55 protein-coding genes (1 of these 55 only partly in view) are annotated in these 52,073 nt (G+C 72.2%); 27 read left to right on the top strand and 28 right to left on the bottom strand.

Translation table 11 applies throughout. The features are described 5' to 3' along the window. Positions 1 to 355, top strand: a 355-nt coding sequence (locus F0L46_RS08020; protein ID WP_276315524.1) for a DNA translocase FtsK, incomplete at its 5' end; no start/stop codon positions are given. Between the two features lie 102 nt (positions 356 to 457). Further along, positions 458 to 1,456, top strand: coding sequence for a LolA family protein (locus F0L46_RS08015; protein ID WP_149816539.1), 999 nt, complete (start codon positions 458 to 460; stop codon positions 1,454 to 1,456). Between the two features lie 15 nt (positions 1,457 to 1,471). Here the strand turns inward: F0L46_RS08015 and F0L46_RS08010 are convergent, their stop codons facing one another. The 4 genes from F0L46_RS08010 to acs all read right to left on the bottom strand — a co-directional run bounded on the left by F0L46_RS08010 (position 1,472) and on the right by acs (position 5,288). Then, entirely contained in the window at positions 1,472 to 2,158 is a 687-nt protein-coding gene (locus tag F0L46_RS08010) for a gamma-glutamyl-gamma-aminobutyrate hydrolase family protein (RefSeq protein ID WP_149816538.1), read from the bottom strand. A gap of 64 nt (positions 2,159 to 2,222) precedes the next feature. Beyond that, positions 2,223 to 2,729 (bottom strand): L,D-transpeptidase, encoded by a 507-nt coding sequence (locus F0L46_RS08005; protein ID WP_149816537.1) that lies wholly within the window; start codon positions 2,727 to 2,729, stop codon positions 2,223 to 2,225. A 98-nt stretch (positions 2,730 to 2,827) separates the two neighbouring features. Further along, positions 2,828 to 3,133: a DUF6356 family protein gene (locus tag F0L46_RS08000; protein WP_149816536.1), complete on the bottom strand. Its 306-nt coding sequence runs from the start codon at positions 3,131 to 3,133 to the stop codon at positions 2,828 to 2,830. Positions 3,134 to 3,335: 202 nt separating this feature from the next. After that, positions 3,336 to 5,288, bottom strand: a complete 1,953-nt coding sequence (gene acs / locus F0L46_RS07995; RefSeq protein WP_149816535.1) for an acetate--CoA ligase — start codon at positions 5,286 to 5,288, stop codon at positions 3,336 to 3,338. 199 nt (positions 5,289 to 5,487) lie between these two features. Between acs and F0L46_RS07990 the strand changes: the two genes are divergently transcribed. Together F0L46_RS07990 and F0L46_RS07985 are read left to right on the top strand one after the other, a co-directional pair. Further along, positions 5,488 to 6,702 carry a Zn-dependent hydrolase gene (locus tag F0L46_RS07990; RefSeq protein ID WP_149816534.1) on the top strand — a complete coding sequence of 405 codons (1,215 nt, stop codon included), beginning with the start codon at positions 5,488 to 5,490 and terminating at the stop codon, positions 6,700 to 6,702. Between the two features lie 30 nt (positions 6,703 to 6,732). Then, positions 6,733 to 7,308 carry a Uma2 family endonuclease gene (locus tag F0L46_RS07985; RefSeq protein WP_149816533.1) on the top strand — a complete coding sequence of 192 codons (576 nt, stop codon included), beginning with the start codon at positions 6,733 to 6,735 and terminating at the stop codon, positions 7,306 to 7,308. Here F0L46_RS07985 and F0L46_RS07980 read toward each other — a convergent pair. From F0L46_RS07980 to tsaD, 5 genes are all read right to left on the bottom strand, one after another. Beyond that, positions 7,305 to 7,727 carry an EVE domain-containing protein gene (locus tag F0L46_RS07980; RefSeq protein ID WP_149816547.1) on the bottom strand — a complete coding sequence of 141 codons (423 nt, stop codon included), beginning with the start codon at positions 7,725 to 7,727 and terminating at the stop codon, positions 7,305 to 7,307. The two genes, F0L46_RS07985 and F0L46_RS07980, sit on opposite strands and share 4 nt — an antisense overlap. Positions 7,728 to 7,735: 8 nt before the next feature. Beyond that, entirely contained in the window at positions 7,736 to 8,056 is a 321-nt protein-coding gene (locus tag F0L46_RS07975) for a hypothetical protein (RefSeq protein WP_149816532.1), read from the bottom strand. A gap of 4 nt (positions 8,057 to 8,060) precedes the next feature. Next, a complete protein-coding gene (locus tag F0L46_RS07970; RefSeq protein WP_149816531.1) occupies positions 8,061 to 8,309 on the bottom strand; it encodes a hypothetical protein in 249 nt (82 codons plus the stop codon). Positions 8,310 to 8,371: 62 nt separating this feature from the next. Beyond that, positions 8,372 to 9,358, bottom strand: a complete 987-nt coding sequence (locus F0L46_RS07965) for an NAD(P)H-dependent glycerol-3-phosphate dehydrogenase (RefSeq protein ID WP_149816530.1) — start codon at positions 9,356 to 9,358, stop codon at positions 8,372 to 8,374. Positions 9,359 to 9,368: 10 nt separating this feature from the next. Next, on the bottom strand, positions 9,369 to 10,412 hold the full coding sequence (gene tsaD / locus F0L46_RS07960) for a tRNA (adenosine(37)-N6)-threonylcarbamoyltransferase complex transferase subunit TsaD (RefSeq protein ID WP_149816529.1): 1,044 nt from the start codon (positions 10,410 to 10,412) through the stop codon (positions 9,369 to 9,371). A gap of 108 nt (positions 10,413 to 10,520) precedes the next feature. Between tsaD and hemC the strand changes: the two genes are divergently transcribed. Beyond that, positions 10,521 to 11,447, top strand: a complete 927-nt coding sequence (gene hemC / locus F0L46_RS07955; RefSeq protein WP_149816528.1) for a hydroxymethylbilane synthase — start codon at positions 10,521 to 10,523, stop codon at positions 11,445 to 11,447. Next, positions 11,444 to 12,139: a uroporphyrinogen-III synthase gene (locus tag F0L46_RS07950; RefSeq protein WP_149816527.1), complete on the top strand. Its 696-nt coding sequence runs from the start codon at positions 11,444 to 11,446 to the stop codon at positions 12,137 to 12,139. Before hemC ends, F0L46_RS07950 begins: the two co-directional genes overlap by 4 nt. A 131-nt stretch (positions 12,140 to 12,270) precedes the next feature. Here F0L46_RS07950 and F0L46_RS07945 read toward each other — a convergent pair whose 3' ends face one another. After that, positions 12,271 to 12,876 (bottom strand): hypothetical protein, encoded by a 606-nt coding sequence (locus F0L46_RS07945; RefSeq protein WP_149816526.1) that lies wholly within the window; start codon positions 12,874 to 12,876, stop codon positions 12,271 to 12,273. Between F0L46_RS07945 and F0L46_RS07940 the strand changes: the two genes are divergently transcribed. Together F0L46_RS07940 and F0L46_RS07935 are read left to right on the top strand one after the other, a co-directional pair. Continuing rightward, positions 12,860 to 14,029, top strand: coding sequence for a COG4223 family protein (locus F0L46_RS07940; protein ID WP_149816525.1), 1,170 nt, complete (start codon positions 12,860 to 12,862; stop codon positions 14,027 to 14,029). The genes F0L46_RS07945 and F0L46_RS07940 overlap by 17 nt on opposite strands. 16 nt (positions 14,030 to 14,045) lie before the next feature. Then, the gene (locus tag F0L46_RS07935; protein WP_210247622.1) at positions 14,046 to 15,932 is read left to right on the top strand and encodes a heme biosynthesis protein HemY; all 1,887 of its coding nucleotides are present in this window, start codon (positions 14,046 to 14,048) and stop codon (positions 15,930 to 15,932) included. Between the two features lie 58 nt (positions 15,933 to 15,990). On the opposite strand, the gene F0L46_RS07930 is transcribed toward F0L46_RS07935, so the two are convergent. Next, positions 15,991 to 16,794 (bottom strand): LytTR family DNA-binding domain-containing protein, encoded by an 804-nt coding sequence (locus F0L46_RS07930; protein ID WP_188311892.1) that lies wholly within the window; start codon positions 16,792 to 16,794, stop codon positions 15,991 to 15,993. A gap of 81 nt (positions 16,795 to 16,875) precedes the next feature. On the opposite strand from F0L46_RS07930, the gene F0L46_RS07925 reads away from it, so the two are divergent. Further along, on the top strand, positions 16,876 to 17,427 hold the full coding sequence (locus F0L46_RS07925) for a DUF2306 domain-containing protein (protein WP_149816523.1): 552 nt from the start codon (positions 16,876 to 16,878) through the stop codon (positions 17,425 to 17,427). A gap of 322 nt (positions 17,428 to 17,749) precedes the next feature. Then, entirely contained in the window at positions 17,750 to 19,459 is a 1,710-nt protein-coding gene (gene rpsA, locus F0L46_RS07920) for a 30S ribosomal protein S1 (protein ID WP_149816522.1), read from the top strand. 82 nt (positions 19,460 to 19,541) lie between these two features. On the opposite strand, the gene F0L46_RS07915 is transcribed toward rpsA, so the two are convergent. Beyond that, positions 19,542 to 20,159 (bottom strand): TetR/AcrR family transcriptional regulator, encoded by a 618-nt coding sequence (locus F0L46_RS07915; RefSeq protein WP_149816521.1) that lies wholly within the window; start codon positions 20,157 to 20,159, stop codon positions 19,542 to 19,544. A gap of 92 nt (positions 20,160 to 20,251) precedes the next feature. On the opposite strand from F0L46_RS07915, the gene F0L46_RS07910 reads away from it, so the two are divergent. The 10 genes from F0L46_RS07910 to trpB all read left to right on the top strand — a co-directional run bounded on the left by F0L46_RS07910 (position 20,252) and on the right by trpB (position 26,882). Then, positions 20,252 to 20,695 (top strand): ABA4-like family protein, encoded by a 444-nt coding sequence (locus F0L46_RS07910; RefSeq protein ID WP_149816520.1) that lies wholly within the window; start codon positions 20,252 to 20,254, stop codon positions 20,693 to 20,695. After that, positions 20,692 to 21,531, top strand: a complete 840-nt coding sequence (locus tag F0L46_RS07905; RefSeq protein ID WP_149816519.1) for a hypothetical protein — start codon at positions 20,692 to 20,694, stop codon at positions 21,529 to 21,531. Before F0L46_RS07910 ends, F0L46_RS07905 begins: the two co-directional genes overlap by 4 nt. A 141-nt stretch (positions 21,532 to 21,672) precedes the next feature. Beyond that, a complete protein-coding gene (gene sppA / locus F0L46_RS07900) occupies positions 21,673 to 22,647 on the top strand; it encodes a signal peptide peptidase SppA (protein ID WP_149816518.1) in 975 nt (324 codons plus the stop codon). A 25-nt stretch (positions 22,648 to 22,672) separates the two neighbouring features. Then, a complete protein-coding gene (locus F0L46_RS07895) occupies positions 22,673 to 22,987 on the top strand; it encodes an integration host factor subunit beta (protein WP_149816517.1) in 315 nt (104 codons plus the stop codon). A 15-nt stretch (positions 22,988 to 23,002) separates the two neighbouring features. Then, on the top strand, positions 23,003 to 23,338 hold the full coding sequence (locus F0L46_RS07890) for a lipopolysaccharide assembly protein LapA domain-containing protein (RefSeq protein WP_149816516.1): 336 nt from the start codon (positions 23,003 to 23,005) through the stop codon (positions 23,336 to 23,338). A gap of 8 nt (positions 23,339 to 23,346) precedes the next feature. After that, positions 23,347 to 24,285: a bifunctional Delta(1)-pyrroline-2-carboxylate/Delta(1)-piperideine-2-carboxylate reductase gene (gene lhpI, locus F0L46_RS07885; RefSeq protein WP_149816515.1), complete on the top strand. Its 939-nt coding sequence runs from the start codon at positions 23,347 to 23,349 to the stop codon at positions 24,283 to 24,285. Positions 24,286 to 24,316: 31 nt separating this feature from the next. After that, positions 24,317 to 24,610 carry a hypothetical protein gene (locus F0L46_RS07880; protein WP_149816514.1) on the top strand — a complete coding sequence of 98 codons (294 nt, stop codon included), beginning with the start codon at positions 24,317 to 24,319 and terminating at the stop codon, positions 24,608 to 24,610. Next, positions 24,610 to 24,960: a HepT-like ribonuclease domain-containing protein gene (locus F0L46_RS07875; protein ID WP_149816513.1), complete on the top strand. Its 351-nt coding sequence runs from the start codon at positions 24,610 to 24,612 to the stop codon at positions 24,958 to 24,960. The genes F0L46_RS07880 and F0L46_RS07875 overlap by 1 nt, the downstream gene beginning before the upstream one ends. After that, positions 24,957 to 25,601, top strand: coding sequence for a phosphoribosylanthranilate isomerase (locus tag F0L46_RS07870; protein ID WP_149816512.1), 645 nt, complete (start codon positions 24,957 to 24,959; stop codon positions 25,599 to 25,601). Before F0L46_RS07875 ends, F0L46_RS07870 begins: the two co-directional genes overlap by 4 nt. A gap of 33 nt (positions 25,602 to 25,634) precedes the next feature. Continuing rightward, the gene (gene trpB / locus F0L46_RS07865; protein WP_240539911.1) at positions 25,635 to 26,882 is read left to right on the top strand and encodes a tryptophan synthase subunit beta; all 1,248 of its coding nucleotides are present in this window, start codon (positions 25,635 to 25,637) and stop codon (positions 26,880 to 26,882) included. On the opposite strand, the gene F0L46_RS07860 is transcribed toward trpB, so the two are convergent. Genes F0L46_RS07860 through F0L46_RS07850 form a run of 3 tightly spaced genes read right to left on the bottom strand, consistent with a single transcriptional unit; the run spans position 26,877 to position 27,579 of the window. Then, positions 26,877 to 27,113 carry a PIN domain-containing protein gene (locus F0L46_RS07860; RefSeq protein ID WP_149816510.1) on the bottom strand — a complete coding sequence of 79 codons (237 nt, stop codon included), beginning with the start codon at positions 27,111 to 27,113 and terminating at the stop codon, positions 26,877 to 26,879. The genes trpB and F0L46_RS07860 overlap by 6 nt on opposite strands. 15 nt (positions 27,114 to 27,128) lie before the next feature. After that, a complete protein-coding gene (locus F0L46_RS07855; protein ID WP_149816509.1) occupies positions 27,129 to 27,347 on the bottom strand; it encodes a PIN domain-containing protein in 219 nt (72 codons plus the stop codon). Continuing rightward, positions 27,340 to 27,579 carry a type II toxin-antitoxin system Phd/YefM family antitoxin gene (locus F0L46_RS07850; protein WP_149816508.1) on the bottom strand — a complete coding sequence of 80 codons (240 nt, stop codon included), beginning with the start codon at positions 27,577 to 27,579 and terminating at the stop codon, positions 27,340 to 27,342. The genes F0L46_RS07855 and F0L46_RS07850 overlap by 8 nt, the downstream gene beginning before the upstream one ends. A 212-nt stretch (positions 27,580 to 27,791) precedes the next feature. Between F0L46_RS07850 and trpA the strand changes: the two genes are divergently transcribed. From trpA to F0L46_RS07830, 3 genes are read left to right on the top strand one after another with little or no spacing between them, the layout of a single operon-like run. Continuing rightward, the gene (gene trpA / locus F0L46_RS07840) at positions 27,792 to 28,631 is read left to right on the top strand and encodes a tryptophan synthase subunit alpha (RefSeq protein ID WP_149816506.1); all 840 of its coding nucleotides are present in this window, start codon (positions 27,792 to 27,794) and stop codon (positions 28,629 to 28,631) included. A gap of 45 nt (positions 28,632 to 28,676) precedes the next feature. Continuing rightward, positions 28,677 to 29,585, top strand: coding sequence for an acetyl-CoA carboxylase, carboxyltransferase subunit beta (gene accD / locus F0L46_RS07835; RefSeq protein ID WP_149816505.1), 909 nt, complete (start codon positions 28,677 to 28,679; stop codon positions 29,583 to 29,585). A 13-nt stretch (positions 29,586 to 29,598) separates the two neighbouring features. Next, complete coding sequence (locus F0L46_RS07830; protein ID WP_149816504.1) at positions 29,599 to 30,924, top strand: bifunctional folylpolyglutamate synthase/dihydrofolate synthase; 1,326 nt, start codon at positions 29,599 to 29,601, stop codon at positions 30,922 to 30,924. 171 nt (positions 30,925 to 31,095) lie between these two features. On the opposite strand, the gene trxA is transcribed toward F0L46_RS07830, so the two are convergent. From trxA to ahcY, 7 genes are all read right to left on the bottom strand, one after another. Then, positions 31,096 to 31,419: a thioredoxin gene (gene trxA, locus F0L46_RS07825; protein WP_149816503.1), complete on the bottom strand. Its 324-nt coding sequence runs from the start codon at positions 31,417 to 31,419 to the stop codon at positions 31,096 to 31,098. Between the two features lie 110 nt (positions 31,420 to 31,529). Then, positions 31,530 to 34,985 (bottom strand): double-strand break repair helicase AddA, encoded by a 3,456-nt coding sequence (gene addA / locus F0L46_RS07820; protein ID WP_149816502.1) that lies wholly within the window; start codon positions 34,983 to 34,985, stop codon positions 31,530 to 31,532. Then, positions 34,982 to 38,116: a double-strand break repair protein AddB gene (addB, locus tag F0L46_RS07815; RefSeq protein ID WP_149816501.1), complete on the bottom strand. Its 3,135-nt coding sequence runs from the start codon at positions 38,114 to 38,116 to the stop codon at positions 34,982 to 34,984. Before addB ends, addA begins: the two co-directional genes overlap by 4 nt. Positions 38,117 to 38,124: 8 nt before the next feature. Next, entirely contained in the window at positions 38,125 to 38,862 is a 738-nt protein-coding gene (locus F0L46_RS07810; protein ID WP_149816500.1) for a nucleotidyltransferase family protein, read from the bottom strand. Positions 38,863 to 38,901: 39 nt separating this feature from the next. Further along, positions 38,902 to 40,470, bottom strand: a complete 1,569-nt coding sequence (gene tsaE / locus F0L46_RS07805) for a tRNA (adenosine(37)-N6)-threonylcarbamoyltransferase complex ATPase subunit type 1 TsaE (protein WP_188311891.1) — start codon at positions 40,468 to 40,470, stop codon at positions 38,902 to 38,904. 8 nt (positions 40,471 to 40,478) lie between these two features. Next, positions 40,479 to 42,998: a PAS-domain containing protein gene (locus F0L46_RS07800; protein WP_149816499.1), complete on the bottom strand. Its 2,520-nt coding sequence runs from the start codon at positions 42,996 to 42,998 to the stop codon at positions 40,479 to 40,481. 429 nt (positions 42,999 to 43,427) lie between these two features. Next, positions 43,428 to 44,837 (bottom strand): adenosylhomocysteinase, encoded by a 1,410-nt coding sequence (ahcY, locus tag F0L46_RS07795; RefSeq protein ID WP_149816498.1) that lies wholly within the window; start codon positions 44,835 to 44,837, stop codon positions 43,428 to 43,430. A 164-nt stretch (positions 44,838 to 45,001) separates the two neighbouring features. On the opposite strand from ahcY, the gene F0L46_RS07790 reads away from it, so the two are divergent. Beyond that, the gene (locus F0L46_RS07790) at positions 45,002 to 45,247 is read left to right on the top strand and encodes a type II toxin-antitoxin system VapB family antitoxin (RefSeq protein WP_149816497.1); all 246 of its coding nucleotides are present in this window, start codon (positions 45,002 to 45,004) and stop codon (positions 45,245 to 45,247) included. Continuing rightward, a complete protein-coding gene (locus tag F0L46_RS07785; RefSeq protein ID WP_149816496.1) occupies positions 45,244 to 45,648 on the top strand; it encodes a type II toxin-antitoxin system VapC family toxin in 405 nt (134 codons plus the stop codon). The genes F0L46_RS07790 and F0L46_RS07785 overlap by 4 nt, the downstream gene beginning before the upstream one ends. Positions 45,649 to 45,651: 3 nt before the next feature. Here F0L46_RS07785 and F0L46_RS07780 read toward each other — a convergent pair whose 3' ends face one another. The 6 genes from F0L46_RS07780 to F0L46_RS07755 form a co-directional block, all read right to left on the bottom strand. Next, complete coding sequence (locus F0L46_RS07780; RefSeq protein ID WP_149816495.1) at positions 45,652 to 46,077, bottom strand: DUF4864 domain-containing protein; 426 nt, start codon at positions 46,075 to 46,077, stop codon at positions 45,652 to 45,654. Between the two features lie 106 nt (positions 46,078 to 46,183). Next, positions 46,184 to 46,465: an HPr family phosphocarrier protein gene (locus F0L46_RS07775; RefSeq protein WP_149816494.1), complete on the bottom strand. Its 282-nt coding sequence runs from the start codon at positions 46,463 to 46,465 to the stop codon at positions 46,184 to 46,186. Position 46,466: 1 nt separating this feature from the next. After that, positions 46,467 to 46,868 (bottom strand): PTS sugar transporter subunit IIA, encoded by a 402-nt coding sequence (locus F0L46_RS07770; RefSeq protein WP_149816493.1) that lies wholly within the window; start codon positions 46,866 to 46,868, stop codon positions 46,467 to 46,469. A 90-nt stretch (positions 46,869 to 46,958) separates the two neighbouring features. Then, the gene (locus F0L46_RS07765) at positions 46,959 to 47,414 is read right to left on the bottom strand and encodes an HPr kinase/phosphorylase (RefSeq protein ID WP_149816492.1); all 456 of its coding nucleotides are present in this window, start codon (positions 47,412 to 47,414) and stop codon (positions 46,959 to 46,961) included. After that, the gene (locus tag F0L46_RS07760) at positions 47,411 to 49,150 is read right to left on the bottom strand and encodes a sensor histidine kinase (protein WP_149816545.1); all 1,740 of its coding nucleotides are present in this window, start codon (positions 49,148 to 49,150) and stop codon (positions 47,411 to 47,413) included. The genes F0L46_RS07765 and F0L46_RS07760 overlap by 4 nt, the downstream gene beginning before the upstream one ends. A gap of 39 nt (positions 49,151 to 49,189) precedes the next feature. Continuing rightward, entirely contained in the window at positions 49,190 to 49,888 is a 699-nt protein-coding gene (locus F0L46_RS07755) for a response regulator transcription factor (RefSeq protein ID WP_149816491.1), read from the bottom strand. 195 nt (positions 49,889 to 50,083) lie between these two features. Here F0L46_RS07755 and F0L46_RS07750 point away from each other — a divergent pair, with 195 nt between their 5' ends. Both F0L46_RS07750 and F0L46_RS07745 read left to right on the top strand, forming a co-directional pair. Further along, positions 50,084 to 50,830, top strand: a complete 747-nt coding sequence (locus tag F0L46_RS07750; protein ID WP_149816544.1) for a HugZ family pyridoxamine 5'-phosphate oxidase — start codon at positions 50,084 to 50,086, stop codon at positions 50,828 to 50,830. Between the two features lie 200 nt (positions 50,831 to 51,030). Beyond that, positions 51,031 to 52,073: the 5' portion of a phosphoenolpyruvate carboxykinase gene (locus F0L46_RS07745; protein ID WP_149816490.1), read on the top strand. The gene runs 568 nt beyond the window's last position; only the first 1,043 of its 1,611 coding nucleotides appear in the window; the start codon lies at positions 51,031 to 51,033; the stop codon falls past the right edge of the window.

Below are 52,073 nucleotides of genomic sequence, written 5' to 3'. Positions count from 1 at the left end.
GGCCCACCTCAAGCAGCAGGGCCGTCCGGCTTATCTCGACGCCGTCACCTCCGACGAGGAGGGCGGGGGCGACGCGGCAGGCGGCGGCGTGGACGCGGCCGTGTTCGACGCGGGCTCCTTCGGCGAGGCCGGCGGCGACCTCTATGATCAGGCCGTCCAGACGGTGCTGCGCGACAAGAAGGCCTCGACCTCCTACATCCAGCGTCGCCTCCAGATCGGCTACAACCGCGCCGCCTCGCTCATGGAGCGCATGGAGCGCGAGGGGATCGTCGGACCCGCGAACCACGCGGGCAAGCGCGAGATCCTTCTGGAGGGCGGCGGGCATGGCGGCGGGGGCGACCACGACGACGATTGAGGCGCGCCTTCCCCTCGGGAACCCGAGCGTCGCGCGGGCGTCGTCAATTCGCCACATCGCGGGGGTTCTTGGACGCCCGGCTTTCTCTGGAGACCTCTGCCGATGACCCTTCGCCGTCCTGCCGCCGGCCTCATCGTGGGGCTCGCCGTGTCGGCCGCCGCGTCCGGACCGGCGAGCGCCCAGAACTTCCTCGAGCGGATGTTCGGTCTCGGCGGGTCCGCGCCCGCAGCGCAGGCCCCCGCGCCCGTGCCGCCCGCCCCCGTTCCGTTGGCCGAGCCCGCCCCCGAGCGGATCGCCCCCGAGCCGCGGACCCGTGCCCGCGCCGAGCCCGCGGCGCCGGCCGCCGACGGCACCACGCGGACCGCGTGGCCCCTGCCCCCGCGCCGGCCCGCCGCGCTGGAGGCCCTCGCCGCGAAGGCGGACCCTGCCGCCGCTCCGGCCGCCGCCGCGCCCGCCCCCGAGGCCCGCCCGCTCCCCACCCAGACCGCCTCCGCCGAGCCCCTCCAGCTCGCCGCCGTGCGCAATCCTCCCGCCGCGTCCGAGGGGCCGCTCAACGACCGGCAGGTGCTGGAGCGCGCCAACGCCTATTTCAACGGCCTCGGCTCCCTCACCGGCGATTTCGTGCAGATCGGCGGCGACGGGCGGCGCATGTCGGGCCGGCTCTATATCCAGCGCCCCGGCAAGCTGCGCTTCGAGTACCGCTCCCCGGCCACCCTGGAGGTGATCGCGGACGGGTCGTCGGTCGCGGTGCGCGATCGCAAGCTCGCCACCCAGGACCTCTACCCCCTGTCGCAGACGCCCCTGAAGTTCCTCACCCGCGAGCGCGTCGATCTCGGCCGCGATGTCAAGGTCACCTCCGTCGACCGCACCGAGACGGAGGCCCGCGTGGCGCTGGAGGACCGCTCGACCCTCGGCGGCACCTCGAAGATCGTGCTTCATTTCGACGGGGCGGTGCAGAACCTCACCAAGTGGCAGATCACGGATCCGCAGGGCTTCCAGACCACGGTCGTGCTCTCCAACGTCGACCGCGGCGCGCGGGTGGACCCGAGCCAGTTCGTGATCAACTACGAGCGCATGCTCGACGCCGGCAACAGCCGCTAAGGCGCGTCCCCGCGTTCAGGCCGCCTCCACGAAGGCCCGGAACAGCGCGTTGCCGGGATGATCGGTGCCGGCCATGAGTTCCTGGTGCCATTGGATGCCGATGGCGAATCGCGCCGCCGGGATCTCGATCGCCTCGACGATGCCGTCGTCCGTGCGGGCGCTCGCCACCACCTGGGGCGAGAGCCGCGCGACGGCCTCCCGATGAAAGCTGTTCACCTCCATCCGGGGCCGCCCGATCACGGCCCTCAGGCGCGATCCCTCGGCGAGCGTGATCGGGTGGAGATGGTCCCGCCTGTCGTGCTCCAGGGCGTGGGGGACCAGCGCCCGCAGGTCGGGCGCGAGACGGCAGCCATGCAGGCAGGCGAGCATCTGCATGCCGGCGCAGATCCCCAGCACGGGCTTGTCCCAGGCGAGGAAGCCCTCGACGAGGGCGCGCTCGATGGGCAGCCGCTCGGACGGCGGGGACGGGGACACCTCGCCGGGCAGGTACCATTCGTCCGGATAGGCGAAGCGGCCGCCCACCGCGACGAGGCCGTCATAGTCCCGCACGACGAGGTCGACGATCTCCGGCAGGTAGGGGATGCCGAACGGCAGCCCGCCCGCGTCGGCGACGCTCCTGAAATAGCCCTTCGCCGCCTCGTATTTCGTGCCGCCGCCGCTGGTGTTCTCGTCCAGCAGGACGGCGATGCGCGGTCGTGTCATCCGAATCGGCTCCCCTCGGCGCACCACGGCGCCGGGGAACGCTAGCCGATCGGCGTCGCGCGCCCTAGCGGATCACCACCACGGGCGTGCCGACCCCCACCCGCTCGAAGAGGTCCACGATGTCCTCGTTGAACATGCGGATGCAGCCATAGGACGCGAAGCGGCCGATGGATTTGGGGTTGTTGGTGCCGTGGATGGCGTATTCGCCGCCGGTCAGCGTCAGGGCCCGCACGCCCATGGGGTTGCGGGGCGAGCCGCCGGGGATGAGGTCGGGCAGGCGGGGATTGTCGCGCTTCACGACGTCGGGGGGCGACCAGGCGGGGTTGACGTACTTGCCGTCCACGGCCGACCAGCCGAACCATTGCTTGTCGGGCTGGCCCACGGCCACGGGGTAGCGCAGCGCCCGGCCGTCGCCGAGCACGAGATAGAGCCGCCGCTCCCCCGTCTTCACCACGATGGTGCCCGGCTGCACGCCAGCCCCGAAGGGAACCATCTCCCGCGCCTGAGCCGGCTTCCCGGCACAGGCCATCATCGCCGCCCAGAGAGCGGCCGCTACGATCCGTTTGCGCATCCCGGAGGTCCTTGTTGACGACCTTTGCCGTGACGCTAACGCTCAAGCCTTGCCGTTCGGTTCGAAGACGCGGTTGAGAAACGCTGACCTTTTTGCCGTCAAATGCCGGGATCGAAGGCGGCGATGCGATCGGGGATCGCGATCCGGGGGCCGGTGGCGAAGAGCTCGGGCCGGTGGACGGGGCCCTTCGGGCAGGTGGCGCAGCGCCGGGTCATGCGGGCATGCAGGCCCTTCACAGTGTCGCTCGCCGTCGTGGTGCACAGGAACGGGAACACGGCGTGGACGAAGGCGCCCAGCGCCGCCTTCGTGAGCGGCAGGGCGAAGCTGAGCGCCACGCCCATGTGCTGGGCGTAGGTCTCGCCGACGGAGGCGGGATGCTCGGTGAAGAGACGCTTGAGACTCATCAGAGGCTCCTCTCGGTCGTTAGGTGCCTGAGGATAACCGATGATCGGCGCCTCGCGAAGTGGCGTACCGCACACACCCTCGCCCTTGCGGGAAGGGGTGGGGGGCGCGCGGTCTCGTGCGGCCCTCTTCTGGACCGGCCGCGGGTGGCGTCCCGACCCCCACCCCTGTCCCCTCCCCGCAAGGGGGAGGGGGATTGCTGCGTCACGCCGCCGAGGCGCGCTTGTTCTGGCGGTTGGTGATCAGGTCGTCGACGACGGCGGGGTCGGCCAGCGTCGAGGTGTCGCCGAGCGCGCCGAACTCGTCCTCGGCGATCTTGCGCAGGATGCGGCGCATGATCTTGCCCGAGCGGGTCTTGGGCAGGCCCGGGGCGAACTGGATCAGGTCGGGGGAGGCGATGGGGCCGATCTCCCGGCGCACCCAGGCCACGAGCTCCTTGCGCAGGTCGTCGGAGGGGGTCTCGCCCGCCATGAGCGTCACGTAGGCGTAGATGCCCTGGCCCTTGATGTCGTGGGGATAGCCCACGACCGCCGCCTCCGAGACCTTCGGATGCGCGACGAGCGCGCTCTCAACCTCGGCGGTGCCCATGCGGTGGCCCGAGACGTTGATGACGTCGTCGACCCGGCCCGTGATCCAGTAATAGCCGTCCGCGTCGCGCCTGCAGCCGTCGCCGGTGAAATACTTGCCCGGATAGGTCGAGAAGTAGGTCTGCACGAAGCGCTCGTGGTCGCCGTAGACGGTGCGCATCTGGCCCGGCCACGAATCGGCGATGCAGAGGTTGCCCTCCGCCGCGCCCGTGAGCTCCTTGCCCTCGGCGTCGACGATCATGGGCTTCACGCCCGGCAGCGGCAGGGTGGCCGAGCCCGGCTTCAGCTTCGTCGCGCCCGGCAGGGGCGAGATGAGGATGCCGCCGGTCTCGGTCTGCCACCAGGTGTCGACGATGGGGCAGCGCCCCTCGCCCACCACGCGGTGGTACCATTCCCAGGCCTCGGGGTTGATGGGCTCGCCCACCGAGCCGAGCAGGCGCAGGCTCTTGCGCGAGGTCCTCTTCACCGGGTCCTCGCCCGCCCCCATGAGGGAGCGGATGGCGGTGGGGGCGGTGTAGAAGATGTTGACGCCGTGCTTGTCGACCACGTCCCAGAAGCGGGAGATCGAGGGATAGGTGGGGATGCCCTCGAACATCAGCGTCGTGGCGCCGTTCGCGAGCGGCCCGTAGACGATATAGGAGTGGCCCGTCACCCAGCCGACATCCGCCGTGCACCAGTAGATGTCGCCCTCGTGATAATCGAACACGTATTGGTGCGTGAAGGACGCCCAGACGAGATAGCCGGCGGTGGTGTGGAGCACGCCCTTCGGCTTGCCGGTCGAGCCAGAGGTGTAGAGGATGAAGAGCGGGTCCTCCGCGTTCATCTCCACCGCCGGGCACTCGTCCGTCACCATGGCGGCGGCCTCGTCGTAATAGACGTCGCGGCCCGGGGTCATGGCGACGGCACCGCCCGTGCGGCGCACCACCACCACGTGGTCGACGCCGCCGACCCGCTCGATCGCCGCGTCCACGTTCGCCTTGAGGGGCACCTTGCGGCCGCCGCGCAGGCCCTCGTCCGCCGTGATCACCATCTTCGAGGCGCAGTCCTCGATGCGGCCGGCGAGCGAATCCGGCGAGAAGCCGCCGAACACGATGGAATGGACGGCGCCGAGCCGGGCGCAAGCCAGCATCGCGTAAGCCGCTTCCGGGATCATGGGCAGGTAGAGCGTGACCCGGTCACCCCGCTCCACGCCGCGGTTGCGCAGCACGTTGGCCCAGCGGCAGACCTCGGAATGGAGCTCGCGATAGGTGATCTTCTTCGACTCGGAGGGGTCGTCGCCCTCCCAGATGATGGCGACCTGATCGCCGCGGGTCTCGAGGTGGCGGTCGACGCAATTGTGCGAGACGTTGGTGGTGCCGTCCTCGAACCAGCGGATCGACACGTCGCCGGGGCCGAAATGGGTGTTCTTGACCCGCGTATAGGGCTTCATCCAGTCGATGCGCCGGCCGTGCTCGGCCCAGAACGCCTCCGGATCGCGCATGGAGGCCTCGTACATGGCCCCGTACTTGGCGGCGTCGATATGGGCGCGTCCGGCCCAATCGGCGGACACGTCGTAGACCTTCTCGGACATGGTGACCTCCCGGTGGTCAAGAATCCTCCGCCCGGATCGGTCCCGGCGGGGTTGTTGCCTCAAGGTTTACTTGACGAGACGGAAGGCCTGCAAGCGCGGCAGGGATCGCACTTTGGTCGCCCCACCAAGGGCGGAGGGCGGCCTTGCGCGGCCCTCGGGCTCCTGGCAAAGCCGATGCCCCACGTTCCGGAGCCCCGCCATGCCCCGCACCGACCCCGCCCGCATCCTCGCCGACCTCCAAGCCATGCGCGATTTCGGGCGCTTCAAGACGGGGGTCCACCGCCCCTCCCTGTCGGAGCCGGATGTCGCGGCGCGGCGCTGGTTCGCCGAGCGCCTGGAGGCGGCGGGGCTGGAGGCGCGCATCGACGGGATCGGCAGCGTGTTCGGCTTCTCCCGCGCGAGCGGCCCCAAGCTGCTGACGGGCTCGCACGTGGAGAGCCAGAACAAGGCGGGCTGGCTCGACGGGCCGCTCGGCCTGATCTACGGCCTCGAGGCCGCGCGCGCCTTCGCGCAAGACCCGGAAACGCGAGATCTCGGCATCGACGTCGCGGCCTGGTTCGACGAGGAGGGCCATTTCGGCTCGTTCCTCGGCAGCCGCTCCTATGTGGGGCTCCTCGACGAGGACGAGATCGACGGGGCGCGCAACCGCTACGACGGTACGCCCCTGCGCGACGCGCTGGAGCGGGCGGGCTATGGGGGCCGCGAGCGCGTGACGCACGAGCCCGGGCGGCATGTCGGCTACCTGGAGGCCCATATCGAGCAGGGCGACACCCTTGAGTCCACGGGGCTCAAGATCGGCGTCGTCACGGCGATCGTCGCCATCTGGCAGTACCGGATCACGGCGGAGGGGGCGCAGAACCACGCCGGCACCACGAGCATGGCGCGCCGGCGCGACGCGGGCCTCGCCCTGGTACGGCTCCTTGGCGCCATCGACCGGCGCTTTCCCGAGATCGCGGGCGAGCGCACCGTGTGGACCTGCGGGCGCATCACCCTGGAGCCCGGCGCGCCGAGCATCATCCCGGGCCGCGCCGAGGCCCTGTTCCAGTTCCGCGACGCCGATCCCGCGACCCTGACCCGCCTCGACGCGGCCTTGCGCGAGCTCATCGCCGAGGCGAACCGGACGGGGCCCTGCCCGCTCACGCTGGAGGTCATGGGCCAGTCGACCCCCGCCCTCATGGACGGGCGCCTCCAGGACTGCATCGAGGGGGCGGCGGGCGGCCGCTCCATGCGCCTGCCGAGCGGGGCGGGGCACGACGCGCAATATCTCGCCCGGGTCATGCCCGCCGCCATGCTCTTCGTCCCCTCCATCGGCGGCATCAGCCACCATTGGACGGAGGACACCGCGGAGGAGGACATCGTGCTCGGCGCGCAGGTGTTCGCGGACGCGGCGGAGCGGATGCTGCGGGGGGCGTGAGGATGCGCTAGGATGCGGGCGGAGGTCGCGATGGCCGAGCCGCAATGCAAGCTCATGAGCGCGGAAGAGTTCCTCGCCTGGCAGCTCGACCAGGAGGAGCGCTACGAGCTCGTCGACGGCTTCCCCGTCCCGCTCCGCGGGATGACGGGGGCCAGCAACGTTCACGACGTGCTCGTGGTCAACATGATCGCGAGCCTCGCCGTCCAGCTGCGGGGCGGTCCCTGCCGCGTCGCCACGGCCGACACGGCCATTCGGACCTCGATCCGCAACATCCGCCGCCCTGACGTGAGCGTGGACTGCGCGCCTCCGGACCGGCGCTCGCAGGAGGCACAGGCGCCGACGCTCGTGGTCGAGGTGCTCTCGCCGTCGAACCGTCCGGCCGACCGCCTTCGCAAGATCGAGGAGTACAAGCGCCTCCCGACGCTCCTCTACATCCTCTTCGTCGAGCCGGACGCGATGCGGGCGGTGCTCCTGGAGCGGACGGACGAGGGGTGGCGCGACGAGGCCTTCGAGGGATCCGACGCGGCGATCGCCCTGCCACGCATCGGTGCGACGCTCACGCTACGCGATGTCTATGAGGGCGCGCCGCCGGACGGCTCGGTCTAGCCCCCCAGACCGCCCATCCGGCACACGATCCCCCACTCCGCCTCCGTCACCGGCTGCACGGACAGGCGCGAATATTTCAAGAGCGCCATCTCGGCGAGGCGCGGCTCGGCCTTGACGTCGGCGAGCGTCACGGGGCGGGGCAGGGCTTCCCCGGCGCGGACGTCGACCACGACCCAGGGCTCGCCGGGTTCGGCGGAGGGGTCGGGATAGGCCTCGCGGATCACCTCCACGATGCCCACCACCGCCTTGCCCTCGTTGGAATGGTAGAAGAAGCCCCGGTCGCCCACGCGCATGGCGAGCAGGTTCAGCTTGGCCGAATGGTTGCGCACCCCGTCCCAGAACGTTCCTTGAGCGCCTGCCGCGACCTGCTGGTCCCAGGACCACTTGAACGGTTCGGACTTGTAGAGCCAATAGGCCATCGTCGTGCTCACTCCTGCCCCTGGGGGCGAGATAGGGCGGGCCCCGCGCCCGTCACGGGGGCGGTCGCGTCGCGCAGGCGCTGAAGCGAGTCGAGCCAGGCGTCGAATTCAAGAGAGGTCATGCGCACCGGAAACAGCCCGCCCGGCCCCTCGATGGCGAGCTCGAAGAACAGCCCCTCCTCGCCGCGCTTGCGCCGGAAACCGACGACGGGCAGCCTCCGGCCCTCGCCGTCGAAGACGTGGTCGCTTGTCGCGACCACCTCGGAGCCCACCACCTGCGTCGCGGCCTGGACGCCGCGCACGATGCGCTTGAGGAAGTCGTCGGCCATCGCGTCACTCCGCTTTCAGATACCGGCCCCGTCGCCTCCGGATCCAGCGTTCCCTGATCCCCGCACGCCGGTCGGCACGCGCCCGCCCGGCCCTCCAGAGAAGCACGACGCTCGCCGCCAGTAACGTCAAGCCGACCGTCGCGAGGGCGCCGCGCAGGGGCATATCCTTCCGGAGGACGAGCGCGAAGAGGTGCAGCGCCATCCCGGATAGCAAGGTCACGTAGAACGCGCGTGGCAACCGGCGCCGGGTCATGAAGCCTCCCCCATCTCGCCGGGATCTTCGCGGCACACCCTTAAGGACGCGTAAGGACGCACCTACTCGGCCCTGAGCGGCCGGTTCATGAGGCGCCCCGTCGCCCCTTCCAGATCGATCTCGCCCGAGAGCACCGCCTGCACGGCCTCAGCCACGGGCATGTCGAGGCCGGCGCGGCGTGCAAGTCCCACCAGGGCGCCCGCCGTCGCGGCGCCCTCCACGAGCTTGCCGCCGGACGCCGCCGCGACGGATGCGCCGGCGCCCAAGCGCTCGCCGAAAGCGAAGTTGCGCGATTGCGCCGAGCCGCAGGTGAGCACCACGTCGCCGAGGCCCGACAGGCCCATGATGGTCTCGGGCCGCGCGCCGTGGGCGGCGGCGAAGCGCAAGAGCTCGGCGAAGCCCCGTGCCATGAGGGCCGCCTTGGCGCTCTCGCCCAGGCCCCGCCCGATCACCGCCCCGCAGGCGATGGCGAGCACGTTCTTCGCCGCGCCCCCGATCTCGACCCCGCGCGGATCCGTGCCGTGATAGACCCGCAGCGCCGGGCCCGACAGGGCGGCCGCGAGATCCCGGGCGAGCCCTCCGTCGGCGGCGGCCAGCGTCACGGCGGTGGGCAGGCCGCGGGCGACGTCGTGGGCGAAGCTCGGGCCCGAGAGGATCGCGACCGGCGCCCCCGGGCGCGCCTCGGCGACGGCGTCCGACAGGAAGGCGCCCGTCTCCCGCTCGACGCCCTTGGCGCAGATCACGAGGGGGGTGACGGGGGAGACGGGCGCGAGCGCCGCCGCCATGGCGCGGGTGGTCTGGGCCGGCGTCACGAGGAGGAGCGCGTCGGCGGCGGCGAGATCGCCCAAGGTGGCGGTGGGCGAGACGCGGGGGTGGAGCGGCACGCCAGGCAGATAGGCGGCGTTCTCGCGGGTCGCCGCCATGCGGGCGGCGGCTTCCGTGTCGCGCAACCAGAGGATCACGTCGCGCCCGGCGAGCGCCGCCGCGTTGGCGAGCGCCGTGCCCCAGGCGCCGCCCCCCACCACCCCGATGCGGGCCGGCGCGCTCATGGCCCCTCCCTCATGGGCGCGGGCCGGTCTCTTCCAGGGGCCAGCGGGCGCGGGCCGGGGCCGAGAGGTCGTCGACGAGGCCGAGCCGCAGGCGCTCGATGCCGGCCCAGGCGATCATGGCGCCGTTGTCGCCGCACAGCCGCAAGGGCGGCGCCACGAGGCGCAGGCCCGATTCCCGGGCAAGCCGCTCCAGGGCGCGCCGCAGGGTCTGGTTCGCCGCGACGCCGCCTGCCGCCACGAGCGCCGTCGGGTGCCCGGCCGTCTCGCGAAAGGCCCGCAGCGCCACGCGGGTGCGGTCCACCACCGTGTCGACCACGGCGGCCTGGAAGCCCGCGCACAGGTCCGACACGTCCCGCTCGCTCAGCGGCGCGATGCGCTCGGCCTCGATGCGCAGCGCCGTCTTGAGGCCGGACAGGGAGAAGTCGGGGGCGGGGCGCCCGAGCAGCGGCCTGGGCAGGGCGAAGCGCTCGGGGTCGCCTTTCAGCGCCTCGCGCTCGACCTCGGGGCCGCCCGGATAGGGGAGCCCGAGGAGCTTCGCCACCTTGTCGAAGGCCTCGCCGATGGCGTCGTCGATCGTGGCGCCGAGCCGCACGTAGTCGCCCACGCCGCGCACGGCCACGAGCTGGGTATGGCCGCCGGACGCCAGCAGGAGGAGATAGGGGAAGGCGATGCCGTCGGTGAGCCGCGCCGTGAGGGCATGCGCCTCCAGGTGGTTGACCGCGATGAGCGGCTTGCCCGTCACGAGGGCGAGCGCCTTCGCCGTGGTGAGGCCGACGATGACGCCGCCGATGAGGCCGGGCCCGGCGGCCGCCGCGATGCCGTCGAGCTCGCTCAAGGCCAAGCCCGCATTGTCCATGGCGCGCTCGACCAGGCGGTCGATCACCTCCACATGGGCGCGGGCCGCGATCTCGGGCACCACGCCGCCATAGGCCGCGTGCTCGGCGATCTGGCTCAGGATCTCGTCGGAGCGGATATGGCCCCGGCCGTCGTCGGACAGCGACACCACCGCGGCGGCGGTCTCGTCGCAGGTGGTCTCCAGGCCGAGAACGCGCATGCTAAGGGATCCGATCGGGTAGGCTTCACGGGGGGCGTCCGCTCACCCTATAGTCCGGGCTCGACGGAACGCAACGCCGCGCGGCGGCGAGGACAAGGCCTTCAACCCATGACGGATCGCTCGACCCTCGTGATCGGCACGCGCGGGAGCCCCCTGGCGCTGGCCCAGGCCCACGAGACGCAACGCCGCCTGATGCAGGCGCTCGGGGTCGAGGCGGACGCCCTGCCGATCCGGATCATCAAGGTGATGGGGGATGCGATCCAGGACCGGCCGCTCTCGGAGGCGGGCGGCAAGGGGCTGTTCACGAAGGAGATCGACGTCGCGCAGCTGGAGGGCGCGGTGGACATCGCGGTCCACTCGGCGAAGGACCTGCCCAACGACCTGCCGGACGGCCTGTGCATCGCGGGCTATCTCCCCCGCGAGGACGTGCGCGACGCCTTCATCAGCCCGCTCTGCGGGCGCATCCAGGACCTGCCGCACGGCGCCCGGGTCGGATCCGCGTCGCTCCGGCGCCAGGCGATGATCCGGCGGCTGCGCCCGGACCTCGACGTGGCGCTCATGCGGGGCAACGTGAACACGCGGCTGGCCAAGATCGAGCGCGGGGAATACGGCGCCACGCTGCTCGCGCTCGCGGGGCTCAAGCGGCTCGGCTTCGAGCACCACGTCACGGCGATCCTCGATACGGAGGAGTTCCTGCCCGCCGTGGGCCAGGGCGCCATCGCGGTGACCGCCCGCACGGGCGACGAGCGCGCCCGTGCGGCGGTGGCGCGCATCGCGGACGAAGCGACGGGGGTCGCGCTCGCGGCCGAGCGCGCCTTCCTGCGCGTCCTCGACGGGTCCTGCCGCACCCCCATCGCGGGACATGCCCGGCTGTCGGGCAGCGAGGTGGCGTTTCGGGGCATGGTGCTGCGCCCCGACGGCTCGCAGAGCGTCGAGACGACGGCGACGGGGGGCGCGGCGGAGGCAGGCCGGCTCGGCACGGAGGCCGGCCACGAGGTTCGCGGGCGCATTCCGCCGGGCTTCTTCCTCGCATGAGAGTTCTCGTCACGCGGCCGATGCCGGGGGCCGGGCGCACCGCGCGCCACCTCGCGGCGCTCGGCCACGAGGCGATCCTCGCGCCCCTCCTGATCGTGCGCGCCACGGGGGAGCCCCTGCCGGATACGCCTGCGGACGCGCTGCTCGTCACGAGCGCCCAGGCGGTGCCGTTCATGGCGGGGCTGCCCCTCGATCTTCCCGTCTATGCGGTGGGCGAGCGAACGGGAGCCGATCTGCGCGAGGCGGGCTTTTCCGACGTGCGGGTGGGCGGCGGCGATGCCGCGGCCCTGGCGCGCCTCGTCGTGGGGGCGTCGCCGCCCGGGGGCACGCTCCTCCATGTCGCGGGGCGCGAGCGGAAGGCCGAGCCCGGCGCCTCTCTCGCTGGGGCCGGGTTTCGCGTGCTCGCCTGGGCGGCTTACGAGGCCGCAACCGTACCGAACTTGCCGGAAACGGCACGGCAGGCCCTCGTCGGCCACAAGCTCGACATTATTCTGCACTTCTCCAGGCGCACCGCCGCCACGCTCCTCTGCCTCGCCGGGGCCGAGGGCTTGCTGGCGGGGCTCAGGCGCGTCCGGCATCTGTGCCTGTCCGACGACATCGCGGCGGAGCTGGCGCAAGCCGGCCTCGTCCCCCAGGCGGCGGCCCGTCCGGACGAGGAATCGCTCCTCGCCCTCCTCGACGGATTGACGTAAGGGAGCCCGTTCTCGCCTGATGCGTTGTCGCCATGCTAGAGGTGACTCGAAGCGTGGCCGCCACGAGGCTGCCTGCCTGGGAAGGATCACGTGAGCAAGAAGCCGCCAAACCGCTCCGACCAGCGCCGCGATCAAGGCCGCGGGGCGAGCATCGTCGACGGCAAGCCCGTCGAGGCCACCTCCGCCGCGCCGGGGGCCGGGACGCCCGCGCCCGCTGCCTCCCCCGCGACGACGCCCAACGCCACGCCGTCGGCCCCGGGCGGATCGCCCGCGCCTGCGCCGAAGGCCGCAACCCCGGCGATCGAGGCGCTGAAGGCGGCCGGGTCCGACAAGCCCGCGCCGGGCCCGTCCACGCCTGCGGGCGGCACGCCGGCTCCGACGCCCGCGCCAGCATCGCCTCTCTCGTCCGACGCCGGGGCAAAGGCCCCCACGCCGGCCGCCGGCGCCGAGGCGTCGAAACCCGCCGGAGCGCCCCCGTCGGAGCCCGCGAAGAGCGTCGCTCCCTCGGCCGCCGTGAGCCCAAAATCCGCCGCCGCCTCCCCGTCCGTGACGGGAGGCGACAAGACGGAGGCGTCCAAGAGCGAGCCGGCGAAGACCGAGACTGCGAAGACCCCCGCAAGCCCGATCGTGCCCGCGCCGAAGCCGGGCGAGGCCTCCGCGACCACGGCCAAGATCTCCGACACCGGCAAGCCCGGCATGCCCGCGCCGTCGAGCGGGCCGATGCCGGACAATGCCAAGCACGAAGGCGCCAAGCCGGGCGGCCCCGCGACCGCGCCAAAGATCACCCCGTCCGCCGTGCCGTCGAGCGTGTCACGGGCGCCGGAGGCCTCGGGTGGGCCGCGCGCGACCCCGGCCGATCCCGGCTCCTCGCAGGGCGCCGGAGCCCGGGGCGGCGCCGGTTTCGGCTCGCTCCTGGCGGCTTCCGTGCTGGGCGGCCTCATCGGGGCAGGGCTGATGGTGGCCTACGACGCCTATCGCGGCGGCGAGGAGGATCTTACCCCGCGCCTCGCGCAGCTGGAGCAGCGCGTCGCGCAGCGCCCGCCCCTCGAGCCGCTGGAGCAGCGCCTCGCGCAGGTGGAGGGCGCGCAGAAATCGGCCCAGGGCGGGATCGACGCCGCCCGGGCGCTCGCCCAGCAGGCCATCGACCGCCCGGCCCCCGCCTCGACGCCGGCGAGCGAAGCCAACGCGAAGGCGATTCAGGAGCTCGGGACCCGCGTCACGGGGCTCGAGGGCGGGGTTCAGTCCGCCAACGAGGCCGCCAAGGCCCTCGAAGGCCGGCTCGCCGAGGGGCAGCGCACGCTCGGCGCCTCCGTCCAGCAGGCCACGGAGCGGGCCACCCGCGCCGCCCAGGCGATGCAGCGCGTCGCCGCGGCCGAGCGGGTCGCCGACGCCATCCGGACCGGCGCCCCCTACCCGCAGGCCCTCGACATCCTGCGCCGCTCCGGCGCCGATGCCCAGCGGGTGGACGCGGTCGCCCCTTTCGCGGGCTCCGGCGCGCCCACCGCGGCGGCGCTGGCCGCCGACTTCAAGCCCGTGGCCGAGCGCGTCGCGATCGCCTCGCGCACGCCGCCGGCCGCCCGAGATGCGGGCGGCGGCGGCGGGAACGACTGGACGAGCGGCGTCCTGCGCCTGGCCGACCGTCTAGTGACCGTGCGCCCGACGGGCGAGGCGGCGCCCGACGAGGTCAAGGCGGCCCTCGACCGGGTCGAGGCCGCCCTGCGCGGCGGCGACCTGCGCGGAGCGCTCAAGGCCTACGATGCCCTGCCGGAGGCCGCCAAGAAGGCCTCGCAGGACTTCGGCCAACGTCTCAGAACCCGCGTCGCGGCCGAGGAGGCTGCCCGTACTATGGCCGGCGACGCCCTCGCCGGTCTCGACGCCCCCGCGCGCTAGAGGAGCTCACCGACACATGTGGCGCGTTCTCGTCTTTCTCGTCCTCCTCCTCGCGGCGGCCTTCGGCGCCACCTGGATCGCCGAGCGGCCCGGTACGGTCGCGGTCAGCTGGGGCGGCTACCAGGCCCAGACCACCGCCGCCATCGCGGCGGTGCTCGTGGTGGGCCTGGCGCTGGCGCTCATCCTGCTCTGGGCGCTCGCCCGGTTCGTGATGGCGCTGCCGACCCGGCTCTCGCGGGCGTCGGCCCATCGGCGCCACAGCCGGGGCCTCGGCGCGCTCTCGCGCGGCATGATCGCGGTGGGGGCGGGCGACGCCACGGCCGCGCGCCGCCATGCCGCCGAGGCGAGCCGCCTTCTGGGCCGCGAGCCCCTGGCCCTGCTCCTCAAGGCGCAGGCCGCGCAGATCGCGGGCGACCGCCCGGCCGCGGAGGACGCCTTCCGCACCATGCTGGAGACGGACGACACCCGCGTGCTCGGCCTGCGGGGCCTCTATGTGGAGGCCCGGCGCCTGGGCAACCGCGAGGCGGCCCGGACCTATGCCACGGAGGCCGCGCGCCTCGCCCCCGCCGTCGGCTGGGCGAACGACGCGGTGCTCGAGGGCCAGTGCGCCGAGGGCGACTGGAAGGGCGCGCTGGACACCGTGGAGCGGCGCGCGTCGCTCGGCCTCGTCGATTCGGCCACCTCGAAGCGCCAGCGCGCGGTGCTCCTCACGGCGGACGCCCTCGCCCGGGGCGAGCGCGACACCACGGGGGCGCTCGCGAGCGCCCAGGACGCGGCGCGCCTCGCGCCCGACCTCGTCCCCGCCGCCGTCATCGCCGGCCGGCTCCTCGCCGACAAGGGCGACCTGCGCAAGGCATCGCGGATCGTCGAGGCGGCGTGGAAGGCCTGCCCCCATCCCGACCTCGCCCATGTCTACCTGCACCTGCGCCCCGGCGACGCGGCGCTGGACCGGCTCAAGCGCGCCCAGAACCTGGCGCGCCTGTCGAGCTGGCACCCGGAGGCGCGCCTCGCGGTGGCCCGCGCCGCCATGGAGGCCCGGGATTTCGGGCTCGCCCGCCAAACCATCGAGCCCAACCTCGAGAGCCGCCCCGACGTGCGCACCTGCCTGCTCATGGCGGAGCTGGAGCGCGCCGAGCACGGAACGAGCGCGCGCGCCCGCGAATGGCTCGCCCGCGCGGCCCATGCGCCGCGGGGTCCGGCCTGGATCGCCGACGGCCTCGTCTCGGACCGCTGGAGCCCGATCTCGCCCGTGAGCGGGCGCCTCGACGCCTTCACCTGGGGGACGCCGCCGGACCTCATCTCCGGCGCCGGCACCACGGCGATCGACAACACGCTCCTCGACATCGACGACCGGGCCGACGATCCCGTCGCCCTCGCTCCGCCCTCGCATGCCCGCATCGTCGAGGCGCCGCGGGCCGCGCAGGAGCTGGCGCCCGTGCGCGAGACCGCCACCGTGGTCGAGACGCGGACCGTCGAGACCCGGGTGGTGGAGCCCCGGCCGGCGCCCGTCGCCGAGACGGCGCGGGTCGGGACGAAGCCTGCCGAGACCCCCGCGCCGCAGCCCCGGCCCGCGGAGGCCAAGGTGGCCGAGATCAGGCCCGTCGAGGCGAAACCCGCCGCCCCGAAGGCGCCCGAGCCCGATCTCTCGCCCCCGGCCGAGAGCCCGCCCATCCCGGTGACCTCGCCCCCGGACCTCAAGGTGGAGCCCATTCCCACCGAGACCCCGGCCGAGCCCGCGCCGGCCCGCGAGGCGTCGGTGACCCCGCTGCCCGTGAAGGGCGCGCAGAAGCGCGGCAACGGCCACGACCGCGCGGCCGACCCCGCCGCCTTCACCCACCCACCCGACGATCCGGGGCCGAAGCCCGGCGCGCAGAAGCCCTCGCGGTTCAAGCTGTTCGGGTGAGGCAGACGCGCCCCTCCCCGCTCCTCACGGGCGGGGAGAGGGCTCGCGCCGCCCCGTCTCAGCGCAGCACGCCGACCTCGCGGAGCGCCTGGACGTTGCCCCGGCTCACGGGGATGATCGTTCCGTCACGCAGGGCGAGGACGACGCGGCCCTCCTCGCGGCGAGCCCCGGCGATCGCCTCCAGCGCGACCCAATGCGAGCGGTGGACCCGCAGGCCCGGCACGCCCTCCGTCTCGTCGATGGCGTCGGCAAGCCGCATCAGCACGAGGTGCATGCCCCGCTCCGTGTGGACCTCGACATAATGGTCCTGGACCGAGAGGCGCAGGAGGCGTCCGCGCCGCTCGATCAGCAGGCGGCGCATGATGGCCGGTCCTCCAGCCGGCGCCGGGGCTGAGGGTGCGGGCGCTCCTCGGGCCACGAGGCCGATCGCGGCCGTGACCCCCGCGGCGATGAGCGCGCAATCGAGCGACAGGCGCAGGACGTTCGGCAGCGCCTCGGGCGTCTCGGGGAAGGCGGCGAGATTGACGAGGGCGACGACCGCGGCGATCGCCGGCCCGGCGGCGAGCGCGGCGAGGATCTGCCCCGCGGCCCGCGGCAGGCGCGCGAGAGGGTTCAGGCGCGGGAGGGCGAGCACCGCCGCGGCGCCGACCCCGAAGGTGAGGAAGACGATCGCGGTCCAGTAGGCGAGGCGGCCGGCGACCGGCAGAGCCTCCGAGGTGCCGAAGGGCCCGGCGAGGCCGACGATCCCCCCAGCGATCGCCATGAGGGCGAGCGCGCGGCGGCTCAGATAGAGGGCGCGCCATTCGCGAAGCGCGAGTTGCATCGATCCGCCGCTCACGAAGTCCCCGTCCCGTTCCCGCATCTGCCCTCGTCCCGGGGATCGTAGCCCGTCAGACAGGAGCCGCAAGGCGCCAGCCGGCGCCGCTCGATCCTTGAGGTCATCATGTCGCTCGCTCCGCTCCTTTCCGCCTCCCCCGCCATCCAGGTTCATGCGCTCGCGGCCATCGCCGCTTTCGGGCTCGGCCTTGCCATGCTGGCGCGCCGCAAGGGCGGATGGGCGCACCGGCTCCTGGGACGCCTCTGGGTCGGCCTGATGGCGGCGACCGCCCTGTCCTCCTTCGCGATCTCCAGCCACACGGCCTGGGGCGGGTGGAGCCCGATCCACGGGCTCTCGGCCCTGACGCTGGCGGCTCTTGTCTACGCGGTCGCCATGGCGCGGGCGGGCCGGATCCGGGCGCACCGCACGGCCATGGTCTCGCTCTTCGCCGGCGCCCTCGTCATCTCCGGGGGCTTCACCTTGATGCCTGGCCGCATCATGCATGCGGTGATCTTCGGGACGTCCGAGGGCGTCCACGGGCCGATCGCCGCGGCCTTCGCCGTCGTCCCCCTCTGGGGCTGGATCCTGCTCGCGGCCGCCGCTTTCGGTACGGTGCGGCTCGGGTTGGCGCGCGAACGCGGCCGCCCCGTCGGGCCCCGGCTCACGCGGCGAGCCTGAATCGGCGCGGGCCGCCGGCGCCCCGGTCCCGCCCGCCCTTGCCGTAGGCGGGCTTTTCCGTTATGTGACCGGAATCTGACGGCGCGTTGGTTGTGCGGCGGCGGGAGCGGGCGACCGCAGCCCGCCCTTTCGCTCATCCGGCGCGCCAGACGTATGAACTGATGTCCTCGTTCGTCGAAGACGCGCCGGCCCGCTCCCACACATGAGCGGCATGCCCTGCAATCACGGCCCGGATCAAGGGCCCGCAGGGCTCCGGCGGACGGGGACGGCCCGCAACGCGAGCCGCCGGCGCATGCCCCACGGGGGCTTCTAAGGAGAACGAATGTCCGTCGCACAACAACGCGCGCCCAGCCGCGAAGATTTTGCCGCCCTGCTCGAGGAGTCCTTCGGCCAGTCCGAGGTCGCCGAGGGCGCCGTGGTCAAGGGGACCGTGGTCGCCATCGAGAAGGACGTCGCGGTCATCGACATCGGCGCGAAGACCGAAGGGCGCGTCGCCCTGAAGGAGTTCACCGGCCCGGGTCGCGACCAGACGCTCAGCGTCGGCGACGAGGTCGAGGTCTACGTGGAGCGCATCGAGAACGCGCTCGGCGAGGCCGTCATCTCGCGCGACAAGGCTCGCCGCGAGGAGAGCTGGGTGAAGCTCGAGAAGGCGTTCGAGAACAACGAGCGCGTCAACGGCGTCATCTTCAACCAGGTGAAGGGCGGCTACACCGTCGATCTCGACGGGGCCGTGGCGTTCCTGCCGCGCTCGCAGGTCGACATCCGCCCCGTGCGCGACGTCACGCCGCTCATGGGCATGCCCCAGCCCTTCCAGATCCTCAAGATGGATCGCCGCCGCGGCAACATCGTCGTGTCGCGCCGCACCGTCCTCGAGGAGAGCCGCGCCGAGCAGCGCTCCGAGCTCGTGGCCAACCTCGAAGAAGGTCAGGTCATCGACGGCGTCGTCAAGAACATCACCGAGTACGGCGCGTTCGTCGATCTCGGCGGCATCGACGGCCTGCTGCACGTCACCGACATGGCGTGGAGGCGCGTCAACCACCCGTCCGAGGTCGTCACCATCGGCCAGACGGTCAAGGTCAAGATCATCAAGATCAACCACGAGACCCACCGCATCTCGCTCGGCATCAAGCAGCTGCTCGCCGATCCGTGGGAGGGCATCGCGGCCCGCTATCCGGTCAATGCCCGCCTCAAGGGCCGCGTGACCAACATCACCGACTACGGCGCCTTCGTGGAGCTGGAGCCGGGGATCGAGGGCCTGATCCACGTCTCCGAGATGTCCTGGACGAAGAAGAACGTCCATCCGGGCAAGATCGTCTCCACCTCGCAAGAGGTCGAGGTGGTCATCCTCGAGGTCGATCCTGTCAAGCGCCGGATCAGCCTGGGCCTCAAGCAGGCCCTGCAGAACCCGTGGGAGGGCTTCGCCGAGAAGCACCCCGTCGGCTCCGTCGTCGAGGGCGAGGTCAAGAACAAGACCGAGTTCGGCCTGTTCATCGGCCTGGAAGGCGACGTGGACGGCATGGTCCACCTCTCCGACCTCGACTGGAACCGCCCGGGCGAGCAGGTCATCGACGAGTTCAAGAAGGGTGACGTGGTGCGCGCCCAGGTTCTCGACGTGGACGTCGAGAAGGAGCGCATCTCGCTCGGCATCAAGCAGCTCGCGGGCGATCCCTTCGCGGATGCCGGCGAGATCCGCAAGGGCCAGGTGGTCACCTGCGAGGTGCTCGAGGTGAAGGATTCGGGCCTCGAGGTGAAGATCGTCGACACCGACCTGTCGACCTTCATCCGCCGCGCGGAGCTTGCCCGCGACCGCGCCGACCAGCGCCCCGAGCGCTTCGCGGCCGGCGAGAAGGTGGATGCCCGCGTGGTCCAGTTCGACCGCAAGGCCCGCCGCGTCCAGCTCTCCATCAAGGCCCTGGAAATGGCCGAGGAGAAGGAGGCGATCGCCACCTACGGCTCGACCGACTCCGGCGCCTCGCTCGGCGAGATCCTCGGCGCGGCCCTGAACAAGGCCCGCACCACGGACAAGAAGTAAGCCCTCGGGCTTCGAGGCGCTCCGCTCCGGCGGGGCGCCGCCCAGACATGAAACCCGCGCCGGGCGACCGGCGCGGGTTTTTTCATGGGGCGGGCTGCCCGATGGAGGCGATGACGCCCTCCAGCAAGGCGTCGACGCCGCCCTCGCCGTCCGTCATATGCGCGACATGGCCCTCCAGCAGGAGGTGCGAGAAGCCGTGGACCACGGACCAGGACTGGGTCAGCGCCGCGCGCAAAACCCCCTCCAGCGGCGCGTCGGGGGCCCCGTGCAGCAGGCGGATCGCCGCCTCCAGTTCCGCGAAGGCCGCGCCCGCGGCGGCCTGATAGACGGGATCGTCGCCGTTCAGCCGCGAGCGGCTGAAGGTGAGGCGGAAGCGTTGCGGATGCCGGCGGGCGAAGGCGACGTAGCCACGGGCGATGGCACGCAGACGTTCCCTGGGGTCGTCGATGCCCGCCCGCGCCTCACGCATGCTCGCGGCCAGCGTCTCGAAGCCCAGCGCGGCAAGCGCGGTGAGGAGGCCCGTGACGTCGCCGAAATGGTGTGCGGGCGCGGCATGCGAGACGCCCGCCCGGCGGGCGCATTCGCGCAAGGTGAAGCCGCCGATGCCGCGCTCGGCGAGGACGAGCTCGGCGGCGTCGAGGAGAGCCCGGCGCAGGTCACCGTGATGGTAGGCGGTCTTGTCTGGGACGGGCTGCGGCATGGGCTCCTCAGCCCGAATGGCATAAGGGATCATCTTGACACCGTCTAGACGGGCCCGCTAGGCTGTGCATCTTGCCAATGTAAAGATACACCATGTCGCTCGATCAGCTCTTCTCGCTCGCAGGCTTGCTCGCCCTCACGGGCTGGATCGCGCTGGTCCTCACGCCGCTCGCCCCGCGCCTCATCGACCCGCTCGCCGGGCTCGCAATCCCCCTCCTCCTCGCCCTCGGGTACGCTGCCCTCGTCGTGGTGCATTGGGGCGGCGCCCCGGGCGGGTTCGGCTCCCTCGACACGGTGGCGACCCTGTTCCAGAGCCGGCCGATCCTGCTCGCGGGCTGGGTGCACTATCTCGCCTTCGATCTCTTCGTCGGCGGCTGGATCGTCCGGCGGGCGCGCCGCGACGGGCTGCCCCACTGGCTCGCGGTCCTGGCCCTACCGCCCACTTTTCTCTTCGGCCCCACGGGCCTTCTCGCCTTCGTCGCCCTGCGGGGGCTCTGGCGCGGGCGCCCCACCCTTGCCGAGGGAGCCGCCCGATGACCGGCCTCATCCTCGCGCCCGCTCGCCTGCCCCTGCCGGGGGTCCCGGCCGAGCTCCTGCGCCGCGATCCCGCGCTCGCCCGGGCAGGCCTCCTGCTCCTCGCGCTCATGGTCCCGACCGCGATCGCGCTCGCCGTGGATCCCCGGACCCTGAACGGCGTGGCGATCTGGGTGAAGCCGCTGAAGTTCGAGGCGTCGATCGGGGTCTATCTGCTCACGCTCGCCTGGTTCATGGGCGAATTGCCCGAGGCCGTGCGCCGGGGCCGCGTGGCCGGTGCCCTGCGCGCCGTCGCCATCGGGGCAGCGTCCTTCGAGATGGTCTATATCGCGGCGCAAGCCGCCCGGGGGCTTGCCTCGCACTACAATGTCGGCGACCCCTTCCACGCCGCGATGTACGGCCTCATGGGCGTCGGCGCCGTAGCGCTCACGGCGGTGAGCCCTGCGCTCGCCGTGCTCCTCGCGCGCCACCGCCCGGCCCACCTCGCCCCCGCCTACCTCACCTCCATCGTACTGGGCCTCACCCTCACCTTCGTGCTCGGCGCGGGGAGCGGCGCCGTGCTCTCGGCGGGGAACGGGCACTGGATCGGGGGGATTCGCTCGGACGCGGGCGGCCTGCCGGTCCTCGGCTGGTCGCGCACGGGCGGAGATCTGCGCAGCGCCCACTTCCTCGGCATGCACGCCCTGCATGCCCTGCCCGTGGTGGGCTACGCCGCCGGGCGCCTGCTGGCGCCGCGCGCAGGTCTCGCGGCGGTTCTCGCCGCCGCCCTCGCCTACTCGTCCGCGACGATCGCCGCTTTCGTCCTGGCGCTGCGGGGCGTGCCGCTGATCGGGGGCTGAGTCCGAGGCCGGCCGGGCGCGAAGCGTGACCGATCGTCCCGTTCCGGAGCCCTCACGCCCCCTTCCCCCCCGCCTTCCCCTCCGTTAATGTCCCGCCCTTCCGGCCGGCCCGCAGCCGGCGCGCGCATTCCGTGAGGTTCCATGCCCTCGTCCGAGGCCGATCTGATCGCCGACCGGCGCCGGTTGCGGCGCAAGCTGTCGTTCTGGCGCGTGCTCGCCGTGCTCGCCGCCGTGGCGGGCGTGGTGATCGTAGGGCTCATGGCGGCAGGGCGCGGGCCGGTCTCCGCCACGGCGGGGCAGATCGCGCGCATCGAGATCGACGGGGTCATCGGATCCGACCAGAGCCGCATGGCCGACCTGTTCAAGCGCGTCGGCGAGGCGGGCAACGTCGCGGGGGTGATCGTCAGCATCGACAGCCCCGGGGGCACCACCACGGGCTCCGAGGAGCTCTTCCGCAACATCCGCCGCCTCTCGGAGAAGAAGCCTCTCGTCGCTTTCGTCGACGGCACGGCGGCCTCGGGCGGCTATATCGCGGCGCTCGGCGCCGACCGCATCCTGGCGCGCGAGACCTCGCTCGTGGGCTCCATCGGCGTCCTGTTCCAGTATCCGGACGTCACCGCGCTCCTCGACCGCTTCGGCGTGAAGGTGGAGGAGATCAAGTCGAGCCCGCTCAAGGCGGCGCCAAGCCCCTTCACCCCCACCTCGCCGGAGGCCCGCGAGGCGCTCGCCAACGTGGTGCGCGACACCTACGACTGGTTCAAGGGCCTCGTGAGCGAGCGCCGCAAGCTCGGCCCGGAGCAGCTCGCCGCGGTCTCCGACGGGCGGGTCCACAGCGGACGCCAGGCGCTGGCCCTCCGGCTCGTGGACGAGCTTGGCGGCGAGCGCGAGGCGCAGGCCTGGCTGGAACGCGAGAAGGGCGTGGCCAAGGACCTGCCGATCCGTGAATGGAAGCCCAAGCGCGACGCGGACGGCTTCGGCCTCCTCTCGGCCGCCGCCTTCGGCGCCGACCTCATGGGCCTGGAGCGTCTAGGAGGAGCCCTGCGCCGGGCCGATGTGTCGGACCGGTTGCGGCTTGACGGTCTCCTGGCGCTCTGGCAGCCTCCCACTGAGAAATAATTCCGCATCGTAAGGGATCAGGCCCATGATCAAGTCCGAGCTCGTGGCGCGGATCGCCGAGCGCAACCCCCACCTCTACCAGCGGGACGTCGAGAACATCGTCAACGCGATCCTCGACACCATTGCCGACGCGCTCACCCGTGGCGACCGCGTGGAGCTGCGAGGCTTCGGTGCCTTCTCGGTGAAAAGCCGCGACGCCCGCACGGGCCGCAACCCCCGCACCGGCGAGACCGTTGAGGTGGGCGAGAAGGCGGTGCCCGTGTTCAAGACCGGCAAGGAGATGCGGGCCCGCCTCAATGCCGAGAAGGCGCCTGCACCGCCGGTGCGCGCGCGGGCCTGACGCGACGGAGACCCCATGAAGACCTTTCTCAAAGCCCTCCTCCTGGTGCCGCTGTCGCTGATCGTGGTGCTGCTCGCCATCGCCAATCGCGGGCCGGTGCGCCTGTCCCTCGATCCGTTCTCGGCCGACGCGCCGATGCTCTCCTACGAGCTGCCCCTCTTCCTCGTCCTGTTCGGCGCCGTGATGCTCGGCGTGCTTATCGGCGGCATCGCGAGCTGGCTCGGCCAGAGCGGGCACCGGCGGGCCGGGCGCCGCTATCGCCGCGAGGCACGCACCCTGCGCACCGAGGTGCAGCAGACGCGCAGCCATCCGGGCGGCCTGCCGGCCCTCACCTCGTCCCAGCCCCGCTGAGGCGTCTCATGCGCGTCATCTCGGCCGCGCAGATCGACGGCGCCCTCGGCTATCCGGCCTTCGTGGAGACGCTCGGGGCGGCCTTCCGGGCCGGCGTCACCACGCCGGTGCGCCACCACCACGAGATCGCCCGCGAGGGCCACGACGCGACCCTCCTCCTCATGCCGGCCTGGACGGGAGCCGAGGACTTCCTCGGGGTGAAGGTGGTCTCGGTGTTCCCCGAGAACGGCGCGCGCGGCCTTCCCAGCGTGCTGGGCACCTATCTCCTCATGGACGGCGCCACGGGCGCGCCGCTCGCGTGCCTCGACGGCACCCGCCTGACCCTTTGGCGCACGGCCGCGGCTTCCGCGCTCGCCGCCTCGCATCTCGCGCGGGCGGACGCCGCCCGCATGGTCATGGTGGGTTCGGGGGCGCTCGCCCCCTTCCTCGTGCGGGCCCATGCGAGCGTGCGGCCGCTCCAGGACGTGGCGGTGTGGAACCGCAGGCCGGGGGGTGCGGAGGCGCTCGCCCGCGATCTCACAGGCCGGGGCGTGCCCGCCCGCGCCGTCACGGATCTGGAAGCGGCGGTGCGCGAGGCCGACCTCGTCTCTTGCGCGACGCTCGCCCGCGAGCCCGTGGTGCACGGCGCGTGGCTGAAGGCCGGCGCCCATCTCGATCTTGTGGGCGCCTTCAACCTCCACATGCGCGAGGCCGACGACGCGGCGCTCCAGCGGGCGGAGGTCTATGTCGACACGCCGGCGGCCCTCACCGAGGGCGGCGACGTGGCGCTGGGGCTGAAAAGCGGCGCCATCACTGAAAGCCACGTGCGCGGCGACCTCGCGGGGCTGTGCCGGGGCACGGCGCCGGGCCGCTCGGGGCCGGAGGCGATCACCCTGTTCAAGTCCGTCGGTACGGCGCTTGAGGACCTCGCGGCGGCCATGGCGGTCTGGCGGGCCGTGGCAGGGTGAAAACCGGCCCGATCAGGCCTATACTCCCCCTATGAACGCGCCCGTCATCCCCCGCGCCATCCTGCGCCACCACGTGGCGACGATCGAGGCGCGGTTTCCGCTCACCTTCGTGGGGCAGTTGCCGCGGGACTGCGCTGCCTATGTCGAGGGCGAAAACCGCATGGTGTTCCTGACTGCCAAGAAGGATGGCCTGAACCTGCTGACCTTCGCGCAGGCGCAGGTCGAGCTGTCCGACCTCCTCGGGCGCCCCGTCGAACTCGTCCTTCTCAGCGGCCTGAAGGGCCGCGAGGCGACCGAGCTGCCAAGGCTGGCCGAGCCGATCTGATGCGGTCCGATCGCGAGCGCCTGGACGATGCCCGGGCTTTCATCCGCCATGCCCGCGCCCATCTCGGTGCCGTCGACGGGCAGGCGTTCGCCGGCCGCCCGGAGGCAGCCCATGCCGTCACTTACGCGCTGGTCGTCATCGGCGAGGCGCTCGGCCAGGTCTCACCCGACATCAAGAGCCTGGCGCCCACGGTGCCCTGGCGGGCGATCAAGGACGTGCGCAACCGCTTGGTGCATGCATATTGGACGATCGACCTCCCGATCATCGCCGGCATGGTCGCGCAGGAGCTCGATCCGCTCGACGAAGCCCTGGGTGACCTGACACGACGGATCGAGGCGCCCGACCGATGACCCCCACCGTCAAGATCTGCGGCCTGTCCACCCCCGAGACCCTCGACGCCGCGCTCGAGGCGGGCGCCGACATGGTGGGGCTCGTGCGCTTCCCGAGGAGCCCCCGGCATGTCGAGCTCGACGCGGGCGGCGCCTTGGCCGCGCGCGCTCGCGGCCGGGTGGGCGTCGTGGCCCTCCTCGTCGACCCGGACGACGACGAGCTTGCCCGCACGCTCGAAGCCCTGCGCCCCGATCTCCTCCAGCTCCACGGCCGCGAGAGCCCGGAGCGCGTGGCCGCCATCCGGGCGCGCTTCGGCGTGCCCGTCATGAAGGCGGTGGGAATCGCCGACGAGGGCGACGTCGCCGGGCTTCACGCCTACGCGGCCGTGGCGGACCGCCTTCTCGTCGACGCGAAACCGCCGCGCACGGCCGGGGCCCTCCCCGGCGGCAACGGCCTGTCGTTCGACTGGCGCCTCGTCACGGGCCTTGACCTGGGCAAGCCGCTCATGTTGTCAGGGGGCTTGGACCCGGCCAACGTCGCGGCGGCCCTGCGGCTCACCCGGATCGGGGGCGTCGACGTGTCGTCTGGCGTGGAGAGCGCGCCGGGGATCAAGGACAGGGCCAGGATCGCGGCCTTCGTCGAGGCCGCCAAGGGGGCGTGAGGCCCCATGTCATTCCACCAAGGAGCGCCGCCCGTGACCGCGCCTCAGACGCCCAACTCGTTCCGCACCGGCCCCGACGAGCGCGGCCATTTCGGCCTGTTCGGCGGCCGTTTCGTCGCCGAGACCCTGATGCCGCTCATCCTGGAGCTGGACCAGGCCTACACGCAGGCCAAGTCCGATCCGGCCTTCGCGGCCGAGATGACCTCGTATCTCACCCATTATGTCGGCCGGCCGAGCCCGCTCTATTATGCCGAGCGGATGACCGAGCATCTTCGTGAGGTCGCCAAGGCCTCCGGCCTCCCGGGCGGCGCCAAGGTCTACTTCAAGCGCGACGAGCTCAACCACACGGGCGCCCACAAGGTGAACAACGTGCTGGGGCAGATCCTGCTCGCGCGCCGCATGGGCAAGCAGCGCATCATCGCCGAGACGGGCGCGGGCCAGCACGGGGTCGCCACCGCGACGCTCTGCGCGCGCTTCGGCCTGCAATGCGTGGTCTATATGGGCGCGGTGGATGTCGAGCGGCAGAAGCCCAACGTGTTCCGCATGAAGATGCTCGGCGCCGAGGTGGTCCCCGTCCAGTCGGGGTCGAAGACCCTCAAGGACGCGATGAACGAGGCCCTGCGCGACTGGGTCACGAACGTCGCCGACACGTTCTATTGCATCGGCACGGTGGCGGGCCCCCACCCCTACCCGGCCATGGTGCGCGATTTCCAGTGCGTCATCGGCAACGAGACCCGCGAGCAGATGATGGAGGCGGAAGGGCGCCTGCCCGACTCGCTCATCGCGGCCATCGGCGGCGGCTCCAACGCCATCGGCTTGTTCCATCCCTTCCTGGACGACCGCGGCATCGAAATCTACGGCGTCGAGGCCGCGGGCCACGGCCTGTCCTCGGGGCTGCACGCGGCCTCGCTCACCGGCGGGCGCCCCGGCGTGCTGCACGGCAACCGCACCTATCTCCTCCAGGACGGGGACGGGCAGATCCAGGACGCCCACTCCATCTCGGCGGGCCTCGACTATCCGGGGATCGGCCCCGAGCACGCATGGCTCCACGACATGGGCCGCGTCACCTATCTCTCGGCCACCGACGACGAGGCGCTCGCCGCCTTCCAGCTCTGCTCCAAGCTCGAGGGCATCATCCCGGCCCTGGAGCCCGCGCACGCGCTCGCCAAGGTTATCGAGCTCGCGCCCCAGAAGCCGCGGGACCACCTCATGGTGATGAACCTGTGCGGGCGGGGCGACAAGGATATCTTCACGGTGGCGGAGCATCTCGGCGGGCTATAGGGGCCGACGCCCCTTCAGCCGATCGGCGAGGAGGGGATGAACAGTCGCGGCGAACGGGTTCGCGATCGTCACGCCCCTCCACACGAAGCCGTCCTGCATGTCCTCGGACAGAAGCAGGGCGCATCCGGCCCCCGCGGCGGTAGCGAGGATCACGGCATCCCAGATCTGGAGCCCGTGGGAGCCGGCGAGGTGCATGGCGTCGTCGAACGCGCCCTCGTCGGCGGTGAGCATGGGGGAGCGATCGCGTCACCGGCTCACGCGCTCGCAGGCGTCCCTGGGCGGACGCCCGAATTTGCGGACCATCGCCGAGAACAGTTCCCCAAGGCACTGCGCGGGCAAGGCGACGATGCGCTCTCCAAGGGCGGCGATCACCTCGACGGCCGCCCTGTGGCGCTGGAGGTCGTTCAGACCCTCCGCGTAGACCAGGATGTTCGTATCGAGGGCGACGAGACCCGGCTCAGTCATAGAAATCGTCGCGGGTCAGCCGGTCCCCGTTCAACACGGGGCGGCTGCGCAACTCGTCTAGGAACGCGGCGAAGGCCTCGGATGGCTTCTCGTCGCCGGGCGCCGGCCTGATCGCCTCGATCTTCACCGCCGGCCTGCCCCTGTCCGTCACGATAACGGTCTCGCCTGCCATCGCGGCGCGCATGAGCTTCGAGACGTGCCGGTTCGCGTCGGCGGCGGACACCCTCCGCATCGGACTCTCCCCTGTAGTGACGTCACTCCTTTGCCCCGTTCCGCGTCACAGCGGAAGGCGCGCGGCTCACGAGACCTGGATGATCGTGTCGCTGTAACGCGCAACGACCGCATCGGCGGTGACGAGGCGCAGGGGCTCGGCGAGGGCCTGGGCGTGCCGCTGCAACGCCCCAGCCTTCCCCCGCCGCCCGGCCCATGCTAACCACGCGCCCCATGACCGCCCGCATCGACTCCACCTTCGCCCGCTGCCGCGCCGAGAACCGGGCCGCGCTCGTCACCTATGTGATGGCCGGCGATCCGGATCCCGAGACCTCGCTTGCGATCCTGCGGGCCCTGCCCGAGGCCGGTGCCGACATCGTCGAGTTCGGCCTGCCCTTCACCGATCCCATGGCCGACGGGCCGGCGATCCAGGCCTCGGGGCTCAGAGCCCTCAAGGCGGGGCAGACGCTCGTGAGGACCCTCGATCTCGTGCGGCGCTTCCGCGAGGAGAACGCGGACACGCCCGTGATCCTCATGGGCTATTTCAACCCGATCTATCAATACGGCGTCACGCGCTTCCTGGAGGACGCCAAGGCCGCCGGCATCGACGGGCTCATCGTCGTCGACCTGCCCCCGGAGGAGGACGAAGAGCTGTGCCTGCCGGCGCTGCGCGCCGGCCTCGCCTTCGTGCGGCTCGCCACGCCCACCACCGACGACCGGCGCCTGCCCGCCGTCCTCGCGAATACGGGCGGCTTCGTCTATTACGTCTCGATCGCCGGGATCACCGGGGCCGCGACGCCGGATTTCGGCCAGGTCGCCGGCTCGGTGGAGCGCATCAAGCGCCACACGCCGCTTCCCGTCGTGGTGGGCTTCGGCGTGAAGAACGCCGAGCACGCGGCGGCGATCGCGGGCGGGGCGGACGGCGTCGTGGTGGGCTCGGCGCTCATCGAGGCGCTGCGCGCCTCCCTCGACGGCGAGGGGCGGGCGACGGCCGGCACGGTGGAGGCGGTCTGCGCCCTCGTGCGCGACCTCGCTAGCGGCGTGCGCTCGGTGGCAAAGCGCGCCGCGGCTTGAAAAACCTTCTCTCCCCGCGCGGCGGGGGAGGATGAGGACACAGCGATGAACTGGATTTCCGACGTCGTCCGTCCGCGCATCAAGACCCTGTTCAAGCGCGAGACGCCCGAGAATCTCTGGATCAAGTGCCCCGACACGGGCCAGATGGTGTTCCACAAGGAGGTGGAAGCCAATCACTGGGTGATCCCGGGCTCCAACCACCACCTGCCGATCACGGCGGTGCAGCGCCTGAAGCTGATGTTCGACTCGGGCACCTGGATCGACGTGCCGCTCCCTGAGGTCGAGCCCGATCCGCTGAAGTTCCGCGACTCGAAGCGCTATGTCGACCGCCTGCGGGAGGCGAAGGCCAAGACGGGCCTGCAGGACGCCTTCAAGATCGGCTTCGGCCGGGTCGACGGCCTGCCCATGACCGTGGCGGCCCAGGACGTAAACTTCATCACGGGGTCGCTCGGCACTGCCGCAGGCGAGGCCTTCGTCCGCGGCGCCGAGACGGCCATCGACAAGCGCACGCCCTTCGTGGTGTTCACGGCGTCGGGCGGGGCCCGGATGCAGGAGGGCGTGCTCTCCCTCATGCAGATGCCCCGCACCACCATCGCGGTGCGCAGGCTTCGCCAGGCGAAGCTGCCCTACATCGTGGTGCTGACCCATCCGACCACGGGCGGCGTGACGGCGTCCTATGCCATGCTGGGCGACGTGCACCTCGCCGAGCCCGGCGCGCTCATCGGCTTTGCCGGCCCGCGCGTCATCGAGCAGACCATCCGCGAGAAGCTGCCCGACGGCTTCCAGCGCGCCGAGTACCTCAAGGACCACGGCATGGTCGACATGGTGGTGAGCCGCCCCGACATGAAGGCGACCGTGGCCCGCCTCTCCCGGCTGCTCATGAAGGCGCCGCCCCCGGAGGCATCCGCGCCGGAGCCCGTGGAGCCCGCAGGGCCCATCGACACCGCGGCTTGAGGCCGACCGCGCGATGAGCTCCTCCGACGCGCTGATCGCGCGCTTCCTCGCCCTGCATCCCAAGACGATCGACCTGTCGCTCGGGCGCATCGAGCGGCTGCTCGAGCGCATGGGCAGCCCCCACCGCCGCCTGCCGCCGACGATCCATGTGGCGGGCACCAACGGCAAGGGCTCCACCATCGCCTTCATGCGGGGGATCCTGGAGGCGGCGGGGCTCGTCACCCATGTCTATACCTCGCCGCACCTGGTGCGCTTCCACGAGCGCATCCGGATCGGCCAGCCCGGCGGCGGCCGGTTCGTGGACGAGGAGCGGCTGGTGGAGGCGCTGCGGGCCTGCGAGGCGGCCAATCGCGGCGAGCCGATCACCGTGTTCGAGATCACCACGGCGGCGGCCCTCCTGCTCTTCGCGGACGCGCCCGCGGACGCGCTCCTGCTGGAGGTGGGTTTGGGGGGGCGCTGCGACGCCACCAACGTGATCGACGATCCAGCGGCCGCCGTCGTCACCTCCATCGGCTACGACCATGCCGAATATCTCGGCGACACCATCGAGCGGATTGCGGGCGAGAAGGCGGGCATCTTCAAGCGCGGGCGCCCCGCCGTGATCGCGCCGCAGGACTACGAGGCCGCAGACGCCACCTTGCGCGAGCGGGCCGAGCGCGCGGGCGCGAGCCCGATCCGGGTGGGGGCGCAGGACTTCTCGGTGCACGAGGAGAGCGGGCGCCTCGTCTACCAGGACGAGGACGCGCTCCTCGACCTGCCCCGGCCGCGTCTTGCCGGCCGCCACCAGTTCACCAATGCCGGCACGGCCATCGCGGCCCTGCGGGCTGCGGGCTTCTCGCGCCTGCCGACAGAGGCCTTCGAGGCGGGCCTGACGAATGCCGAGTGGCCTGGGCGGCTGCAGCGCATCACGAAGGGCCGCCTTCCCGCCCTCATGCCGCCGGGCACGGAGCTGTGGCTCGACGGCGGCCATAATCTCGACGGCGGCCGCGTCCTCGCCGCCGCCATGGCGGATCTGGAGGAGCGCAACGGGGCGCCCCTGGTGCTGGTGGTGGGGATGCTCGGCACGAAGGACGCGGAGGGCTTCCTCGCCAATTTCGCGGGGCTCGCCCGCGAGCTCATCGCGGTGCCGATGCCGAGCCAGATGGCGGCGCGCCCGGCCGAGGAGGTGGCCGCCATCGCGGCCCGGGTGGGCTTCACCGCCTCCACGGCCTCGAACGTCGAGGCGGCGCTCGCCTCGCTCAAGGACTTCGTCTGGGACCGCCCGCCCCGCGTGCTGATCTGCGGCTCGCTGTATCTCGCAGGCGATGTGCTCTCCGCCAACGGCACGCTGCCGGCCTAACCCCCTCCCCCTTGTGGGGAGGGGCTGGGGGTGGGGGTGGGGGTCGTAAAGTCGGAGCTGGCGGGGGAAACAGGGAGCACGCACGCTCGTACAGCCCTATTCTGGACTGGGGCCACTCGCGTCCCGACCCCCACCCCTAACCCCTCCCCACAAGGGGGAGGGGGATTGGGCTCACGCCGTCGCTTGCTGGATCCAGCGGCTCAGGTCGCCCTTCGGCGCCGCGCCGACCTTCTGGCTCGCGAGCTTGCCGTCGCGGAACACCATCAGGGTCGGGATCGAGCGGATGCCGAGCTGGGAGGCGATGCCGGGGTTCTCGTCCACGTTCACCTTGGCGATCTTCACCTTGCCCTGCATCTCGGAGGCGATCTCCTCGAGGGCCGGTCCGATCATGCGGCAGGGGCCGCACCATTCGGCCCAGAAGTCCACGACGACGGGCTCGGCGGACTTGAGCACGTCCGTCTCGAAGCTGGTATCGGTCACCTTCATGGTCGCCATAGCGTCACCTTGCGTTTCAGCCGTCTTGGGGTTCGGCCAAGGTAGGGACGCCCGGGGCGCGGATCAAGGCGCGCTCACGCAGCCTTGATGGCGTTCCGGCGCACCGCTTTTCAAACCGCACCAACCGCAGCGAGCGCCTCGTCGAGCGCCGCCGCCGGCAGCTCGTGCACCCGGGGCCCCGCCGTCCAGACCAGGAAGGCGCGCACCCGGCGGCCGGGATAGATCTCGGCGAGGAGCGCGCGGTAGAGGGCGAGCTGGAGGACATGGGTGCGGGGCACGGGTGCGCCGGGCTCGGGCGCGCGGGCCGAGGTCTTGAAATCGAGGACCCGGACCTCGCCGTCCGTGACGACGAGCCGGTCGATCTGCCCCGAGACCGGCGCGGCCTCCGCGAGCCCCGGGAGACGCACCCGGCCGGCGATGGGCACCTCGGCCCGGGAGCCCGAGCCGAAGAGGTCCGCGAGATCCGGGTGATCCAGGACGCGCAGGGCGTCGGCCACGATCGCGGTGCGGGTCTCGGCGGCCATGCGCGGCGCGCGGGCGTGGACAAAGCCCGCCGCGGCTGCCTCCCGGCGCTCGGGCGCGACGTCCGGCAGGCGTTCCAGGAGCGCGTGGACGAGGGAGCCGCGCAGGCGCGCCTCGCGGGCGAAGGGGCCGTCGGCGGGCCGGGGCGGGCGGTCGGCGGCGGCGAGCGCGCCCGAGGGGCGCAAGGGGGGCGGGTCCTCGGGCTCCGGGTCGGCGGGGGTCGAGAGCCAGTCGGGGATGGCGGGGCGCGGGGGCTCGGCCGGCGTGGGGGCCGTTCCTGTGCCGGGTGCCGCGACACCATCCGAGAAGCGCTCCACCGGGCCGTAAGGCGCCTCGGCGAGCGCCAAGCCGCCCGCCTTGCGCACGAGGCCCGTGCGGATCATCTCGCACCAGGCTTCCATCGGGGTTTCGCGATGCGAGCCCGAGAAGGGGGCGATCACTAGGCGGTCCTTGGCCCGGGTCATGGCGACGTAGAGAAGCCGGTTGTGCTCCTCCAGCCCCTTGGCCCGCAGCGTATCGCGGGCGCCGCCCACCGCGCCCGAATCGGTGGCGCGGCTCGGGGCCCAGACGGGGAGGCCGGGGGCGAGCGGCAGGAGGTTCGGGTCGCGGCCCAGCACCTCGCAGCCGTCGATGAGCACCACGATGGGGGCCTCCAGGCCCTTGGCGCCGTGCACGGTCATGACGCGCACGTCGTCACGCACGGCGGCAAGGTCGCGCTTCACCTCGTGCTCGGCGGTCTCGAAGCGGGCGAGGAACGCGGTGAGCGAGGGGACGCCGAGGGTCTGGGCCGTCTGGGCGAGGCACAGGAACGCGTCGATGGCGTCGCCGGCCTCGGAGCCGAGCCGCGCCACGAGGCGGCGGCGCCCGCCCTCGGGGCCAAGCAGCGCCGCGTAGAAGCCGAAGGGGCCGTGGCGGCGGGCGAGCTCGCGCCAGGAAGCCAGCGCCTCGAAGCCGCGCAGCGCCGCGGCGTCCGTCGGGGCATGGCGGGCGAGGGCGTCCCGCAGGGTCTCGGCGGGATAGCGCCGGGCCGCGATGCGGGTGAGGTCGTCGTCGGTGAGGCCGACGAGCGGCGTCTTCAGCGCCACCGCGAGGGTGAGGTCGTCCTGGGGCAGGAGGGCGGCGCGGCCGATCGCGACGAGGTCCATCACCGCGATATGGTCGCCGATGTCGAGGCGGTCGGCGCCCGCGACGGGGATGCCCGCCTCTTTGAGCGCACGGATCGCGGCGGCGAAGACCGGCCCGCGCTTTCGCACGAGCACGAGCACGTCGCCGGGGCTCCAGACGCGGCCGAAGGCGTCCGGCTGCGTGGTCCAGGCCTTCACGGCGCGCGCCACCCGCGCCGCGACCTTGACGGCGGGCGACTGCCGGTCGGGCTCGTCGAGGGGCAGCACCCAGGCCTCGGGCTCGTCCTCCTTGGCCGGGCGCTCCACGGGCCACAGCTCCACGAGCCCCGGTGCGCCGCTGCGGGCGCTGGTATGGGCGGTGCCCACGACGCCATCCTCGAAGGAGAGGCCGCGGAAGTGCTCCGCCACCGCGAAGGTGGCGTCGACCGCGTCGAGGACGCCCTTGGCCGAGCGGAAGGAGAGATCGAGGCGCACGTCCTCGAAGGAAAGAGAGAGGGCGCGGGTGCGGGTCTCCCAGTGCCGGCGGCTCGCCTCGAACTCGGCCGGAGCCGCGCCCTGGAAGCCGTAGATCGACTGCTTGGGATCGCCCACCGCGAAGAGCGTGCGGGGCGAGACGGAGCGGGCGCCCTCCCCGGCGGTGAAGTCCTCGGTGATCCGGCGCAGGATCTCCCATTGGGCCGGGTTGGTGTCCTGCGCCTCGTCGACGAGCACGTGGTCGATGCCGCGGTCGAGCTTGTAGAGGATCCAGGCGGCCTCGCCGTCGCGGCGCAAGAGCTCCAGGGTCTTGCGGATGAGGTCGTCGAAGTCGAGCGCCCCGAGGCGCGCCTTCTTGGCCTCGACGCGGGCGCGGATCTCGTAGGCGAGCGCTAGGAGCGCCGCGGTGCGCTCCAGGGCATGAGCCGCCTTGAGGCGGTCGTCCAGAACCGTGAGGCGGGCCTGCTCGGCGAGCAGCCGGTCCTTGAGGGCTGGATCGACGCCGCCCGTGACGATGAGCTTCTCGGAGCGGGGCGTGCCGGTCTTGGTGAAGAACACCTCGCGATAGGCCGGAAGGCGCTCGGCGGGGGTGGTGGCTGTGAGGGCGCGCAGGAAGGCCTCGGCCCGGTCCGTGTCGGTCTTCTTCCCGCTCGCCTGGAGCACCCGCACGATTCCCGGCCAGTCGGCGGGCGGGATGCCGCCCTCGACCATGTCGGCCTCGATCGCCGCGGCGCTCTCCCCCTGTTTCACGTGAAGCGCCGTGCGCAGGCGCTCCAGGGTGGCGGCGAGCGCGGCCTCGTCGAGAAGCGCCTCGCGCCAGCGCAGGGCGTCGCGCAGCACCTTGATCAGGGCCTCGCCCGCGGCGTCGAGGCTCACCCGCTCCAGGGCGTTGCGGAGCGCCACGTCGCCCGAGGCGGCCAGCGCCAGGGTCTCGCGGGTGGCCTCGCCCAGGACCTCTTCCGCCTGGCCGTCGTCGAGGACGGAGAAGCTTGCGGGCACGTTCGCCTCGAAGGGCGCCATGTGCAGGATGCGCTCGCAGAAGGCGTGGATGGTCTCGATCTTGAGGCCGCCGGGAGTCTCGACCGCGCGGGCGAAGAGGCGGCGGGCGAGCCGCAGGCGCTCGGCGTCGGGCGCCTCGCCGTCGAGCTTCATGAGCTCCGCCCGCAGCCGCTCGTCGTCGAGGGCGACCCACTGGCCCAGGCGCTCGAAGACGCGGATCGCCATGGTGGCGGCCGCCGCCTTGGTGAAGGTGAGGCACAGGATGCGGCCGGGCGGCGCGCCCGCGAGCAGGAGGCGCAGCACCCGGTCGGTGAGCACCTTCGTCTTGCCCGCGCCCGCATTGGCCGACACCCAGGCCGAGGCGCGCGGATCGGCGGCGCGGCGCTGGTCGAGGCCGGTCTTCGGGGGAACGACGAGGAGCTCGCCCGGATTGATGGGCCCGCTCATGCGCCGTCTCCCTCGAAGCCGCCGGCGCTCGCGGCCGACCATTCCTTCACCCGGGCCAGATGATCGTAGTCCGAGACCCGCTTGGCAGATTTCGGGAAGGGCCGGGAGAGATAGGCCGCCTCGCCCGACGCGTAGCGGGCCAGAAGGCCGCGCAGGCGCCGCTCGTGCTCGTCGATGAGGGCGCCCAAGGTCTCGCCCTTGCGGGGCTCGACCTCGCGTTCCCGCAGCGGCGGGCTGCCGCCCGAGACCTGGACGTAGAGGAGCCCCGGCGTGTCCGCGGCGGCGGGCACCTCGGCGAAGGCGCCGTGGCGCAGCATGGCGCCCTCGAGCGTCATCTGGGGCGAGAAGCCGGCGCAGATTTCCTTCGTGCCGGGGGGCGCGCCGGTCTTGAAGTCGACGATGGTCAGGCCGCCGTCGCGGCCCTCCTCGATCCGGTCGGCGCGGGCCCGCAAGGTGATGGTGCGGCCATCGGGCAGGGGGATCGCGAGGGCGCCGGAGCGCTCAGGATGGATCGCGGCGATCGCAGGCCGGCGCGCGCGCTCCCAGCGGCAGAACTCGCCCGCCAGGCGTTCGAAGCGCGGCCACCATTCGGCATAGACCTCGGGGAAGGCCCGGCGCACCTCCGCGAAGGCCTCGTCGCCGAGGCTTAAGAGCCGCGCCAGGGCGTCGGCGGGCGGATCGCCGGGGCAGGCGGCCACGAAGGCGGCGAGGATGCCGTGGATGAGCGTGCCGCGCTCCGCCGCGCCGGGCGGCGCCGCCACGGGGTCGAGGGCGTCGAGGCGCAGGATGCGGCGGGCGAAGACCGCATAGGGGTCGCGCACCAGGGTCTCGATCTCGGTGACGCTGAAGGTTTGCGGAAAGAGCGCGGGATCGGGCAGGGGGCGCGGACGGGCGAGGGGCGCCTCGGGCTCGGCGGTGTCGAGGACACGGCCGAGATCGAGATGGCGGGCGCCGCGCGCGGTCATCCGGGTCCAGGCGTCGGGGCCGGCGAAGGCCTTGAGGCGCTGGAGGAAGCGAGACGGGACGGTGGGCGAGCCGTCGCGCTTGATCGCCCGCGTCACCACCGCGTCGCGAATGCCGAGCGCCTGCACGAAATCGTGCGCCGACTGGCCGATGCGGCGCTCGGGCGCGCCGAGGCCGACCGCGTGGCGCATGGGGCGGTTGAGGAAGGCGTCCGTCTCGACGCGGGGCGGCCATACGCCCTCGTCGAGGCCGCCCAGCACGATGCGGTCGGCGGTGAGGAGGCGCGCCTCCAGGAGGCCGAGGATCTTCAGGCGCCGGTGGACCGCGCGGGTCGGGGCGGTGACGGGGCGCTCGCGGGCAAGCGTCGCGAAGAAGGCGGGATAGTCGGCGAAGCGGCCCTCGATGGGCCCCGGATCGCAGGTGTCGAGGTCGTCGAACAGGGCCGCGAGGGCCTCGCCGGAGCCGTCGGGGAACCAGGGGGCCTCGTCGTCCGGGCCGCGGGCGAGGTCGTCCACCGTGCGGCGGTGCTCGGCGGCGAGCGGGCGCAGGTCGATGGCGTCGCCGTCCTTGGCGGCGGGCGTGAAGCTCCCGAAGGCGTATTCCAGGCGCTGGAGCAGGTCGGCGCAGGCGGCCCAGTCCGCCTCGTCGAGACGGCGGCGGGGCAGGGGCCCGCCGGGCTTCCCGCGCCGGGCCTGGAGGGCATGGTTGAGGCCCGCGAAGCCCGGTCCCGGGCGGGGGCCACGCAGGACGCCAATCTCGAGCACGGCGGCGGCATGCTCCACGGCGCGCCGCTCCAGGCCGAGCCGGACGGCGGGATGGGCGAGGAGCGCCAGCACGCCCCAGGGCGCGAAATCCCCCGCCGCCGCCTCGGCGGCGAGGCGCGCCAGGCGCCCGGCCTCGGCGTCGCCGAGCGGCATGCCGGCGGAATCGTCCACCTTGATGCCCCAGCGGCCGAGCTCCGCCGCGACGCGGGCGGCGAGCGACCGGTCCGGCGTGACGAGGGCCGCGGTGCGGCCGGGCACGGTGAGGGTCTCACGCATGGCGACCGCGATGGCGAGGGCCTCCTCGCGCTCGTCGGCCGCCTCGACGAGGCTCAGGCCCTCACAGCCGCGCTGGGCGAGGGCCTCGCGCTCGGGCCCCGGCATCGCGGCCCAGGCCTCGGTGGTCTCGGCGGGGCGGAGCGCCTGCGAGAGCAGGCGGGCGCGGGCGGCAAGCGTCTCGTCGGGGGTGCCGAGGGGACGCACGGCGTCGCGGGCCAGGCGCAGATGCTCGTCGACAAGGCGGCGCAGCACCGCCTGCGGGTGGCCGTGGACGCAGTCAGGATCGGTGGAGGCGCCGATGGCGGCCCAGCCGGCGGGATCGAGGTCGTGGTCGAGGCCCGGCAGGACCACGGCGCCGCGCGGGAGCGAAGCGACGGCACGGATGAGGGCGGCGGTGGCGGGAATGGAGCCCGTGGAGCCCGCGATCACGATCGGCGTGCGGGGGCGCTCGACCCGCAGGCGCTCGGCCTGGAGCTCGATGACCCGGGTGCGCCGGTCGGTCGGGTCGCTCGCGTCGCGCTCGGCGAGCTCCGCGGGCCAGAACTCGGCGGCGATGCGGGCGAAGTCGAGGGTAATGCCGAAATAGCGGGAGTACTCGCCCTCCACCGCGCCCGCGAGGTTGATCCAGGGCACGCCCTCGGTGGTGAGGGCGTCCATGAGGCCCTCCAGGTCGGCGGCGAGCTTCACGGCGTCGGCGGGGGCGCCCGGGACGAGGCAGGGTGCGTCGGGCTCGAGCCGCAGGAGCGCGCGGTCGACCTGCCGGGCCCAGAGCTGGATGAGGCGGGTGAGGACGAGTCGGCGCTCGATCGGCGCGACGGCGGGGAGGAGGGCGTCGGCCGCGTGAGCCTCGAAGGCGCCCGCCGCGAGGTCCATCTCGGCGGCGTCCGCCTCGCCCAGGGGCACGATGCGGGGCAGGAGCACGGCCCCCTCCCCTGCCCGCTCGGCGAGCAGCGCCGCGAGCGCACGGGCCGCGCGCCGGGTCGGCAGGTAGATGACCGCGCCCGCGAGCGCGAGCGGGTCGGCGGGATCGGGGAAGCCGGGGATGAGGCGCCCGTCGAGGAGCGCGTCGGCGAGCGCGGGCAGGAACGGGACCCCCGGCGGGATCGTGAGGATCGTCGGCTCCGCCATGCTGGGTCCTAACGCGCGCTCGATCGGATGCGCTCGTCGGCGCCGGCGATGGCGTCGGGCGTGCCCACATGCAGCCACTCGCCGTCGAGGCGCATGCCGTACAGGCGCCCGGCGGTGATCGCCCGATCGAACAGGAGGTTGAGCGAGAACGCGCCGTCGGGGGTGTCGGCGAAGAGCTCGGGCCGGAGGATCGCGACGCCGGCATAGACGAAGGGCGCCATGCGCCGCTCGCCGCGCCGCTCCAGGGCGCCCGCGGGATCCATCACGAAGTCGCCCGCGCCGTCATAGCCGAAGCTCGTCGCCGTGGAGGCGAGCAGGAGCAGGATGTCCATCCGCTCAGGGTCCCAGGCCTCGATCAAGCGGGCGACGTTGGAATGCGGGCCCTCGATCCAGAGGGAATCGGAGTTCAGGATCAGGAAGGGCGCCTCACCCAGTAGCGGGAGCGCGCGCTTCACGCCGCCGCCGGTCTCCAGCAGAGCGTCGCGCTCGTCCGAGACCGTGATGCGCGGCGCGGTGCGCCGGGACAGGCGGGCCTCGATGAGGTCGGCCAGATAATGGACGTTGACCACGGCGTGGGGCACCCCCGCCTCGACGAGCCGGTCGAGGGCGTGGTCGAGCATGGCGCGGCCGCCGACCTCCACGAGGGGCTTCGGGGTCGTCGCCGTGATGGGGCGCATGCGCTTGCCGAGGCCGGCGGCGAGCACCATCGCGGTCCCGATCCGCGGGGTCAGGGCACCTTGCGTCATCGCTCCCCCCTCAGGCCCGGCTCGCGCGGGCGTGGTCCGTCACGGGGCGCCCCCGCCGAGCTTGGGCATATGGTGGTCGTACCACACTTTCAGCGCCCGCAAGGCGGGGTGGCGCAGGTTGCGGGTGAGATAGGCATCGATGCGGGGCATGTGGCGCAGGTAATGGGGCTTGCGATCGCGCCGGTCGAGGCGGGCGAAGATGCCGAGGATCTTCGTGGCGCGCTGCGCCCCCATGATCGCGTAGGCCCCCGCGAAGGCGCCGACGTCGAAATCGGGATCGTGGGACTTGCGGCACTTGGCGTAGTGGCCGAGGAGGCGCAGCTCCAGCTCCGCCGACACGTCCACCCGGGCGTCCTGGAGGAGGGAGACCACGTCGTAGGCCGGCGGCCCCAGGACCGCGTCCTGGAAGTCGATGAGCCCCACCCGGGCGAGCCCGTCGCGCCGGGGCAGCCAGAGGAGGTTCGGCGAGTGGTAGTCGCGCAGCGTCCAGGTGGCGGGGCCCGCGAGGCCCTCCTGGATGGTCGCGGTCCACAGCGAGGTGAACTCCATGCGCACCGAGGTCGGGATCTCGGCGCGGGCGATGTGGGGGGCGTACCAGTCGAGGAGGAGGTCCACCTCGATGAGCATCGCCTCGAGATCGTAAGGGGGCACCACGTGCTCCCGGTCCTCGGCCACGGGGAGCACGTTGGGCAGGGTCGTGGCATGCAGGCGGGCCAGAAGCGCCACGGCCTCGGCATAGCGCTCGGGGATCGGGCCGTTCTCGTCGACGACGCCCTCGTGGCCGAGATCCTCCAGGAGGAGGAGCCCCGCCTCCAGCTCCTCGCCATAGATGCGGGGAGCGCTGAGGCCCAGAGCCCGCAGGCCGCGGTCCACGGCGACGAAGGCGTGGATGCTCTCGGCGAGCTTCGCGATGGCGCTGTAGGGCTTGCCGCGGCGGATCGGCGGCCCGTCCGGGCGCGGCGGCGAGATCATGAGAACGGCGGTCTCGCCGGTGGGCTTGGTGAGCCGCTCGTAGGCGCGGGTGGAGGCGTCGCCCATCATGAAGGCGCGCTGGGCGTCGGCCCAGCCGGCGCGCTCCAGAAGGCGGCGCAGCGACATGGCTCGGGCCACCCGGGCGCCGAAATCGCCCGTCGGGGTGAGCAGCGCCACGCGGGCGTCGGGCCCGGAGCGGGGATCCAGATCGAGGGCGATGTCGAGCCGCGAGGAGGCGAGCGCGCCGGCTGCCCGCTCGGGCCATTCCACGAGGGTGATGGAGCGCTCGGCGATCTCCTCGAAGCCGAGCTCCATGAGCTCGCCCGGCCCGCCGATGCGGTAGAAGTCGGCATGGGCCACGGGCCCGCGGGCGGTCTCGTAGGTCTGGAGCAGGGTGAAGGTGGGGCTCGGCACCTCCAGGGCCTCGTCGCCCGCAAGCGACTGGACCACGACGCGCGCGAGCGTGGTCTTGCCGGCGCCCAGGCCACCGGACAGGGTGACGAGATCGCCGACTTTCAGCTCGTCGGCGAGGAAGCGCCCGAAATCGAGGGTCGCGGCCTCGTCGGGCAGCCGGATATGCCAGGTCACGGCGGCTTCGGGCCCCAGCGGCATCGCGGTCCAGGAGACGGATGGCATCACGGGCCCTACTCCGCCGCGAGGCGCTGGGGCACGCCGTCGGCCGGGAAGATGCAGGTGACCGTGGTGCCCTGCCCCGGCGCGGAGGCGAGATCGATGCGCCCGCCGTGGAGCTCCACGAAGGAGCGGACGATGGACAGGCCGAGGCCCACGCCGCGGTGGCGCGTGCCCAGCGTATTGCTCTCGAAGCGCTCGAACACCTTGGCGCGTACCTCCGGCGGCATGCCGCGGCCCTGGTCCGTGACCTCGAACAGGACCTCGCCCTCGACCTTACGCGCCCGGATCGTGACCGTCTGCCCCTCTGAGGAGAAGCCGATGGCGTTGGAGAGCAGGTTGTAGAGCACCTGCCGGACGCGCTTCTGGTCCGCCACGAAGGTGCCGATGCCGGCGGGCACCTGGATGTCGAGGTGGATGCGGGTGTCGGCGAGCCGGTCGTCGAGGCCGCGCACGGCCGATTCGATGGTCTCGCGGATGTCGACGGGGCTCAGGTCCAGCTCCAGGGAGCCCGTATCGATGGAGGCGAGGTCGAGGATGTCGTTGATGATGGCGAGCAGCGCGCCCGACGAGCGCTTGATGTGGTCGGAATATTCCCGCTGGCGGGCGTTGAGCACGCCGACCGACTCGTCGCCGAGGAGCTGCGCGAAGCCGATGATCGTGGTGAGCGGCGAGCGCAGCTCGTAGGAGACGTGGTGGACGAACTCGTCGCGAAGGCGGCTTGCCCGCTCCAGGGCGTCGTTCTTCTCGGTGAGCGCGCGCTCGACGTTCACGCTCGCCGTCATGTCGATGAAGGTGAGGAGCGTGGCGCCGTCGGGAAGCGGCTGGGCCGTGCAGTCGAGGACCGAGCCGTCGCGGCGCTCCATGCGGCAGGAATGGCTGAGCCGCATGTCGGAGAGGCCCGATATGGCGGCGCGCAGGTCCACCCACAGCTCCTCTTGGGGGGCGAGCGGGCGGCACATCTTCACGAAGGCGTCGATATGCGGGCCCGACGCCACCGTGTCGTCGCCGAGCTTCCACATGTCGGCGAAGGCGCGGTTGGAGAGCTTCAGGCGTCCGTCGCTGCCGAACACCGCCACGCCTTCGCGCAGGGTGTCGAGGGTCTCGCGCTGGACGCGGTTGAGGGCGTTGTACTGCGATTCCAGCAGGATGCGGTCGCTGACGTCGTCGTAGAGATAGGTGAGGCCGCCGCCCGGGCCCGGCGTCGCGACGACGCGCAGGGTCCGGCGGTCGGGCAGGTGCCACCAGGTCTCCTGGGGCTCGACCGTCCGGTAGGCGCCGAGCACGGCGGCCTTCCAGGCGCGGAAATCGGCCTGTTCGGGGAGCTTCCGGCCGGCGCGCAGGTGATCGAGGATCTCGCCGTCGGTGGGATGCCCGTCGAGGAAGGCTTGGTCGAGGCCCCAGAGCTGGCGGTAGCCCGTGTTGTGGAAGACGAGGCGCTGGCGCGAGTCGAAGATCGCGACCGCGGTCGGCACCTGGTCGAGGGTGCGGGCGTGCGCCTCCATCTGGCGCTGGAGGTCGGCGCGCACCCCGTCGAGCTCGGACACGTCCACGGCCATCCCGGCGCTGCCGCTGCCCGCCGGGCCCTCGGCCACGTCGAGGACCCGGCGGGTGCCGGCGACGACCGCGGCGACGCGCGCCTCGTAGCGCTCGCCGGTCCGGCGCCGGGCCTCGGCCTCGTCGCGGGCGCCGCGGTCGAGAAGCTCCAGGGATCGGGCGCGCACGTCCTCGACGCTCGCGGCCTCCACCGCCTGCAGATAGGCGCGGTTCACCCAGGCGAGACGCCCGTCCGCGTCGCGCAGCCACACGGGCTGGGCGAGCGCGTCGAGGAGCGCGTTGGTGAGGGTCAGGCCCTCGGCGGCGCGGGCGAGCTCCTGGCGCACGCGCAGGAGCTCCAGCCGGTCGCCGGTGACGTCGCGAAGGCGCAGGATCGCGCGCCCGCCGATCGCCCGGCCTTCCGCCTCCATGAAGCGGTCGCGGGTGGTGCGCAGGGTCAGGTGGAAGCCCTCGCCGCGCTCCTTGAGGCGCGCGAGCGCGGCATCGATGGCGGCGGCGTCGGCGGGGCTGAGCCAGGCGCCGAAGGCGAGCGGGCGACCGGGGCTCACGCTGTCGCCGAGCACTGACGCATCGCCGTCGATCCGGGGCTCGCCGTCGCGGCCGTCCCAGGAGATCATGAGCTGGCGCTCGGCGCCGACGAGCATCTCGGCGCGCTCCTGGGCGCCGTGCAGGGCGTCGAGCTCGCGGCGAAGCGCCCGCTCGCGCTCGGCGGCTCCCTTGCGCTCCCACAGGTGCAGCAGCGCCAGCGTCGTCGAGAAGATCACGAGGCCCGCCACCGACGCGACGCCCACCGCGTGCTGCGCCTCGAAGCGCAGGTTCCCCGCAGCCTCGAGGATGCCGGCCTGGGCGGCGGCCGTGCCCGAGCCGCTCACGGAGGCCACGCCCGCCAGCAACGCCGCACGCAGTCGGACGCCCCACGCCGGGGCGCCGGTCACGGGGCGATCCCGCCACGGCGACCGTACGTCGTCCAAATCCATGCCTCGTTGCCCCTCCACGAGTCGCGATCGACCCTGCCCCCAGGGCCAAAAGGCCTCTCTCGCGCCCGGCGATACCGAGCGCGTCTTTGATTTTTTGCTACGCCTGACAGAACCCCTTCGCCCTGGCCGAACCGTGCGGCCCTGCGAACGAATCGTCGTCAATGTAGACCGCCGCCCCGGAGAGCCGGAAGGGGGTCGGCCCTCCCCGAGGGGCTCCGGGCGGCAGAGTGTGGCAGACCTGTGGCAGAGCCGACACAAGTGGCGTCGGGGAAGGCCTGGCCTGGGCCATGCGATCCGCGCGGGGCGGGACACCCGAAGCGGTCCGGCCCTGCGGCCGGCGCAGGCGTCGGCCGGACATGCGAAAGCCCGGCCGTTCGCACGGCCGGGCTCCCAGGGGTCGTATGGCGTGCCGCGCGGGGCGGCAGGCGATCAGTAGCGGTAGTGGTCGGGCTTGAAGGGACCCGTCTCGGCGACGCCGATATAGGCGGCCTGGTCGGGGCGCAGCTTGGAGAGCTTCGCGCCGATCTTCTCCAGGTGCAGGAGCGCCACCTTCTCGTCGAGGTGCTTCGGCAGCGTGTAGACCTTGCGCTCGTACTTGCCCGGGTTCGTGTAGAGCTCGATCTGGGCCAGGGTCTGGTTGGTGAAGGACGCCGACATCACGAAGCTCGGGTGGCCCATGGCGTTGCCGAGGTTCACGAGCCGCCCCTCCGACAGGAGGATGATGCGGTGGCCGTCGGGGAAGGTGATCTCGTCCACCTGGGGCTTGATGTTGTCCCACTTCATGTTCTTGAGACCCGCGACCTGGATCTCGTTGTCGAAGTGGCCGATGTTGCACACGATCGCGCGGTCCTTCATGGCGCGCATGTGGTCGATCGTGATCACGTCCTTGTTGCCCGTGGCGGTGACGAAGATGTCGGCGCGGGGCGCCGCGTCCTCCATGGTCGTGACCTCGTAGCCTTCCATGGCGGCCTGCAGCGCGCAGATCGGGTCGACCTCGGAGACGAGCACGCGGCAGCCGGCCTGGCGCAAGCTCGCGGCGGAGCCTTTGCCGACGTCGCCGAAGCCCGCCACCATGGCGACCTTGCCGGCCATCATCACGTCCGTGCCGCGGCGGATGCCGTCGACGAGCGACTCGCGGCAGCCATAGAGGTTGTCGAACTTCGACTTCGTCACCGCGTCGTTGACGTTGATCGCAGGGAAGAGGAGCTTGCCCTCCTTCTCCATCACGTAGAGGCGGTGGACGCCCGTGGTGGTCTCCTCCGACACGCCCTTGATGGAGCGGGCGAGCTCGTTGAACCAGCCTTTCGGCTTCTCGGCGAGCAGGCGGCGGATGAGGGCGAAGAGCACCTCCTCCTCCTCGGCGCCCGGCTTGTCGAGGAAGGCGGTGTCGCCGTCCTCGGCGCGCTTGCCGAGATGGACGAGGAGCGTGGCGTCGCCGCCGTCGTCGAGGATCATGTTGGGCATGCCGCCGCCGTGCCAGTCGAACAGCTTCGCGGTGTAGTCCCAGTACTCCTCCAGGGTCTCGCCCTTGTAGGCGAAGACGGGGATGCCGGCGGCGGCGATGGCCGCGGCGGCGTGGTCCTGCGTCGAGTAGATGTTGCACGACACCCAGCGGATGTCGGCGCCGAGGCTCTTCAGGGTCTCGATGAGCACCGCGGTCTGGATCGTCATGTGCAGCGAGCCGGCGATGCGGGCGCCCTTGAGGGGCTGCTTCGCGCCGTATTCCTCGCGCACCGCCATGAGGCCGGGCATCTCGGTCTCGGCGATGGAGATCTCCTTGCGGCCCCAATCGGCGAGGCCGATGTCCTTCACGATATAGTCGCGGGCGGTGCTGGTCATGACGTCCTCGTTCGGCACGTTGGGATTGGGGCGGTGTCTAGCAGAGGCAGGGCGGGAGGGCAATCAAGATATAAAGATGTCTTTATGTCTTCGACGATGGTTGAGTTGACGGAGGATCGACGCCCACCGATGTAGAAGGTGTTCCACCCTTTGCGGGAGGTCCCATGGCCTTGAACCTGAAGAGCACCCGTGCCGACGAGCTCGCGACACGCCTTGCGGCGGCACGCGGGATCAGCAAGACCCGCCTGATCGAGGATCTGCTCGAACGGGAGTGGCGGGCCCAGTGCCTGACGGCAGCCGATGTCGACGAGATCGCGGCAGCCTTCCGTGAACGCAACGCCATCGCCCCGGGCACCGGCGATCCGAGGTCCCCGGCGGACATCATCGAGGATGCGTGGAGCGAGCGTTGATCGTCGATTCGTCAGCCGTCTGCGCCATCCTGCTCCAGGAGCCCGGCAGCGAGCGGATCGTCGAGGCTCTCGTCGGATCGCCCGTGAGGCGGATCTCGTCCGCCTCGGGGGTCGATGTCGCGGTCGTCATGATGGCTCGTTCGAAGCGGCGTTCCCGGGCCGAGGTTGCAGCCGATGCCCATGCGTCGATCGAGCGGCTTGGGATCGTCGTCGAGCCTTTCGATGCCCGATCGGCCGCCCTGGCCACCGCCCTCTACGCCCGGCAGGGCCGCGGGTCCGGGCGCACGGGGCTCAATCTGGGCGACGCTTTCGTGGCAGCCCTGGCCATGGAGCATGACGAGCCGATCCTGGCCCACGGCACCGACGAGTTCACCCGCGCCGGCCTCGCCCAGGTGCCCTGAGCCTCAGGCCGCCTGGCTTGCCACCCGCTCCAGCCTGCAGCCCGAGATCTGCCAGGTGCCGTCGGGCTGCTTTTCCATCGTGTAGACCGCGAGCCAGTCCTCGCCCGCCTCGTCCTCGATGCGCACGGACTGCTCCAGCCCGCCGCCGGGCAGCTCCCGCAGGTCGGCGAAGCTGTGACGGCGCGCCCGGTAGACCGGCGGGTAGCCCCGGCGGACCATCGACATGAAGACGCCGTCGGTGGGGAAGGCCTCGCGGATCACGGGGGCCGCGTGGGCGTAGGCGCCCGCCGCGTCGTCGCGGGCGAAAGCGTCGAGCTGGCGCTCGATGACGGTGCGCACGCTCGCGCCGTCGGCCTCGTCGGCGGCCCAGGCGGGAAGGGGGCCGAAGAGGCTCAGCGCGAGAAGCAGGCGGGGGAGGACGTGTCGCATGGTCGGCTCCTGATCGCCCCCGCGCCGGTCTGCGCCGGCGTCGGCCATCAGGGTAGCGCCGGGGCGCGGCCGGGCAAGGACCGGGAGCGGCGACCGGTGGTCGCTCCTACTCGTCCTCGCCGAAGCGATTCGCGAGCAGCGCCGCGATGCCCTCCAGGGCCTCGGTCGCCTGGCGCCCCTCCGCGGTCACGCGAATCGTGGTGCCCTGCGCGGCGGCGAGCGTGAGAAGCCCCATGATGGAGCGTCCGCCGACGGTCTCGCCGTTGCGGGTCACGGTGACCTCGGCGTCGTAGCGCTCCACGGTCTGGACGAACTTGGCGGAGGCGCGGGCGTGGAGGCCCTTGCGGTTGATGATGGGGAGATCGCGCGCGAGCGGTCCGTCGGACATGCTATTTCCCGGCGAGCACGCGGGAGGCGACGTTGATGTATTTGCGCCCAGCCTCCTGGGCCATGAGCACCGCGTCGGCGAGAACCTCCTCGCCGCGCACGCTGGCGAGCTTGATGAGCATGGGCAGGTTGATGCCCGCCACCACCTCGACGGAGGTGCCGTTCATGCAGGACAGGGCGAGATTCGAGGGCGTGCCGCCGAACATGTCGGTGAGCACGACGACGCCCTCGCCGGTGTTGACCCGGCGCACCGCCGCCATGATGTCGCTGCGGCGCGCCTCCATGTCGTCCTCGGGTCCGATCGTGATCGTCTCGAGCTGCGCCTGGGGGCCGACCACGTGCTCGAGCGCAGCCCGAAACTCTGTCGCGAGCTGCCCGTGAGTCACGAGCACCATTCCAATCATGAGAACCGCTTTCCGACGCCCGAGGGGGGCCGAGGGCGGTATTTTGTGCACTGCGAAGCCGAGCGCAAGAGCAATACGTCTTTTTGTTGGTCAGCGTGTCTCGATCGCATCGTCCCGGCCCGCGAGCCGGGCGAGAGCGAGGGCCGCGAGCGGGTCGCCCGCAAGCCCCGCGACCCGTGGCAGGATCAGGCCTTCGAGGCTTGTCCGCCGCCCCTCTGGGGCCGGCAGGCGCTCGGGCGGCTCGGTGAGGCAATCGACGACGAGGCGCACGATCGCGGCGCCCTCGTGCTCGGCCGCCACGATGCCCCAGCCGCGAATCTCCTGCAGGCCCGCGATCGCCGGCACAGGCCGGGCGAGGAGCCGGTCGTGGCGGCGCTCCAGGCGCACCCGGTCGTCGGCGACGGGACGGGCGAACGCGCCGCGGCCCCGCGCGATCTCGACGAGGCGGCGGGCGAGGGCGGACTTGCCCGAGCCCGAGGGGCCCCGGATCAGCACGCCGGCCTCCCCGATCACCACGCAGCCCGCATGGATGGTCGTCGCGCTCATCGGTCCCGGGCCGCCGCGGGCAGGCGCACGATGAAGCGGGCGCCCAGGCGCGTGGGCTCGCCCTCCTCGTCGGGGGGGCCGGGCCGGTTCTCGGCGATGATCTCGCCGCGATGGGCCTCGACGATCTGGCGCGAGATCGACAGGCCGAGGCCCGAGTTCTGGCCGAATCCCTGGTCCGGGCGGTCGGTGTAGAAGCGCTCGAAGACCCGCTCCAGGGCATGGGGCGGGATCCCCGGCCCGTCGTCCTCGATCACCACCTCGACCTGCGCCGGCAGGCGGCGGGCCGCGACGCGCACGCTGGCGTCCGGGGGCGAGAAGGAGCGGGCGTTGTCGATGAGGTTGCGGATCACCTGCCCTAAGCGGCTGTCGTGGCCCAGCACCATGAAGCCGTCGCCGCCGCGGGCAGGGGGCTCGACGGTGATCGCGATCACGGGCTCGTGCGGGCGGCGAACGTCGTTGGCGAGCGACACCACCGCCTCCAGCAGGCGGGCCACGTCCACGGGCTCGGCCTCCGAGCGGGCAAGCTCGGCGTCGAGGCGCGAGGCGTCGGAGATGTCGCTGATCAGGCGGTCGAGGCGGCGCACGTCGTGCTGGATAATCGACATGAGCCGGCCGCGGGATTCGTCGGTGCGGGCGCGCGGCAGGGTCTCGACGGCGCTGCGCAGCGAGGTGAGCGGGTTCTTCAGCTCGTGGGAGACGTCGGCCGCGAAGCTCTCGATCGCGTCGATCCGGTTGTAGAGCGCCCGCGTCATGTCGCGCAACGCCCCCGACAGGTGGCCGATCTCGTCGGAGCGGCCGGTGAAGTCGGGGATCTCCTGGCGGGACTTGATGCCCCGGCGCACCCGCTCGGCGGCCTCGGCCAGCCGGCGCACGGGCCCCGCGATGGTGCCCGCGAGCAGGACCGAGAGCACGATCATCACGAGCGCGCCCACGGCGAAGACCTGGACGAGGGCGAAGCGCTCGGAGGCGATGATCTGGTCGATGTCGCCCCCTTGCGTGGACAGGAGCAGGGCGCCGCGCACCGAGCGCTGGCGCTGGATCGGCACCGCCACGAGCACGATCGTCTCGCCCCGGTTGTTGATGCGCACGTTGCTGGCGCGCCCCCCCATGAGGGCGCGCTGCACCTCCGTGAGCGCCCGCCCGTTCTGGGGGCCGATCTCCTGGAGCGTCGGGGCGGGCTCGCGCACGAAGAGGCGGCGCACCGCGTTCCAGGCCCGCTCGGCGAGCGTCGCCTCCTCGGACACCGGGGGCAGGTCGAGGCGCAGGATGTCGCCGCGCGAATAGAGCGCGCGGGTATCGAGAAGGAGCGCGCCCTCCCGGTCGAAGACCCGGGCGCGGGTGCGGGTCGGGGTCACGAGGTGGCGCACGAGGGGCGCCACCCGCTCGGGGTTGATGGAGAACTCCAGGGACGAGGGCGGGTCCTCGCCGAGCCCGGAGGTCTCGCCGGCCTGCATCTGGAGGAGGCGGTCCGGGTCGATGGCGATCATGTCGGTCTCGACGGTCGCCGAGGTGGCGATCGCGCCCGCGATGATCTCGCCCTGGATGAACAGGCTCTGGACGCGGGCGTCGATCAGGCCCTCGCGGAACTGGTTGAGGTAGAGGAAGCCGACGAGGAGCGCGAAGAGGCCCGCGAGGTTGAGCACCACGATGCGGCGGGTGAGGCTCGAGGAGGCGCGCAGCACGAGGGCGCGCCACAGGCGCTTGATGCGTCCGACGGGGCCGCGGCGGCGGGGCATGGCAAGAGGATCGGCCTGCGCGGGACGCGCGTCCACCCGTTATCCTTCCTTGAAGCGGTAGCCCACCCCGTAGAGGGTCTCGATCATGTCGAAGGTGGTGTCGACCACCTTGAACTTCTTGCGCAGGCGCTTGATGTGGCTGTCGATGGTGCGGTCGTCGACATAGACCTGGTCGTCGTAGGCCGCGTCCATGAGGGCGTTGCGGCTCTTGACCACGCCCGGGCGCTGGGCGAGCGCCTGCAGGATCAGGAACTCGGTGACCGTGAGGGTCACGGGCTCGTTGCGCCAGGTGCAGGTGTGGCGCTCGGGGTCGAGGCGCAGCTGGCCCCGCTCCATGGCCTTGGCGTCGGTCTCGCGGGGCTGGACCTGGTCCTTGGGGGCGAAGCGGCGCAGCACCGCCTTGACCCGCTCCACGAGGAGGCGCTGGGAGAACGGCTTCCGGATGAAGTCGTCGGCGCCCATCTTGAGGCCGAACAGCTCGTCGATCTCCTCGTCCTTCGAGGTGAGGAAGATCACGGGGAGGTCCGATTTCTGGCGCAGGCGCCGCAGGAGCTCCATCCCGTCCATCCGCGGCATCTTGATGTCGAAGATCGCGAGGTCGGGGGGCGACTGGCGCAGGCCGTCGAGGGCGCTGGCGCCGTCGGTGTAGGTCTGGATGCGGTAGCCCTCCGCCTCGAGGGCGATCGAGACGGAAGCCAGGATGTTGCGGTCGTCGTCGACCAGGGCGATGGTGGGCATGAACGGGTCCCTTACATCAGACGGTGGTCCCGCACGCTCTCCGTGCGAACGCGCCGGGGGCGAACTGGTGCCCGAAAGCGTCAACTTGAGGGCAAAATAGGCATTCTGCCGCACTTCCGCCACCCCGACCCGCTGCAACGCCTGAGCGGGCCTGGAGTTCGCCTTGTCGTGAAAGCACCCCGCGAGGACGAGACCATGCCCGAGAGCCCCCCGCCCGTGCCGGCCTATGACGGCGTGCCCGTCGCCAAGGAGCTCCTGCGCGCCATCCGGGCCGGGGCGCTCGCGACGCTGGACGCGGCGACGGGCCATCCCTTCGCTTCCCTCGTCACCGTCGCGACCGATCCCGACGGCGCGCCGCTCCTTCTCATGTCGACCCTGTCGGCCCATGTGCAGAACCTCGAGCGGGACCCGCGCTGCTCGATCCTGCTCGCGCAGGGCGGCAAGGGCGATCCGCTGGCCCATCCGCGCCTCACCGTGGTCGGGCGGGCGGCGCGCAGCACCGAGGAGCGGGTGCGCGAGCGCTTCCTCGCCCGCCATCCCAAGGCGCGGCTCTATGCGGGCTTCGGCGACTTCTCGTTCTGGCGCGTGACCCTCGAGGGCGGCCACCTCAACGGGGGCTTCGCCCGCGCCATGAGCCTCACGGCCGCGGACCTCGCCACCGATCTGACCGGCGCCGAGCGGCTTCTGGAGGCCGAAGCCGGCGCGGTGGCGCACATGAACGAGGACCACCGCGACGCGCTCGCGCTCTACGCCACGGGGCTCGCGGGGGCGCCCGCGGCGGACTGGCGCGCCACGGGGATCGACCCGGAGGGCCTGGACCTCGCGGCAGGCGATCTCACGGCGCGGGTGCCCTTCCCCGAACGTGTGACGGGGCCTGGCGAGTTGCGCAGGTTGCTCAAGGACATGGCCGACGCCGCGAGGGCCGCGGGGGAGCGCGAATAAGCGTCTGCGGCCACTGAACCAGGCTTGACCGTAAGCGTTTATCGTCCCGCGTGAAACATGTTGACGCGGGGTCACCCCGCTTTCATGTACAATCGCAGCAAGTGGCCAAGCCGACGGGATCCCCCGACCGAGAGAGCCGCAGCAGCAACCGAGCGCCCCTCTTGGATAGCTCCGGGAGACGGCCAAGGAGGATGATCCCCGTGGACAATATCGGCGTTTACAACGGTGCCCAGGGCACCGAGACGTTCGGCTTCCGCAATCTCAAACGCGTGTTCTGGAACTTCGAGGCGCCCGCCCTCTACGAGCAATCGCTCCAGCGCGGCGAGACCCGCCTGGCCCGCGGCGGCGCGCTGCTCGCCGAGACCGGCGTCCATACCGGCCGCTCGCCCAAGGACAAGTTCGTCGTGCGCGACGAGGCCACCGAGAACGAGGTGTGGTGGGACAACAACGGCGCGATCACCCGCGCCCAGTTCGACATGCTGCTCGAGGACTTCCGCACGCACGCCGAGGGCAAGGAGCTCTTCGCGCAGGACCTCCAGGGCGGCGCGGATCCGCAATACCGGGTCAAGGCGCGGGTCTATACCGAGTTCGCCTGGCACTCCCTGTTCATCCGCAACCTGCTCATCCGCCCCGACCGGGGGGATCTCGCGTCCTACGTACCCGATCTCACCATCGTGGACCTGCCCTCCTTCAAGGCCGACCCGTCGCGCCACGGCTGCCGCTCGGAGACGGTGATCGCCATCGACTTCGCCCGCCGCATCGTGCTCATCGGCGGCACGTCCTATGCGGGCGAGATGAAGAAGTCGGTCTTCACCTATCTCAACTACATCCTGCCCACGAAGGGCATCATGCCGATGCACTGCTCGGCCAATGTGGGCCGGGACGGCGACACCTCGATCTTCTTCGGCCTGTCGGGCACGGGCAAGACGACGCTCTCCAACGACCCCAACCGGATCCTGCTCGGCGACGACGAGCACGGCTGGAGCCCCAACGGCGTCTTCAACTTCGAGGGCGGCTGCTACGCCAAGACGATCCGCCTCTCGGAGGAGGCCGAGCCTGAGATCTACGCCACCACCAAGCGCTTCGGCACGGTGCTGGAGAACGTGATCGTCGATCCCGTGACCCGCATCCCGAACTTCGACGACGGGTCGAAGACCGAGAACACGCGCTGCGCCTACCCGCTCGACTTCATCCCCAATTCCAGCGAGACGGGACGGGCGGGGCACCCGAAGAACATCGTGAT

This window comes from Salinarimonas soli, assembly GCF_008386575.1.
GTDB lineage: Bacteria > Pseudomonadota > Alphaproteobacteria > Rhizobiales > Beijerinckiaceae > Salinarimonas_A > Salinarimonas_A soli.
This window is presented reverse-complemented; position numbering and strand designations above follow the sequence as displayed.

Bases quoted from the DNA above. Each gene is read 5' to 3' on its own strand.
- F0L46_RS08015 (WP_149816539.1), top strand. From the start codon at position 458: ATGACCCTTCGCCGTCCTGCCGCCGGCCTCATCGTGGGGCTCGCCGTG.
- F0L46_RS08010 (WP_149816538.1), bottom strand. From the start codon at position 2,158: ATGACACGACCGCGCATCGCCGTCCTGCTGGACGAGAACACCAGCGGC.
- F0L46_RS08005 (WP_149816537.1), bottom strand. From the start codon at position 2,729: ATGCGCAAACGGATCGTAGCGGCCGCTCTCTGGGCGGCGATGATGGCC.
- F0L46_RS08000 (WP_149816536.1), bottom strand. From the start codon at position 3,133: ATGAGTCTCAAGCGTCTCTTCACCGAGCATCCCGCCTCCGTCGGCGAG.
- acs (WP_149816535.1), bottom strand. From the start codon at position 5,288: ATGTCCGAGAAGGTCTACGACGTGTCCGCCGATTGGGCCGGACGCGCC.
- F0L46_RS07990 (WP_149816534.1), top strand. From the start codon at position 5,488: ATGCCCCGCACCGACCCCGCCCGCATCCTCGCCGACCTCCAAGCCATG.
- F0L46_RS07985 (WP_149816533.1), top strand. From the start codon at position 6,733: ATGGCCGAGCCGCAATGCAAGCTCATGAGCGCGGAAGAGTTCCTCGCC.
- F0L46_RS07980 (WP_149816547.1), bottom strand. From the start codon at position 7,727: ATGGCCTATTGGCTCTACAAGTCCGAACCGTTCAAGTGGTCCTGGGAC.
- F0L46_RS07975 (WP_149816532.1), bottom strand. From the start codon at position 8,056: ATGGCCGACGACTTCCTCAAGCGCATCGTGCGCGGCGTCCAGGCCGCG.
- F0L46_RS07970 (WP_149816531.1), bottom strand. From the start codon at position 8,309: ATGACCCGGCGCCGGTTGCCACGCGCGTTCTACGTGACCTTGCTATCC.
- F0L46_RS07965 (WP_149816530.1), bottom strand. From the start codon at position 9,358: ATGAGCGCGCCGGCCCGCATCGGGGTGGTGGGGGGCGGCGCCTGGGGC.
- tsaD (WP_149816529.1), bottom strand. From the start codon at position 10,412: ATGCGCGTTCTCGGCCTGGAGACCACCTGCGACGAGACCGCCGCCGCG.
- hemC (WP_149816528.1), top strand. From the start codon at position 10,521: ATGACGGATCGCTCGACCCTCGTGATCGGCACGCGCGGGAGCCCCCTG.
- F0L46_RS07950 (WP_149816527.1), top strand. From the start codon at position 11,444: ATGAGAGTTCTCGTCACGCGGCCGATGCCGGGGGCCGGGCGCACCGCG.
- F0L46_RS07940 (WP_149816525.1), top strand. From the start codon at position 12,860: ATGCCGGACAATGCCAAGCACGAAGGCGCCAAGCCGGGCGGCCCCGCG.
- F0L46_RS07935 (WP_210247622.1), top strand. From the start codon at position 14,046: ATGTGGCGCGTTCTCGTCTTTCTCGTCCTCCTCCTCGCGGCGGCCTTC.
- F0L46_RS07930 (WP_188311892.1), bottom strand. From the start codon at position 16,794: ATGCGGGAACGGGACGGGGACTTCGTGAGCGGCGGATCGATGCAACTC.
- F0L46_RS07925 (WP_149816523.1), top strand. From the start codon at position 16,876: ATGTCGCTCGCTCCGCTCCTTTCCGCCTCCCCCGCCATCCAGGTTCAT.
- rpsA (WP_149816522.1), top strand. From the start codon at position 17,750: ATGTCCGTCGCACAACAACGCGCGCCCAGCCGCGAAGATTTTGCCGCC.
- F0L46_RS07915 (WP_149816521.1), bottom strand. From the start codon at position 20,159: ATGCCGCAGCCCGTCCCAGACAAGACCGCCTACCATCACGGTGACCTG.
- F0L46_RS07910 (WP_149816520.1), top strand. From the start codon at position 20,252: ATGTCGCTCGATCAGCTCTTCTCGCTCGCAGGCTTGCTCGCCCTCACG.
- F0L46_RS07905 (WP_149816519.1), top strand. From the start codon at position 20,692: ATGACCGGCCTCATCCTCGCGCCCGCTCGCCTGCCCCTGCCGGGGGTC.
- sppA (WP_149816518.1), top strand. From the start codon at position 21,673: ATGCCCTCGTCCGAGGCCGATCTGATCGCCGACCGGCGCCGGTTGCGG.
- F0L46_RS07895 (WP_149816517.1), top strand. From the start codon at position 22,673: ATGATCAAGTCCGAGCTCGTGGCGCGGATCGCCGAGCGCAACCCCCAC.
- F0L46_RS07890 (WP_149816516.1), top strand. From the start codon at position 23,003: ATGAAGACCTTTCTCAAAGCCCTCCTCCTGGTGCCGCTGTCGCTGATC.
- lhpI (WP_149816515.1), top strand. From the start codon at position 23,347: ATGCGCGTCATCTCGGCCGCGCAGATCGACGGCGCCCTCGGCTATCCG.
- F0L46_RS07880 (WP_149816514.1), top strand. From the start codon at position 24,317: ATGAACGCGCCCGTCATCCCCCGCGCCATCCTGCGCCACCACGTGGCG.
- F0L46_RS07875 (WP_149816513.1), top strand. From the start codon at position 24,610: ATGCGGTCCGATCGCGAGCGCCTGGACGATGCCCGGGCTTTCATCCGC.
- F0L46_RS07870 (WP_149816512.1), top strand. From the start codon at position 24,957: ATGACCCCCACCGTCAAGATCTGCGGCCTGTCCACCCCCGAGACCCTC.
- F0L46_RS07860 (WP_149816510.1), bottom strand. From the start codon at position 27,113: ATGCTCACCGCCGACGAGGGCGCGTTCGACGACGCCATGCACCTCGCC.
- F0L46_RS07855 (WP_149816509.1), bottom strand. From the start codon at position 27,347: ATGACTGAGCCGGGTCTCGTCGCCCTCGATACGAACATCCTGGTCTAC.
- F0L46_RS07850 (WP_149816508.1), bottom strand. From the start codon at position 27,579: ATGCGGAGGGTGTCCGCCGCCGACGCGAACCGGCACGTCTCGAAGCTC.
- trpA (WP_149816506.1), top strand. From the start codon at position 27,792: ATGACCGCCCGCATCGACTCCACCTTCGCCCGCTGCCGCGCCGAGAAC.
- accD (WP_149816505.1), top strand. From the start codon at position 28,677: ATGAACTGGATTTCCGACGTCGTCCGTCCGCGCATCAAGACCCTGTTC.
- F0L46_RS07830 (WP_149816504.1), top strand. From the start codon at position 29,599: ATGAGCTCCTCCGACGCGCTGATCGCGCGCTTCCTCGCCCTGCATCCC.
- trxA (WP_149816503.1), bottom strand. From the start codon at position 31,419: ATGGCGACCATGAAGGTGACCGATACCAGCTTCGAGACGGACGTGCTC.
- addA (WP_149816502.1), bottom strand. From the start codon at position 34,985: ATGAGCGGGCCCATCAATCCGGGCGAGCTCCTCGTCGTTCCCCCGAAG.
- addB (WP_149816501.1), bottom strand. From the start codon at position 38,116: ATGGCGGAGCCGACGATCCTCACGATCCCGCCGGGGGTCCCGTTCCTG.
- F0L46_RS07810 (WP_149816500.1), bottom strand. From the start codon at position 38,862: ATGACGCAAGGTGCCCTGACCCCGCGGATCGGGACCGCGATGGTGCTC.
- tsaE (WP_188311891.1), bottom strand. From the start codon at position 40,470: ATGCCATCCGTCTCCTGGACCGCGATGCCGCTGGGGCCCGAAGCCGCC.
- F0L46_RS07800 (WP_149816499.1), bottom strand. From the start codon at position 42,998: ATGGATTTGGACGACGTACGGTCGCCGTGGCGGGATCGCCCCGTGACC.
- ahcY (WP_149816498.1), bottom strand. From the start codon at position 44,837: ATGACCAGCACCGCCCGCGACTATATCGTGAAGGACATCGGCCTCGCC.
- F0L46_RS07790 (WP_149816497.1), top strand. From the start codon at position 45,002: ATGGCCTTGAACCTGAAGAGCACCCGTGCCGACGAGCTCGCGACACGC.
- F0L46_RS07780 (WP_149816495.1), bottom strand. From the start codon at position 46,077: ATGCGACACGTCCTCCCCCGCCTGCTTCTCGCGCTGAGCCTCTTCGGC.
- F0L46_RS07775 (WP_149816494.1), bottom strand. From the start codon at position 46,465: ATGTCCGACGGACCGCTCGCGCGCGATCTCCCCATCATCAACCGCAAG.
- F0L46_RS07770 (WP_149816493.1), bottom strand. From the start codon at position 46,868: ATGATTGGAATGGTGCTCGTGACTCACGGGCAGCTCGCGACAGAGTTT.
- F0L46_RS07765 (WP_149816492.1), bottom strand. From the start codon at position 47,414: ATGAGCGCGACGACCATCCATGCGGGCTGCGTGGTGATCGGGGAGGCC.
- F0L46_RS07760 (WP_149816545.1), bottom strand. From the start codon at position 49,150: ATGCCCCGCCGCCGCGGCCCCGTCGGACGCATCAAGCGCCTGTGGCGC.
- F0L46_RS07755 (WP_149816491.1), bottom strand. From the start codon at position 49,888: ATGCCCACCATCGCCCTGGTCGACGACGACCGCAACATCCTGGCTTCC.
- F0L46_RS07750 (WP_149816544.1), top strand. From the start codon at position 50,084: ATGCCCGAGAGCCCCCCGCCCGTGCCGGCCTATGACGGCGTGCCCGTC.